Consider the following 57,671-nt stretch of genomic DNA (forward strand, 5'->3'; position numbering starts at 1 on the left):
ATGCCTTCACTTGTTCCTTATTGAATCTCGCCATCGGTGCCATCCTCTCAAACCAGCCTTTCTTCTATTGTAATCGGGTTTGAGAGTTTACACAGAATATTTTACAGACTCGCCAGATGCGTAAAAATGGTGTTGGTTTATGCGCAGTTACTGACCTCTTTGAATTACATACTCGACAAATACCTTATTTATATTCCTTTTTTATTCTGAGAAATTCTTCTGTTATTTGTTGTTTTACAAACTTGCTACTTGCAAATGCATTTTTAATATTTATCAGATATAAACATCTTAAATAGAAAGCAAAGCATCTATATTCATTAAATTTTACTTCTATTGTTTCATCTTTATTACGATTACCTTCCCATTCTGCCCTCATTATTGGTTCTTTGCCTCTTACAAGTCTAATAGTAAAATAAACTTCAACTTCACCATCTTGATTTTTAGTGTATAAATTTTGTTCATCCCAAGTTAATACAATAGTCGCAGATTCAAGATTAGAGATAAATGCTGATACTAAATCGAAATATAGATCAATTTCAGTTATTTCTGGTATTGAATATTCGTGCTCCATTTTATTCCTGATTCTATTCAACTTTGTCAATGAATTAGAGTTGAAAACTCCTATTGCATTTAAGTAATCTAGCTTTTTATCGAATCTTAAATTTCTTTTCTTTAATTCATCATTAAGAGATAGGGCATGAAAGAACGTGTCAAGTTGACAATCAACTGCTCTTTTTAAATTAGAAACACAATTAATTAGCGATTCTGTTGTACCTAAAATGAGTTGATTCTCGGCAAATTTCAAGTAATCTCTTGCGTATAAATCGAAATCAGGCACTTTAAAACCTGAACCGCCCGATGCATCTTCTTCAAGCCTTTCAATATTTTGCTCTAGGAAATTTGATAATTTTTGTATTTTTATGAGTTCGCCCACATGGTCCACCTCTATTATAATTTGCAGTAATTACGCATAACGTCTCATTTACGAAGTGCGCAAATAGTCCATTTCCTTTCCGAATTCATGTGTATCACAATCATACCATGAATTTGGAAAACATTGTCGCATTTGGTCATACAAAAATCCCCTAGACCCTATCTCTAGAGGGACAAACATATTCTTTCCTCCATCACTCCTACAGTCCTCTAAATCCTTCTTGACAACCCTATTTTTCGCCGTCACTTATGGTACGGTTCCCCCCGCATAATTTTAAACACCCGATAAACCTGCTCCGTCAGCACAAGACGCAGCAACTGATGCGGATAAGTTATCCGCCCAAAAGACAGCTTCATATTAGCGCGGCGCATGACTTCATCAGCGAGCCCCAAGCTACCGCCAATGACAAAAGCGATCTGGCTTTTCCCATACGTACCGAGCTCCTCCACATGTTTCGCTAATTGCTCTGACGTCCACATCTCACCTTCAATTGCCATTGCGACAACGTAGGTATCCTGCTTAATATGGCCCAGTATCCGCTCGCCTTCCTTCGCCTTCACCTGCTGCTCTTCACTCGCGCTAAGCTGCTCCGGCGCTTTCTCATCCGCTACCTCGACCAGCGTTAGCTTCGCATACGGAGCCAAACGCTTAGCGTATTCCGCGATCCCTTGCGTTAAATATTTCTCTTTCAGCTTGCCCACTGAAATAATCTGTATTTGCACTGACAACTTCTCCTTTATTCGCAGCCTGATTATCGGCCTGTCCTATTAGTAACAATCATACCATCCGCCCGCAGCAAAAACACTTTTGTAAGTCCAGAAAAAAAGGCCAACCAGACAACTATCTGGCTGACCTTATGATTCAAAAACCTAGACTCCATCCTCGCAAGTCCATTAGGCTTTATAGCTCATCAATTCCCATCAGGCTTCATCACTTACTTAAGAGCTTCTCAAGCTCGCCATTTCCTCGCGACCGCTTCAATCTGCTGCGGCGAAGTCCGGCAGCAGCCTCCAATAATACGGGCGCCGGCCTCATACCAGCCCTCCGCTTCCTCCAAGAAGCTCGGGCAGCTCCCCTCGCCATGCCACGTCTTCGTCTCCGGATTATAGCTTTCCCCGGAATTCGGATAAACAATAACGGGCTTCTGCGAGTGAGCGCGAAGCACCTTAATCGCCTCCGCCACGACAGCGCCGGGGGCGCAGTTCATGCCGATCGCGGCAATCTGCTCGCTTTGCGCGAAGGCAGCCGCGCATTCCGCCAGCGGAGTGCCTTCGCTGATCGCCGTTTCATTTTTCAATGAAAACGACAGCCACGCATACACGCCCGGAAATTCCTTCAATAAAGCATCCAGCACTCTGGCTTCCTGTAGGGAAGGTACGGTCTCAAACGCCAATAGATCCGCACCAGCTTCAATAACCGCTGCCATTCTTGGACGGTGAAACTCCGTCAGTACCTCATCCGTCACGCCATAGTTGCCAACATACTCCGAGCCATCCGCCAAATACGCGCCATATGGCCCAATGGAAGCAGCAACGAGCGGCTTCGGTCTTTTCGTGGCAAGAGCGCCAGCTTGCGCAGAAACATCACCATTACCCTCCTGAGCAGCACCTGCATCCGCACCCTCTTGCTCCCAATAATCATCACGCGCTTTCCGCGCCAGCTCTACTGTGCTCTTGATCAGCTTCAAAGCTTCCTCTTCGCTAAGCCCGCGTTTGCGAAATCCATCCACCGTCGCCTGATAGCTCGACGTCGTCGCGCAATCTGCTCCTGCGCGGTAATAATCCAGATGCACCTGATAAATCAGCTCAGGCTGTGACAGCAGCACCTGCGCCGACCACAGCGCGTCATTCAGATCGCAGCCATGCCGCTCCAGCTCCGTCGCCATTGCACCATCCAGCACCATAATGGAATGCTCTTGCAAAATATCTTCTATAACATTGTGCGCAGCACCGTTAGGCTTTCCCATAACGTTTTCCTCCCCTTTTCCTACTATTTATCCATCTCTTTTTCTTTCAGCTCTATATTTCCCGTCACTTCAAGTAACCTCAAGTCACTTCAAGTCACTTCAAGTCACTTCAAGTCACTTCACGCCCTGCCTCACTCACTACTTCTTCACCCGATAAAACACATAATAGCTACCGTAGCACAGCGCAATAAACGGAACCCCGCAATACAGCGCAATCCGCTGTGTCGGATCAAACGCGATGCCGATGCAGGATGCTAAGCACAACAGAAACGAAGCAATCGGCACAAAAGGATACCAAGGCGTCCGGTACGCCAGCTTGTCCACCGAGTTCCCCTCTCGAAGATACTGTCTGCGGAACATAAACTGCGAAGCGCTAATGCTCATCCACACGACGACAACTGCCAGCCCCGATATGGACACCAGCGCAATATACACCGTGCCTGGCGCAACAATACTGGAGAGCAGCGCAAGCCCGCCACCCATCATACTCAGAATGACAGCATTCAGCGGCACGCCATGCTTCGACAATTTTGCAAACAAAGGCGAAATGGTCTTCTTATCGGCCAGCGACCACAGCATCCGCGACGACGCATATAATCCGGAGTTCGCCGCCGACAAAATCGCGGTCAAAATAACAAAGTTCATCACATCAGCCGCATACGGCACGCCAACCCGCTCCATTACCGTCACGAAGGGACTTTCCGTTACCCCCGCCTCCGACATAGGCAGCAAGGCCGACAGCACAACAATCGTTCCAATGAAAAAAATAACGAGACGAAACAGCGTCGTGCGAATCGCTTTCGGAATCGTCTTCTCAGGATTCACCGATTCTCCCGCTGCAATCCCGATCAACTCCGTGCCGGAGAAGGCGAAATTCACCGCCAGCATCGTCAATAAAATCGCAAAGGCTCCATTTGGAAACCACCCTGCGCTCGTAATATTGGATAATAAGGGCGCTGGCTCCGAATCCGCCATTGGCACAATGCCGAACATCGCTCCTGCTCCGATGACAATAAACAGCACAATCGTTAAAACTTTTACAGATGAGAACCAAAATTCCGATTCCGCAAAAAACCGCACCGATCGTGCATTTAAGACAAATATTAACGCAGCAAATAACGCGCTCCAAATCCAAACATTAACCGACGGGAACCAGCGCTGCATGAGCAGCCCCGCCGCCGTAAATTCCGAGCCTAACGCAACCGTCCAGGTGAGCCAGTACAGCCAAGCGACGGTGTAGCCCGTAGCGGGACCGAGATATTTTGCCGCATAGCTGTGAAACGCTCCCGTCTCCGGCATATGTACCGACAGCTCGCCCAAGCACAGCATAACGAGATATACCGCGATGGCTCCAACCAAATAGGACAAAATCGCGCCAAACGGGCCCGCCTGCTGAATCGTATAACCGGAGCTTAGGAACAGGCCCGTCCCAATAACACCGCCAAGCGAGAGCATAACGATATGCCGCGCCTGCATTTTCCGCTGAAACTGCTGCTTACTTCCACTGTCCACGTTCATTCTCCTAGGTATCAAATTCAGAAAAGCGCAAACGGCACCCGCCGTCCTTTGGCGGCAAAGCTACCGTTTTGCGGGTGAAATATAAAAACACACTCCCTTTCGAAAAAGAGTGCGCCACTAACGAATCCATGGATTCGCATTAACAGATTTTAATAATCTCTCGCCCTGCAACAAGTTACCTTCAATATATCGAGCTGTCAGGTTCATGTCAATGTTAATATTGACCGACATCTTGACAAGCAGAGCAGCACGCATTAAAATTTGCAAGTGTGATGATGAGAATCATTATCATCAATTTAGCATAAAGACTTTGGGGGTCTTGCCGCATTACAGTCATTCACAGTATTTTGAAGTTTTTCGAGTCCGTCAAAATCATTTACAGACGCCACGGCGTTAAAACAAAGGAGAGAATTTCATTGAAAAAGCTTTTTCTTCCATTCTTACTTATCCTTATGCTCGTAATCAGCGCTTGCGGCAATGGTGCAGCCTCGAATGGCAACGCCAGCAATGCAGCGGCATCTACAGCACCATCCGAATCACCAGCAGCCAGCGATGCAGCGGCTTCCACAGAGCCAGCGGCAACGGGAACGATAACGTACCAATCGGAGCAAGGTCCTGTCGAGGTACCAGCAAACCCGCAGCGCGTAATCGTGCTTTCCTCTTATGCGGGTAACGTGATGGCGCTCGGCGTAAACCTCGTCGGCGTAGACGACTGGTCCAAGATGAACCCTAACTTCGAAGAGACTTTGAAGGATGTTGAAGCGGTAACCGACGAAAGCCTGGAGAAAATCATCGAGCTTCAGCCAGACCTGATTATCGGCCTTTCCACCCTCAAAAACGTGGACAAGCTCAAGCAAATCGCCCCAACAATTACTTACACCTACGGTAAAGTGGACTACCTAACACAGCAGCTCGAAATCGGCAAGCTGCTCAACAAAGAGAAAGAAGCAACCGTTTGGGTTGAAGACTTTAAGGCTCGCGCTCAAAAAGCTGGTGAAGACATTAAAGCAAAAATCGGTGCAGCTTCCACCATTTCCGTTATTGAAAGCTTCGATAAGCAGCTTTATGTGTTTGGTGACAACTGGGGACGCGGCACTGAAATTCTGTATCAGGAAATGAAACTGAACATGCCGGAGAAAGTAAAAGAAATGGCATTGAAGGACGGCTATTACGCCTTGTCCGCTGAAGTGCTGCCGCAATATGCTGGCGACTATGTTATTTTCAGCAAAAATCCCGATGCCGACAACGCGTTCCAGAACACCGATACGTATAAAAATATTCCTGCCGTGAAAAATGGCCACCTCTACGAAGTCAATGCGAAAGCCTTCTACTTCAACGATCCGATTACGCTGGAATATCAGCTGGAATTCTTCATTAAGAGCCTGCTGGGCTAATGCTTCATCCATATATGTTGAAGGAACTCTTCCTGCAAGAGTTCCTTCTGTATGCTGACGGAAGGAACGGATGAGATACTGATGAAGAACAAGAAGCGCTCCATCCCTTTTATTTTCAAACTGATTGGCTGTCTATTTATCTTTGTCGTCTTATTTGTACTATCGCAAATTTATGGTGCGGCAGATGCTACCGCCAAGGACGTATGGCTGGCTATTGCTTCGAATGAGGTGAGCGACAGCATTCTCGTCATTCGCGAGCTGCGGCTGCCGCGTGAGGTAGCCGGTATTTTGGTAGGAGCCGCGCTCGCTGTGGCTGGAACCATTATGCAGGGCGTTACCCGCAACCCGCTTGCCGATCCAGGATTGCTTGGCCTGTCCTCGGGGGCGAGCATGGCGCTGGCGCTCATCCTTGCTTTTGCTCCAGGCGTAGGCACGTTCGGCATTATGCTGGCCTGTTTTTTTGGCGCGGCGCTGGGCGCTTCTCTCGTCCTGCTGCTTAGTGCCATGCGCAGAGGCCAGCTGTCCCCTACCCGAATCATTCTTGCCGGGGCGGCGGTATCTGCTTTTCTGTACGCCGTATCTGAAGCGGTCGGTCTTTATTTTAAAATATCCAAGGATGTGTCCATGTGGACGGCTGGAGGGCTAATTGGTACGACGTGGGATCAAGTTCAAGCGATTTCTCCCGTTATTATTATTGGGGTTGTAATCGCACTGTTGCTCTCGAAGCAGCTCACCATTATGAGTCTCAGTGATGATGTGGCCGTTAGCTTGGGCCAGCGGCTCGTGCTGATTAAAGCCTTATTGTTCGTTGTCGTTATTGTGCTAACTGGCGCATCGGTCGCCCTTGTCGGCAATATCGCCTTTGTCGGCCTCATGATCCCACATATTGTCCGTACTTTTGCGGGCACCGATTACCGTGCCATTATGCCCTTATCCGCCATTACAGGCGCTTCTTTCATGCTACTGGCCGATACGATGGGGCGTACTATTCATGCGCCATACGAGACGCCCGTTGCTGCCATTGTTGCGATGATGGGTTTGCCTTTCTTCCTGTTCGTCGTAAATAAAGGAGGGGGAAAACGCTCATGATTCCAACTGCTCTTATTCGAAAACAACGGCTCATCGTCCTGTCCAGCTTGCTGCTTATTGTTGCAACTGCCATTGTCAGCATGGGCCTAGGCGCTTCGTCACTGTCCTATAATCGGCTCATTCCGGTCCTGCTCGGCGATGGGGTGTTTAAAGAAAATTTCGTACTGTTCTCAGTACGGATGCCGCGCATTATTATTACGCTGCTCGCAGGCATGGCACTAGCTTTGTCCGGCTCTATCCTGCAAAGCATTACGCGCAACGATCTTGCCGATCCCGGCATTATTGGCATCAACTCGGGGGCAGGCGTCGCCATCGCGATATTCTTTCTTTATGTTCCGATAGATGTCGGCTCATTCGTCTATGTTCTGCCGCTGGTCGCTTTTATTGGCGCGGTCATAACAGCGGGGCTGATCTATTTGTTCTCCTACCGCCGTTCGGAGGGACTGAACCCTGTCAAGCTTGTTCTGACCGGTGTCGGCTTCTCGCTCGCGCTGTCCGGTATTATGATTGTCATTATTTCGGCGGCAGAACGACAGAAGGTGACGTTTATTGCCCAGTGGCTGGCGGGAAGCATTTGGGGGACCGATTGGCCGTTCATTTGGTCGCTGCTGCCGTGGCTCGCCATCTTGATTCCATTTACGCTGTACAAATCCACGCGCCTGAATCTGCTTGGGCTTGGCGAGCCCACCGCCATTGGCGTCGGCCTGCGGGTCGAGCGCGAGCGCCTCGTCCTGCTGCTGACCGCTGTCGCTCTTGCTGCCTCAGCGGTAGCTGTGACGGGCGGCATCGCCTTCGTCGGCCTTATGGCACCGCATATCGCCAAGTCGCTTGTCGGCCCGCGCAACCAGTTGTTTATTCCCGTCGCCATCTTGATGGGCGGCTGGCTCCTTCTGCTGGCCGATACAGTCGGACGCAATCTCGTCGATCCGGACGGCATTGCCGCAGGCATTATGGTTTCGCTAATCGGCGTACCTTATTTTGCTTATTTGCTGCTCAAAAAATAAAGCTAGTCACCGTTTAAAGGGGCTGCCCCATAAGTCATGAAAATGACTCCGAGGCGCCCCTTTTGCTGCATACTCTATATTCACTGCGGTCTCGCCTGCTACTTGTTAGACTGAGCGGTATATTTGCTTGCCCCTTGGCTGCGCGCCCTGATCATCCGGTTCCAGCGTAATACCGATGGAGTCAAATGACAGCGTCTCCGATGCTAGGGGGACGGCCAATACAGCAACACCCTGATCGTTGGCGACACGCATCGTTCCGGCGCTTTGGCGAACGCCATCCTTAACCATCCATACTTGATAAGACTCTTCGCCAATTGTTTTTGCAGCACCGAACAAATAGACAACAAACTGCGTATTTTGTCCGCTTCCCACAACGCACACTACGCCTGAGCTCTCCCCCTGCTGCGCCACCGTCTCCAACAGCACCATTTGCTGTATTTCGGCTGCGGGCAAGCTCAGCGCTTGATCAATGGACAGCGGAAGGCTTGATTTTTCCTGATACAACCATACATTCCCGAGCAAGCTGGCTGTCAGCATGATCAACAGCAAAACGGCCGATACGGCCATATATGATCTTTTCCTTCGCTTACGCCAGCTTATCCTGTTTGTCCCGTCCATCTTGTTTGTTTGTTCCGCTCCCTGCTGCTCCTCAGCCGCAAGCACCGCATCCATAACCTGCTGCTTCAAATCCATTGGTGGCTCCAACCATTCCATATCGACAGGAATTGCCTCCCATGCCATACGCAGCTCTTCCATTTCAACCTGACAAGCTTCACAGCCGGAGAGATGCCGTTCAAAGGCAAGCTGCTCCTCCTCGGTGCAAGTTCCTGACAGAACCTCTAGCGTCAAATCACAAAGCTTCTTTTCCTCCACTGTCATCCCTCCCCTTCAACTGCCAGATGTCTGCGTAATATTTTTAATGCTTGATGCAATCTGCTTTTGACTGTTCCAAGCGGCTCCTTATAACGGGCAGCTAACTCGCTCAGGCTATATCCGTGCCAATAAAAATGCTCAAGAAGCTCTATTTGCTGTTTCGACAGAAAGCGATAGGCGCTTTGGAGCTGAGCCTTCAGCGATTCACGCTCCACATATTCCTCAGGTGAAGCAGCCCGTTTATCAACGAACTGCTCCAGCTCCTCTGGGAGATAGGAAATGATATCAGCCTCCTGCCTGCGCTGCTTACGCAGCCAATCCGTCGCCAGATTGCGGGTTATCGTAAGCAGCCAGCTCTTAAATTGCCCTTTTTCTGAATGATACTCCGATTCGGTCGTCCACAGCCGTACAAAAACAGATTGTACAATCTCACGGGCAGCCTGCTCGTTTCCTACCGCTTTTCGGGCGAAGGAATATACCAACACCGCATAACGGTCATATAACTCGGACAAAGCATCATGCCGCTTTCGCTTTACGAGCAGCATCAGTTCATAATCGGAATGATTCCGCATACCGCAGGGCCCCCAAGTCGGCATCGTTATATTGTTCATTTTTCTACTATAGCTAAATGGTTAGCCGGCCGTCACTTTAATTAAACCCGTCATGCCTGGGTGAGGGGTGCAGAAATAGCTGAAATCTCCCTCTTTATCGAAGGTAATGATCTTTTTTTCACCTTCGCCGAGCAGACCCGTATCAAAAGATTTATCATCCGCGGTTGCTGTATGCTTCATTTTATCCCGATTAATAAACGCCACCTTGTCTCCAACCTTAATATCCAATTCGGCAATCGAAAACGCAAAGTCTACAATTTCAACGACATGCGTAACGCTAGCAGGCTCTGCCTTCGGCGTCTCTGTAGGCTTGGCAGATGCCGGTGTTGAGCTGCTGGAACTCGCCTCTGGTGTAGCAACAGGCTTAGGGGTTGGCTTAGGCGTCACCGTTGACTTAATTACGCTCACCTTGTCCTGCGGACTCGCAGATGCTGCTGCATTGCCGCTTCCACTCCCTGTTGTTTCATCCTTCTTCGCCGTTGACGGCTTGTCTGCATTTTCTGTAGCTATTTCATCCGGTTTATCGGTTTGGGCTGTATCGCTTGGTTTAGCTTCATGTTCTTTATGAGGCTGATCCTCCGTTTTAATCTCTGCGTTGCCGTTTTGGGTGTTAGTCTCAACATTTGTCTCAGCTGCTGTTCCTGTCTGATTTCCTTCTGGTGATGCTTCCATTGTAGGACTGCTGCTGCTTGCTGGCACCTGATTAGCATCAGATTCCGAAGATGTACTCGAGCTTCCACAAGCAGTTAGAATCAACATCGCAGCCACCGTCAGCCAAGAGGCTGACATTCGAATATGCTTTATAATAGTCTATCCCTCACTTTACAATAATTTGGCCGGTCATAAAACTTTTGTGGGGCTCTCAAAAATAATCATACGTTCCTGGCTTATCCAGCTTAATGGAAGCCGATTCACCTTTGCCAATCAGCGGAATGGCGAAGGTTCCGTCCTTGGCCACTGCGTTATGCTTCATATCGTCCAGGTTGGTGAAGATGATCGTCGATCCTGCCTCCACCGTTAACGGGCCAGAACCAAATGAAAAATCCTTAATATCAACACGATACGTTTTGGATGTCGATGCAGCTGAAGCAGCCGCTTCCCCGGCAGTAGTACCTGTAAACTTCGCCGGATCGATTACGAACCAGACGTTATTCACATCTTGCCCCAGCGTATCGCCATGAGCTTTGTCCGCAATAAACGTATACAACGGATATCCTTTATAGGTTGCCTGAGTTGTTCCGTCTACTCGCTTGATGGAGCCAAAATCAGCTTTGGACAAGGTGGACGGTACACTGCCTCCTGCTATGCTATATGCTGGCCAGTTAACAAGACATTGGCCTTCACATACGCTTGTCTGTGGAGCATCGTTGTCAAAATAGTACAACGTGCGTCCCATGCTATCTGTCAAATAATGACCCAGCACGCTGTTCGTTCCAAGCATTACGGAATAATCCGGCTTGGCTACAAACCAAACATCCGAAACCGCTTCACCCTGTACATCGCCCGGCATCGAATCCTTAATGAAGTAATACAGCGGCCAGCCTTTATACATCCACTGCTTCGTACCGTCCTTGCGTGTAAGCGTAGTGAAATCAGCTGCGTTAAGAGATGTCGGAATTTGCAAACTCTCAGAGGTAAATATAGGCCAATTTTCAATACACGAGCCTGTGCAGGCATTCAAATCCTGCGCATCCTTCGTGAACAAATACAAGGCGCGTCCTTTTCCGTCAGTGAAATAGGTGCCCAGCTTCTCATTTGAGCGCAAGGCAATCTGTTCGCTGCTGGCCAGCGCCGTGTCCTTAATAACACCATCCGCCTTCAACCTATCGAGCAGCGAATGACCATGAGCTGTAGTCGCCGTGAGCGCTTCGATCAGCGCAGTAGCGATATGGCTGTTGGTCAATGCGGCAGTTCCGGAAATCTGGACAAGACCTTTGCCAGCGGCAAATGATTCGGTGAGTTTGTATTGGAAGTCACTCCCTGCTTTGTAGCCCATTGATTCCAATATCGCCTTATACAACTGCTGCGAGCTGATTGGTGAGAGCGGGTCGAACTTCGCTCCACCCGACCCGGACCAGCCTGCTTGCGGATGATCCTTTAAATAAGCAAGCACCGGCTGATTGCTCTTTCCTGCCAGACTGGCATCCGCAAAGGTACGGCTGCCTTTATAGGCGAGCGCTTCCGCAAGCTTACCTTGCAGACGAAGCGAAATAAGCGCTGCCTGGATTCGGGTGCTCTTTTTGGCCAGATAAGCCGCGTTCACACCTTTTCCCTCTCCAACCAATAAGCCTAGCGACTCCGCCGTTTGAGCATAGGTCTGTACCTGCTCGCCCGCCTTCTGACCTTCCTCCGCGGCAGTGGCCGTGGCAAATGGCATTACAAGGAATGCACAAATTACAAAAGCGACAATCAAGCTTTTTCCTTTTCTCATTTCATCATTCTCCCATCTAAAAATAGCTTCTATTAAGAGATAACGCCCAATATGCAAAACCGGTTTGCCCTTTCATCAAAAAAAAGAAAACATTAAAAAAAGAGCCCTACTCAAAGTCATAAAAATGACTGAGAAAGGCCCTTTATCTTCATCCTATTTTCAATAATTAATAATTGAACTCATGCTATACGACAAGAAACAGTGCCCCATCCTCGCATAAATCGCATTTGCGCGGCGGGTCCCAGTCTGCAAATTCCGTTTCCTTCAAATCTACGATATCCGGCGCGTCCTCGTACTCATCAACGAACTTATCGATCGCTAGCTCCACGTGTTTTTTGCATACACAATACATAGTTGGTTCGCTTCCTCTTCTGCTTGATTTAATCAGGGTGTTGTCCCTTTGCCTTCCGTTAGCATAACAAACAACCTGCATAATGTGAAGCCAGAACCTATCAGTCAGAAAAAAAAGAGCCGCCGCAACAGGCTTCCTCCCTGTTCACGACCGCTCTCCCTAATAGGATGACGATTTTTATTCTTCCACCTTATCGGTTAAATCCAATTGCGCCGTCGTCAGCTTGCCGTCCCGGTAGAAGGTCACTTCCACCTTGTCGCCGATATGCTTCTTGGAATAAAGGTACTTCCGCAGCTCCATCGTACTGCCAACGGCCTGCTTATCCAGCTTGACGATCACATCGTTGAAGACGAGGCCAGCATCCTTCGCTGGACCAACCGCCTCGAGCACAATGACGCCAGCACGGACATCCTCCGGCAAAATAAGCTGCCCTGCTCCTTCAGCCTCTTCATCGCTGCCATCCTTCGAGCTGCCAGCTTTCCCGCCAGCGCTGCCGCCCTGCTGTGCAAAATATTGCGCCAAGTCCATCGTGTACACGCCCAAATACGGACGCGGCACATAGCCTTTTGCGAGCAAATCGCTTACGATTGGCATCGCATTGTTCGTCGGAATGGCGAAGCCGAGACCCTCCACGCCGATATCGGCGATTTTCATGCTGTTGATGCCGACAACCTGACCATCGAGATTAATGAGCGGGCCGCCGCTGTTGCCTTGATTGATGGATGCATCCACTTGAATAACCTCTTGCTCCCAATCATAGTTGCCATCCTGGTTCAGCGAGACAGGCACGATTTGACGTGTTTTGCTCACGATACCCATCGATAAGGAATCGCCCAATCCGAGCGGATTGCCGATGGCAATGACGAATTCAGCCGGCTGCAGGGCAGAGGAATCGCCGATTTCCGCAACGGTATCAATGCCCTTGTCGTCGATTTCCAGAACAGCCAGATCAGAAATTTGATCTTCGCCAACCATTTTCGCCGCGCGCTGCTCGCCGCTAATGAGCGTCACTTTAAGCGCATCCGCATCGACGGTGACATGATAGTTTGTCATAATATAGGCTTTACCATTTTCTTTTTTGAAAATAAACCCTGAACCAACGCCAGCCTGCTGCAGGCTGTTCTTCTCCGTGCTGTCTTTGCTTTCAGCCTTGCTGCCTTCGCCTTCTTCATTCGGAACGCCCATGCTGAAAACCTGCTGCTGTTCATTAATCACGCTGACAACTGCCGGCCTAACCTTCGCCGAAGCCTGAATCGTCTTCATTTCCAGCGATTCGCTGTCACCCGACATCTTCGCTGTGGAAACCGCCTGCACTTTGGCACTGCCGCCAACTCCACCATTAAAGAACAGCCCGAACAGCAGCACAGCCGCTATTGCGCTCGTAGATGAAGAGATAAAGGCAATGCGCACACTGGACCAATTCCGCCTCGTCTGCTTGCTCGACAAGATGCGCCGCTCCTTGCTGAAGGCGCGTGTGCGTCTGGATACTTTCGTCGAATAGAAATCGTCATCGAATAATCCCATATCTATCTCTCCTCTCGATGTCCGGCCGACATCAAGACTATTTGGTATATCTCTCGATCCAAATCCATGCTGCTAGGAATAATTTCGGAAGATTGGACTACAATAATAATAGATTACAATTTGCAGCCAAGCGTAAACGGCTGTCGCCGTCCTCTGGCGGTAAAGCTAACGTTTCGCGGTGAAATATAAGCGGAGTATAAGGGGAAACTTATACATGCTTATATTTTGGAAAAATCATTTTAGGACGATCAGCTTTCTATTTCATTGCCAAAGGAGCTTGATTTTAATGAAAAAACCTTCTTCCATCCCATCCGCTTGGGAGCACGTGCAGCTCGGCGCAATGCTCGCAGATTTGAAAGAGGAGCACTATCGTACCGTTCTAACCTTAAGCGCTTTGCTAGAGCTTCTGCTAGAGAAAGGCATTATCACACTAGAGGAATTACAAGCCAAGACTAGCCAGCTTGACGGGCAAATGGATGAACAGCTTCAGAAGCTTATTTCTTCTTCACTTCGTCCCATGGCGTAGGCTTGTCGTGATACGTATGCCGCAGGGGGAAGTCCTCTTTTTTGAAGAAAATCCCGTTGTCTTCTAATATATTATTAACGGTTAGCATCGCTAAGTCCATTAAATTATGATCGAGGCTAAGATGGGCCAAATACACCCGTTTTGTCCGGTCAGTCAGCAGCTCGCAGAGCGCTTCCCCAGCCGCTACATTGGATAAATGTCCGACGTCGCTTAAGATGCGCCGTTTCGTATTCCATGGATAACGCCCCATACGAAGCATCTCCGTATCATGATTGGATTCCAGCACCAGCACATCCGAATCGATGATCGCCTGCTTCACCTTATCGCTCATATAACCAAGGTCGGTCGCCAGACTCAGCTTAACGCCCTGATCGACGAACGTATAGCCAACCGGCTCCGCAGCATCATGCGAAATCGGAAAAGACTGTACCTGCAGCGATCCAAAATTAAGCGTGTCTCCTGTCTCGATCACGATGCGCTTATCGGCATCGATTTTGCCAACATGCCGCTCCATCGCGCCCCAAGTCGCTTCATTCGCATAAATAGGCAGCTCGTGCTTGCGCGCAAAGGCGCCGAGCCCTTTAATATGATCGGAGTGCTCATGCGTGACGAACAGCGCATCCAGCTGATGGCCGAACACTCCGCGCTCCTTCATGAGCTCCTCCATTTTTTTGGCGCTAAGCCCCGCATCGACGAGTACCATCTTGTCGCCATTATTGATAATTGTGCCATTCCCCGTTGAGCCGCTTGCCAGTACTGTAAACCATAGTCCCATTTCCGCCTCGTCCTATCCTTTCTCCCTCTTGAGCATGGCAAGTACCTACTGCTCCTTATCCTGGGCAACCTCACCGCTTACCGCATGGATATAATAAGGGCGGTCCGCATCCTCTACTAGTACTCGCCAATAAGGCGCGGATACTTGCATGTCCGTATCAAACGTCTGTCCATGATAGCCAAGCTGAATATCGGTAATAACCGAGCCATCCGGCAAATTCCGCTCAATGAACGGCGCTACCGCCTTCGCTGCCGGCAGCACCGTCTGCTGCTTCGCATCATTGCTATCCAGCACCTCAATGCGCGACTGCTTAAAACCCGTAATTTTCTGATTGCTGTAATACAGCTCCAGCTTGACCTCGAACAACGGCCGGTTATCGACCATCCGGTACAAGACGAACACACCTGCCTTGCTGCCGAGCGGATCGAAAGCGTATTGTTCGATATCAGGAATTTGATTGCCTAGTGCAGCGAGCAAATCCTTTTGCGAAAAGACGATTCGTCTATCCACTGGCGTCTCCAGCTTCACAAGCTCCTGTTTCTCCAGACTTAGCGACTTGAGCTGGTAGGTTAAATCGCGCATGCTTGGCGTTTCAAGCGGCAAGTTGGCGTTCAGCTCGATGCGCTTCTGCTTCATCACCGCGACGGTGTCTGGCGGAAGCTCTGCTGAGTGATTGTTAATGTCCAGCTGCTCCCGCACCTCCAGCCATACCTGATAGCCCAGCAAAATATTAAGCAGCAGGAAGCTGCCGATTAGCACACTTTTCGCTCTGCTCCAATCCAAACGCCTCTCACCTCCTACTTCGCCGCTCCAGCCGATCCTTCAGCATCGGTCGTTACTTCCATCGGAACGTAGCCTGTTGGATAAGCCTCCATCAGCACTTCCTGCGTGCCATCCGCAAGCTTCACACCCCATACGGGGACAAAATCCAGCTTGCTGCCTTCCTTCGGCACCGCCTGAAGTGCCGGGAACAGACTTGTGACCTCAGATAGCTTTGCATAATGCTTGAGCGCACCCCGCAAATCATCGCCACCCGGCAAATAACGTGATTCCCGCGTTTCTGCCTGATTGCCAAGCGTAATCAGCGAACGATTGTACTCTGTCACCACGCCCTGCTGCAAAATCAGCCGAATCCAGCCATACTGAAAGCCAGCCGCCTCCAAAACCGGATATTGCTCCAAATACTGCTGGAACAGCACCGTTCTGCCCAGCTTGCTGTCCGCATCCAGTACAGGATTAACGAAGCGATGCGTGCCATCCCAGCCGCCATGCTGATTTACAAACTCCACTGCGGCATACACATTATCGCTCAAAATATTATCTGCGCTCTTTGACGCCGCCGGATCGGTATAAATCATCCAGTTGCCGCTCTGCTCCACTTGAAGCCCGCGTTTGCCATCGGTATAGATTTGTGCGCCGCTGCGATCCTTAAGCGCCTTCGTCGTTCCTGGATCGAAGAACAGATTGCGCTGCACCACATCTGCCGAATAAATCGTATATGGATACACGATTTCCACCGCCTGAAGCGGCTTATCCGGAATATACAGATCACCGTCCGCATACTGATAATTCGTCTGATATTCCCCGAAGCCGACGTAATCCTGCACATCGCGAACCGTCAAATCGGCCTGAACCGATTCATAGACGATATCGCCACCCTCGCTAAAGAAGAAGGTTCGCACCTCTTCCGTATTGCTCGTTTTGAAAATCCAGATGCGGTCAATCGTCTCATTCAAAAACATAATGTCGCCCTGCACCTTCAGCAGCTTGCGCAGCAAATCAACCGGTACGCCATTCTGGAAGCGCAGCTCCACACCCGCATCCTTTTTCCGCACCTGCTCCCAATCCATGACATCGATTGGACTCCGCTGAAACCCTTTAAACTCGCGGCCCTGTATGCGGTCCTTGAGAATCATATTATAGAAGGTCATGCCCGGATACAGCACCGTATGCTTGTCCCCGCCAAAGTGGATGATCAGCTCATCGGGAAAAACAACATTTTCCACCGTCGTCTCTTCACCAAGCGGCTCCGCATTAATATAGTCCTGCTCCGTCCGTACCGTAGCCCCAAGCCCTGGCATGCTGTAAGCGAGGAAATAGCTTTGTATGAGGCTGAAGGCGACCAAAAAAATCAATAGCATCGTTTTCGCCCGTTCCATTAGCTTCGCTCACCGTCCTCTTCCAGCATCGGCAGCGTGAACGTAACCGTCGTCCCGACATTCAGCTCCGAATCAAGCGAAATCGTGCCGCCATGCGCTTTGACGATTTCCCGGGCAATGGACAAGCCGAGCCCTGTTCCGCCCATATTGCGCGAGCGGGCCTTGTCTACGCGGTAGAACCGATCGAAGATCTTTTGCAAATCCCGCTTCGGAATACCGATTCCCGTATCCTTGACGCTAATCGCGATTAGCGATTGCTCCTGTTTGCGGGCGCTTAGCTGAATTTTGCCGCCGTCCAGCGTATATTTAATCGCATTGGAAAAAAGATTATCCAGCACCTGATCAATCTGATCCCGGTCCAGCCAAGCCTCTTTCAGCTCGCTATCGACCTGAATAGAAGCCCGAATCGACTTCTGGCGCAGCTGGAACGAGAACCGATCCGCCACCTCGTCGAGCATATCGTGGATGTTCGTCTGCCTGCGCCGCATGGGCGCCTGATTGGAATCCAGCCGTGACAAATGCAGCAGGTCGGACACGAGCCGAATCATTCGCTCCGTCTCATTGCTGATAACGCCGACGAAACGCTCCGACAGCTCCCGCTCCGCTAGCGCCCCGTCATTCAGCGCCTCTGCATAGCTCTTGATCGTCGTCAGCGGCGTCCGAAGCTCATGGGAGACATTCGCAACGAACTGCCTGCGCGACTGCTCCAGCTTCTCCTGCTCGGTGACATCCTGCAAGACGACAATGGTCCCCGTCGTCCCTTTATCCCGGCGGTGAATGGGCGTAAAGGTGACGCGCATGATCCCTTCCGCCTCATCCATTTCCGCTTCCTCGCCCCGATCAAGAATGAGCGTCTGCTCCTTGCCCTGCCGCAGCTCGTCCAAGCGCTGCTGAGGCAGCGACAGCAGCTCGGTCAGGCTGCAATTTTCGCAGCTTTTGCGATCAAGCATTTCCAGCGACCGCCGATTCCAGACGATGACCTTCCCGTGCTCATCCGCTGCAATAACGCCATCGCTCATATTCGAGAGAATGGAATTCAGCTTCTCATTCTCCTCTTCATTGACCGACAGCGCCTCCTTCAGCCGGATCGTCATATCGTTAAACGCCATGCTGAGCCGCCCAATTTCATCATCGCCCAGCACCGGCACCTTGAAATCGAACTTCCCTTCAGCGACCGCTGCCGCCTGCCGGGTCAGTCCTTGAATGGGGCTCGTGATCGTATGGGCAAGCAAAATGCCGAGCACCCCCGTCAGCCCCAAAGCGAGGAGCGTTCCCGAGAAAAAAATCTGATTGACCCGGTTCACCGTGTCATACAGGCTGTCCATCGACGCGACCATATAGACCGCGCCGAGCACATTGTCATTGTCGTTGCCTGTTACCGGCAGCGCAATGATCTTTTTCCGAACATTATTTTCGTCAATGATCTCTTCCTCGTTCTCTGGAATGCCGACCAATGCCCGGCTCACGGCGAGCGACGGATTTTTCTTGCCTACATACGATTCCGGCACCTGAACAGACGTCGCAACGATCTTGCCATTCGCATCGAGCACCTGCACCTCTGTGCCGCTTATGCTAAACAAGTTGCGAACGACGAGACTGAGCCCTTCCGCGCTTTCCACATTCGTATCCAGATCGCCGCCTGGCTTGATGGACAAGTGGCGCGCCGCCAGCTTGGACAAAATATCGGCCTGCTCCTTGAGGTTGTTCGTGAAGCTGTCCGTCAGCGACGTCTTGACCGTGCTGATGAAATAGACGCCAATCAACTGCATCGCCACCAGAATCAGCAGCAAATAAATAATGACCAGCTTCACCTGGATCGTGCGAAAAAATCGCCGCACCATCATACGTAACCGTAACCTCCCGGCTTCGTGCTTCGCATCATATAACCCAGCCCGCGCCGCGTCATAATGAACTCCGGCCTGCTCGGATCATCCTCGATCTTCTCACGCAGCCTGCGGATTGTTACATCCACCGTCCGCACGTCGCCAAAATATTCAAAGCCCCATACCGCCTGCAGCAAATGCTCTCGCGTCATGACCTTGCCGCTGTTGCGCGCCATGTAATGCACAAGCTCGTATTCCCGGTGTGTCAAATCAAGCGGCTGATTGTCCTTGTAGACGACATACATGTCGGTATCAATGAACAAATTAAACAAACGCAGACCCTGCTTCTCCTGCTCAGCGTCCTGGCCGCCATCCGAGCCTTGCGCGCCTCCCGCACTTACCGTAACCTCTGCCGACTTCTGCTGCCGTCTTAGATGAGCCTTCACTCGTGCCAGCAGCTCGCGAGTGCTGAACGGCTTCGTCACATAATCATCCGCACCAAGCTCAAGGCCCAGCACCTTATCGATTTCCGTATCCTTCGCCGTCAGCATAATGATCGGCATATGCAGCTTCGCGCGAACCTCGCGGCACACATCCATGCCATCCTTCACCGGAAGCATCAGGTCGAGCAGCATTAAATCCGGTTTCTCTGCAAAAGCAAGCTCCACAGCCTGTCCGCCATCGAAAGCACAAATAACCTCGTAGCCTTCTTTCTCCAAGTTGAACTTCAATATATCTGCAATCGGCTGTTCGTCGTCGACCACTAAAATTTTACCGTGCATCGTCACACCGCCTGTCGCTTCCTAATTCTGATCTGTTTAATCTTCCCATACTTTAGGGTAAAACCTTATATGCATAGCAATACTATCTTACCATACTGCCATACCCAGTTCCCAATTAAAGTTCCTTCATGCGCCTGAGTTGAAAATAAGAAGAGGAGCGCCCCCGCAAGCTTTCGCTTCGGCTGCACTCCCCTGATGGTATAAGTCCGATTATAAATATTTCAACGGGTTTTGAAGCTCTCCGTCTTTATGAATTTCAAAATGAAGGTGGACGCCGTAAGACCGTCCCGTGTTCCCCATAATACCTAGTGTATCGCCTTTTTCTAATATATCGCCTACGCTGACGCTAATCGAATCCAGATGCCCGTACAGCGTTTCATATCCGTTCTTATGGTCAATAATGACTACGTTGCCGTAGCCGTTCTTCGTGCCAGCAAAACTAACAACGCCATTGTCAGCTGCTGTAATCGTTTTGCTGCCCGTCATGTCGATGCCTTTATGCATCCGTCCCCAACGCTGTCCGAACGTGCTGGACACCGAATAGCTCGATACTGGAGAAGAGAATAAACCCGTTCCTTCACCCAAAATGACCTTCGTGCCCTTCATCATAACGGTTGGAATAGCTTCCGTAATCACCTGCTGGTCTACCAGCTCTTCGCTGATTAGGTAACCATTCTCTTTCACGATTTTGTAGGTTAGGCTCTTGGAGCCGCTGACGCCTGCGCTGATCAGCTTGGATTCTCCAACGCGCATGTCATCATTTTTCTGAACCTCGGTTGGCGGGTCGATCGTTACGATCTCCGTCAAATTCTCGGTTGTCCGGACAGAAAGCTCCGGCTGGCGAACCGTAAGATCAAGCACATCTCCAACCTTGATCATATCATCTTCAATGCCTTTGTTATTCTCATAAATCACTTGCGGTGAAATATCAAATTTCTGAGCGATACAACCGACGCAATCGCCTTGCGCTACCGTATATTTCGTTGGTTTAATTGTGCCCTCTACGAGCAGCTTGTACATATCATTGTCTGAGACAATGTCGCTAAGCGAAGTCGATACCGCATCCGTCTCCACCTTCTCTACGAAAGCGACATCCGTCAGTTCCTTGCCTGCCTTAGGTGTATTCTTGTCCACCTCTGCTTCCTCTGGTGAAAAAGCGAGTGCGCGAACCTTCGTTGATTCCTTCTCCGCCTTCTCTTCCGGTGCATATTTGCTCTGCACACGTGCCAGTACGGCATCTGCTGCTTCTTGGTTTTTCACAATACCGATTACTTTGCCATTTACCTTCACCTCTACGCCAACAGCGTGGGTTGTAAGCAGGCCTTCCAGCTTCGCAAGCGTCTGCTGCGTATCCGGGACACCTTTGTATGCACTTGTACTCGTATATGTAAGTTGACCTGATTCCACCAAGATTGGAATATCCGGCGTTGCCTGCTGTGCTTCAGATGCCTTCTGCTCAAGCAGCGCCCCAACCTCCAGCGGACTGCCGACCGTCCCTACTTCGGTGCCGTTCATATATAAGTGATAATAGTCATTCGTGTTAGCCTTAATATATTGTATACCGCCAATTCCGACTGCTGCCAAAATCGCGATAATTCCGCCTGCAAGGATGATAGGTTTCTTATAGTTAGTAGCTGCTGTTGTCGATGTCGCTTGCACTGCTGCGGTCGGTTGCTGATTGATGCCTTTCGAGTCTTGTGTTCGGAATTGCCGAAAGAACTGAATGGATGTATTCCACGCCTTTCGGATCCGACCCGTTGCCCTAAAATCGGTCATGATCGTCTCCTTCTCGCCTTAATGCCGCTATCTTAATTAGGTCTTCCGATTCATATCAGGGCCCTTTGTCCCGTCAGAACACCCGACTATTACTTTAACATAGCCTTAACACGAGGAGCAACCTCTCCGAATACCGCCTAATATTAATATTTCTTCAGAATACTCATAATTTGCTCGTATTCTTCCTTGCTCAAATGCTGGGCAATGACCTGTTGAAGCTCTGTAAGCTCTTGATCTGTAAGGCCATTTTCCATGTATCCGGATATCGTCTGCCAAGCTTCTTGGGGCAGCTTGGTCATTAATAATCCGAACAGCTCTGTCTTGTCCGTGTCGCTCATTTGGCTTTTGACCTGGTTCAGCTGATCCGTCGTAACCGCTGTTTCCGTACCGTCAATGGAAGAGCCATCTGTACCCGGCTCCGACTCTACTAAAGGCTGCTCTCCATCCACTTCTTCCGTACCACCGTTCGTCGTGCCGCTACCCTCCGTACCGCTTTCCGTGCCACCTGCGCCTATACCTAAGGCTGCACCGCCGCCCGCTTTCTTCCCGCCGCCAATGCCCATATCGGTAAGCGGCGGCTCCGATTGCTGACCGAAAGCATCGATGGCAAGCGGGGAATCTTCCCCTGCCGCTGCGCCCTCGCCCGAGGAAACCTCTCCGCTGGGCTTCTGAGCTCCTGTCTCTCCTTGCTCAGCCGAGCTGCTGCTGCTCGACCCTGATGAGCCATCCTTTCCAGCCTGCGAGGCGCCAGACTGCCCCTTAGAGCCGCCTGTATCCGCCATCAGCGGATCAGCGCCCCACATTTTTCCCCATAATCCAGTCAGCGCCATTGGCTTTACTTCCAGAGGTAAATTATATTGCTTCAAAATCGTATCCACGTAACTGCTCACAATATAGCCCGTCGTCCAAATCGACAAAAAGCTTATAATGATTCCTGCTGCCACCGTTTTCGCCAGCCAGCCCGTCATCTTCCACATGCTCTTCACCTTGCCCTTCCCGTTTGACCCGTCTACACAATGGTTTCTTTTACCATTATGGACAAGAGAAAGGGCACATAACCGCTGCTCAGTGCTGAGAGGCCCTTTTATATAACAGAATTGGGCTGTCCCAGACTAGCCAGCATAGCCAGCAGCTGCTGCTTCGTGTCTTCATCCGTAATAACGCCTTCTTTGTTCATCTTGAGAGTGATATGCGGAATCATGACTATGCCTTGATCCACGATAATCGCATTAATCATATTCAGCGTAAGCAGCAGCGAAGCATTGGCTTTATCCCCGCCCATTGGAGATGGCGATGCCGTGACAACCGCCACCCTTTTGTTGATGAATTCGCCAGAGGACACGATCCAGTCGAGCGCATTTTTCAAGGAGCCCGGGACACCATTCCCGTATTCAGGTGTACAGATGAGAACGCCGTCTGCCTCCTTTAGCTGTTTGCGCAGCTCTCTAACTGCTGCTGGCCCTTCCTCTACATCCAGATCAGGATTAAAATGCGGAAGCTCGCCCAGCCCGCTGTAAACGCTGAAACGTACAGGCTCCGCAGCCAGCCCGATAATCGCGCTCATAAGTGCCGTATTGGAAGACTTCTCACGCAAGCTTCCCGAAATCGCCAAAAGCTGAATATTCTTGCTCATTCCACATCATCCCTTTTCATTTATTGTGAAAAAAAAAGAAAGAAGACAGCATTCGCAGCTGTCTTCCTATTTGTTATCCGTCTAGCGGTTTCGTCTATTTGTAAATAGCTACAACCGGATTTGTCTGCTCGCGGTTGCGGCCGACTGAGAAAATCGCAATCGGAATACCTGTCAGCTCCGATACGCGGTTCAAGTAATTGCGCGTGTTCACTGGCAGATCATCCAGCGTTTTTGCGCCAGAAATATCCTCGGACCAGCCTGGAAGCTCCTCATATACCGCTTCGCAATCCGCAAGCATTTTCAGGCTTGCTGGATAGTGCGTAATGATTTCCCCATTATATTTGTAGCCTGTGCAAATTTTAACCGTTTCAATGCCTGTCATAACGTCGAGCGAGTTAAGCGACAAGCCTGTAATTCCGCTAACACGACGAGCATGGCGTACAACTACGCTGTCGAACCAGCCTACACGGCGCGGACGGCCAGTAACCGTACCGTACTCGTGGCCTTTATCGCGAATCAAATCGCCGATTGCATTGTTTTGCTCAGTTGGGAATGGACCATCGCCAACACGTGTTGTATAGGCTTTAGCTACGCCGATAACTTGCTGGATTTTCGATGGGCCTACGCCAGAACCGATACATACGCCGCCAGCGGATGGGTTGGACGAAGTTACGAATGGATATGTACCTTGGTCAATATCCAGCATAACGCCTTGCGCGCCTTCAAACAGCACCTTGTTGCCAGCATCAATCGCATCATTCAGGACAACGGACGTGTCCGTTACATACGAGCGAAGCACTTCAGCATAAGCGAGGTATTCCTCAACGATGCTGTCGGCATTCAGCGGCTCGCCGCCGAATACTTGCTCAATCACTTGGTTTTTCTCGACAACAAGGCGGCGCAGCTTCTGCTCAAACTCTTCTGCATCCATCAGGTCGGCGATCCGAATGCCGTTGCGAGCGGCTTTATCCATGTAGCAAGGACCGATACCTTTGCCCGTTGTACCAATTTTATTATCGCCTTTGCGCGTTTCTTCCAATGCATCAAGTACGATATGATAAGGCATAATGACATGGGCACGATCGCTGATTTTCAAGTTTTCAGTTGAAAACCCGTTTTCTTGAATATAGTTAATTTCTTCAATTAGCGCTTTAGGGTTAATAACCATACCATTACCGATGACACACACTTTATTGTGGTTAAAAATACCCGAAGGTACCATCGTTAATTTATATTTCTTATTGTCAATGAGAATAGTGTGTCCGGCATTGTTACCGCCTTGATAGCGAGCGACGACGTCGGCGCCTTCCGCCAGATAATCGGTAATTTTGCCTTTTCCTTCGTCTCCCCACTGCGTACCAACCACAACAACCGTAGACATAAACATACCCCCGTCCGGTGTATAGACACACCGAAATTTACTGTTCTTCTATTGCACCGGTTTTCCCTTACTTACGAGAACAACGGGTGACACACGAAGACAGCAATATTAGTGTAGCAGTACCCGAAATAGAAGTCAAACTAAAAACGAACAATTGTAGAAAGAGCTCTACAATTGTTCGGATATCATTAGGATGCCTGCGATGGATCCTCATGAGAACGGTCCAAGCTGACGAATTTATTGAAATTTTTCAGAAACACCAGCTCAACCGTACCAACGGGTCCATTCCGCTGCTTGGCGATAATAATCTCGATAATATTCTTTTTCTCCGATTCCTTATCGTAATAATCATCCCGATAAAGGAAGGATACAATGTCGGCATCCTGCTCAATTGAACCGGATTCCCGAAGGTCGGACATCATCGGACGCTTGTCCTGACGCTGCTCAACGCCCCGGCTGAGCTGCGACAGCGCGATAACCGGCACTTCAAGCTCACGGGCAATCTGCTTCAGTGTACGGGAAATTTCCGATACTTCCTGCTGCCGATTTTCCCCTGCCTTGCCGCGGCCGGAAATAAGCTGGAGGTAATCGATCAAAATCATGCCAAGCCCGCGTTCTTTCTTGAGACGGCGGCATTTCGCACGAATCTCAGCGACCGTTATGCCGGGTGTATCATCAATAAATATCTGCGCCTCGGATAAGGCGCCAATCGCCATCGTCAGCTTTTCCCAGTCATCGCCCTCCAGGAAGCCTGTCCGCATCCGACCCGCATCCACATTCGCTTCCGCACAAATCATCCGCTGCACAAGCTGTGCAGCCGACATCTCCAGACTGAATATGGCGACCGTCTCGCGTGCGCGAACGCCGACATTTTGGGCAATATTCAGTGCGAACGCCGTCTTACCAACGGAAGGACGGGCCGCAACAATAATGAGATCGCTGCGCTGGAAGCCGGACGTCATTTTGTCCAAATCGACAAAACCCGATGGAATGCCTGACGTACCGCCTTTGTTCATATACAAGTGCTCGACCTTCTCGAACACTTCCATCAGCACGTCGCGGATGGAAATAAACCCGCTGCTGGAGCGCCGATTGGAAATTTCGAGAATTTTCTGCTCCGCATCGCCCAGAAGCGCACCTACCTGCTCCGTTCCGGCATAACCTTCGGTTACGATATTCGTAGCCGTGCGGATCAGACGGCGCAGCAAGGATTTCTCCTCTACGATCTGCGCGTAATAATCGACGTTCGCTGCCGTTGGAACGGAGCTGGCCAGCCGTGCCAAATAAGACACGCCGCCAATTTCGTCGAGCAGCTGCTGATCCTGCAAATGCGCAGTGAGCGTAACCAGATCGATCGGCTGATTATTTTCAGCCAGCTCAATCATCGCTTCATAAATACGCTGATGGGGGCCGCTGTAAAAATCTTCACTGCGAAGACGCTCCATAGCTGTAATCAGCGCTTCCGCCTGCAGCAGCACGGCACCGATAACGGCTTGCTCCGCCTCCATGTTCTGCGGCGGAACGCGATCAAACTTCAGCTCTGTACTCATCATTTCCCCCTATAACTATTATTCCTCAGTTGTTTGCACGCGCAGCTTGGCTTTCACTTCAGGATGCAGCTTCACAAGCACTTCCGTCATGCCAAGTGTACGAATGGGCTCTTCCAGCTCAATTTTACGTTTGTCGACCTTAACGCCTTGTGCAGCCAGCTGCTCTCCGATTTGCTTGGATGTGATGGCACCGAACAAACGGCCACCTTCGCCAGCCTTCGTCTTCAGCACGATCGTCATTTCCTCCATCTTCTTCGCAAGCGTCTTCGCATCTTCCTTCTCCTGCGCTTTACGCTTCTGCTCGGAAGCATTTTGTACTTCGAGCGTCTTCAGATTGCCGTCTGATGCCGGTTTTGCCAGTCCTTTAGGAAGTAAAAAATTACGCACATAACCTTCGGATACATCTTTAACCTCGCCTTTTTTCCCTTGTCCCTTAACATCTGCCAAAAAAATTACTTTCATTCAAATAACCCCTCTTCCTTATCAATTTCTTTTAGTACCGCTTTAAGCTTCTCCGCTACTTCACTAACGGTGCCCTCAAGCTGGGCGGCAGCATTCGTTAAATGCCCGCCTCCGCCCATTCTCTCCATCACGACCTGCACGTTCATGTCGCCAAGCGAACGCGCGCTTATGCCGATTAAGCCGTCTGTTCGCTCGCCAACGACGAACGATGCCAAAATATCCGTCATATTGAGCAGCGTATCTGCCGCCTGTGCAATTAACAGCTGGCCTACCTTGCGGCCCGGATCGGTTACAGCAATCGCGATATGCTCATAATGGACGCTAGCATGCTTAATAATTTCCGCCTTGCGTACGTACTCTTCCAAATCTTCCTTCAGCATCCGCTGCACAAGCATGGAATCCGCGCCGTTGCGCCTTAGGAACGATGCCGCCTCAAACGTTCTGGCGCCGGTACGAAGCGAGAAGCTCTTCGTATCTACCGTAATGCCAGCAAGCAGCGCAGTAGCTTCCCGCACATCAAGCACGATGCGATCCGCAATGTATTGGAGAAGCTCCGCTACCAGCTCGCAAGTGGAAGACGCATACGGCTCCATGTAGACCAGAATCGCATTCGCAATAAACTCCTCGCCGCGGCGGTGATGGTCAATGACGACGATTTTCCCATGTGCTCCAATTAGCCGCGGTTCCTTCACCATCGACGCCTTGTGGGTATCGACGACAACCGTCAGCGTCTTATTGTTCGTCATGGACATCGCCTGCTCCGGCGTAATGAACCGTTTGGAGAAACGCTCATCCTCGCGCAGCATCTCCATCATTTTCTGAATGGAAGGGTTGATGCCTTCCAGCACAATGAAAGCTTCCTTGCCGAACATTTGCGCCGCCTTCGTAATCCCAATAGCTGCGCCGATTGCATCCATATCCGGCATCTTGTGGCCCATGATGATAATATTGCCGCTTTCCTTAATCAAATCTCTAAGCGCGTGCGCCACGACGCGAGCCCGAACACGGGTCCGCTTCTCGACCGCATTGGACTTGCCGCCATAGAAAGACTGCCTGCCGCCGATTTTGACAGCTGCTTGATCGCCGCCGCGCCCAAGAGCAATATCAAGGCTGGATTGCGCCCACTGGCCCAGCTCAACAATGCTCTCTGCCTCAGCAGCAAAGCCGATGCTGAGCGTCGTAGGGATTTTCTGATCGCAGGTAAGCTCGCGAACTTCATCGAGCAGCACAAACCGGGATTGCTCCAGCTGCCTAAGCGTCCTGAGGTTCGTGATGAGCATAAACCGGTCTGAGGTCAGCCGCTTAATATGAAGCTGATAACGCTGCGCCCACTCGGTAATCTCGGTCGTAACCTTGGACAGCAGCGCCGAGCGCTGGTTGTCATCCATGCCCTGTGTTACTTCATCCAAGCTGTCAATCATGACGATGCCCAGTGCCAGCTTCTCCTCTTCATATTTCTTGGAGAGATGCCACAGCTCGGTAATATTTTTCACGTACAAAATGCGCTCTTCCGGCTTGAAAATCAGCTGAAAAACATAGTTTCCCACTATAACCTGCTGCTCTGCCTCGCGTTCCTTGTCCTTCGTCTGGTGCAAGGAGGGGAACAGCTCTGCGATGGTCTGCCCCACGACAGAATCATGGCCCAAAATCTCAGCAATATAAGGGTTATGCCATTCGACCGTCTTGTCTTCATTATACAATATAATACCGAAAGGAAGCTCGCTAATCACATCATTGCCGGCCTTCTTTACCCGGTAAGAAATCGTACTTAAATACGTTTTTAAATCTTTGCGGAACGCCCGCTCCGCTAGAAAACCATATACGCTGAAACCGATCATAAACAGCAGAGCAATAAGCCCGATTCGCCATTCGAACCAAGCAAGGGCTGTCGTCATAACCGCCATAATAGCGAAAGCCGCCAACTGATGCATGCCATGCCAGCGAACAACTAAAAACTTTGGCATTTCCTGATCGCTCCTGTGCTAGGATTTCTTCGTAAATGACTTACGGATAGGGAAAGCAGCATCAAGCACACCGATTAAGCTCAGTGGCGAGAAAAGCAGTACAGGTATTGCAATAAGAACTGGAATAGCCGGGTTCCATTTGCGCTCATGGGCCAAATAGAAGAAGAAACCGACGGCTTGGATTGCAAAAGCGAGCCTCAGCAGCGGTAGTAAATTCAGCACGGCTACTCCCATGAAGGACTTGCTGTCTGGACTGACAAACATGCTGAGAATGTAAACAATCACATAATAAATAACTAATACCCGCGGCAGCATCCAATCTTTCGCCAGTGGCATTCTCGGCACCTCTATGCCCGAGGATACAAGCACACGCCGCGAAATATATTGGGTAACAACAGCGTAGAAGAACGATACGCTAATAACAGCGAGCGGAATCGTATTCAGCATCATTTGAATGAGCATCTCGGTATACTCATCACTCCATTCCGCAGGAAGCAGTGGCTGCAATTGCGGATCGCTAAATACGGAGCGGACAAAATTGCCCATTTCGCTAGTCAGGGACAAATCTAAAATCACTTCAAAAGCTGCAAATTCCATCAAAAACAGTACAAGCAGCGTAATAACCGTTCTTGACAGCACTTTATGTGCAGGCAGCTGCTTCTTGAACATATGCCCCATCACAATAGAAGGAACAAGGAAAAACAAACCGATAATTAACGCTGGAGCTCCTAATATGAGGAAGGACACCACCCATACCGGCAGCATATGCAGAATGAACCCACGCGCTGGAAGCGCTGTGTACAACACCACATAAGGAACCATAAGACACAAGATGGTCAAAATATTTAGAACAGGTACAGCTATGGACAATAACAGGAGCAATGCTACCGCGCTCCATAAAACAGATTTCATACCGGTCTTCAAACCGTTCACCTCTTGCACATGTATATTCGTAAATCTAGCCGCCATGCTTGCCAGACCCCATTATATCACAAATAAGCTTCACCGCATCCAACAAGCGTAAACGGCGTTGCCTTACTTTGGAGGCAATGCTCGTTTCGCGGAGAAATAGAAGCCTATTTATATAAACAAATTTATAATTCCTTATATTTCAAGCGTAAACGACATGGCCTTACATTGATAAAAGGCGGAGAGCCGCTGCTCTCCGCCTTCTTTGAAATAGACTATGCCTCAATCGCAATTGCGCTTTGCATAATCGTCTGACAATAATCAATAATTTCACTTCGCCGCACAATGCCAATAAAATGCTCGCTGTCATCAACGACCGGCACAAAGTTTTGCACCTTCGCCAGCATAATGAGGTCTTCCATGTTCGCGTCAATTCGAACCGAGCGGTGACTGAGCCGCAGCGGAACGTCCGCCAGCTTGACTTTATTCGTCATTTCGAAAGTCAGCTCCGGCCTATTTTTCATGAACCATAATAAATCGCCTTCTGTGACAACACCTGCATATTCGCCCTCAGCGTTAATAATCGGTACGGCTGTGTAACGGTGATGCTCCATTTTCTCCAGCGTCTGCCTAAGTGTTGCGTCATGTGTTACCGTTACGACTTCCTGCTTGGGCAGCAGAAAAAACGCAATGTTCATCCGTCAATCAACTCCATTTCTTCCTTCGCTTACCGCCCTGAGACTGCCCGCAGTCTACTCGGCGTCGCTTGCGCTGGACAATGAGCCAACCGGCTTTTGCACTTTGGAGGTGTACTCATCCGGCATGATTAAATCCTGCTTCGCCGTATCTGGGTTCAGCCAGCTGCCAATCATCGCCTGCGTCTTGGACAAATCGTCTTTATCTGCAAAATAATACCATGCGCCGCCGTTCGTCAGCCTGTGCCCCTCGCCTTTCAGCGTATGGCTGTATATCGTGCGGTTATCCTGTTGCAGCTGCTGCTGCGCCAGCTTAATCATTTGGTCAGGCTGGATGTCCGTACTGAAGTTTTCGCCCATAATGTCAATCAGGTCAGGGATTTTGCTCCATTGACCGACCTCTGATGCTTTATCCAGCAACTGATTCAGAAAAATTTGATGTCTTCCCGTACGGCTCATATCGCCTCCGGCATCTTCACGGTAACGAACGTAATTCAGCGCATCATTGCCATTATATACATCCTGACCGCCTTTCACGACAAATTTTTCGTGATCGGGATCCTTATTTACTATATCTTCTGCAATCGGCAGGGAAATCCCTCCCATTGCATCAATAACAGCACGAAAACCCTGAAAATTAATAGCCGCATAATAGTTAATAGGCTGATCAAATAGATTTTCGACCGTCTCAATGGCCATCTTGGCACCACCAAATGCGTACGCATGCGTAATTTTGTCCTCTTTATTTTTACCCACAATTTCCGTATACGTATCACGCGGGATAGATACCATGAGAATAGCGCCGTCCTTCGGACGTATGACCGTGTAGATCATCGTATCCGATCTTCCCGTTTCCTTGCCCCGCTGGTCGACCCCAAGCAGCATAAGTGCGAACGGATTCGTATTCATATTGCCGACTTGAATAGGTTCGCGACCTTCTATTGGTTTATAGGTTTGCTCCAGCCCAGTAGCTACCTGATCCGAGAGAAACCAGTTGAAACCCAGCATAGCAAGCGCTCCGCGATTAAAATAACCCGCCGTTCCAAGCACGAGCACCGCTGCGCACAGCGTATATATCCATTTCTTCTTTTTGGTCCAATTTGACATTTCCCTAACTCCTAACTATTAAAGTTATAGTGCTTCAGAAGCACACTCACCATCATAAACGACAACCTTGAGCCATAAGTTACAAAACTTTTACAAGACTTTGCTACCAATTGATGTATTCTAGCGAGTTTTGGCAGGAATAATAGTGGGTAAGGAAGAATATAGTATAACGCACCATTCATTTTTCGAATCAGAAAGGATGACCTTCACAAATGCAACAAATCAATCAACCTGATCAATCCTCAACTGGGCTCGATCCTAAGGTCGCAGCGCTGCTTTGTTATGTTTTCGGCTTCATTACCGGTATCATTTTCCTGGTCTTGGAGAAAAACAGCCGGTATGTGAAATTTCATGCGATGCAATCCATTATTACATTCGGCGGCTTACTTGTGGTTACGATGGTACTGAACATCATCCCAATTATAGGCACACTGGTTAGTGGCCTGCTTAGTATTGCTGGGTTCGTCCTCTGGATCTTCCTAATGCTTCAAGCTTACCAAGGCAAGCAATTCAAATTGCCTTACGTTGGCGATATTGCCGAGAAGCAAGCTGCACAATTTAAGTAAATGGCACAAGGTGTAACGGCTGTCGCCATCCTTTGACGGCGCGGCGCGTTTCATTCCGAGAAAAATAAGGCTCCCATCCGCTTAAGGATAGGAGCCTTATTGTTTACCCGCCTTGCGCGTATGCCTGAGCAGACGCTGTAAGCCTAATCGGACATGTCTCCTGCTGCAGCACGGTTACCGATGCAGAAACAGAGTGGCATTCAAATAACGGCGGGCCAGCGAGTGGAAATACGCCGTCTGGATCGAAATTGCCGCAATGAACAAAATATTGCGAAGCGCCTCCGACTGGTCGTTCGTCAAATCCGGGAGCTTTCGGGCAAAACGGTCCGCCGAAGCTTTAATCGCATTTTCCGTCAATGCATCCTGCTTGCTGCCACCCTTTACATGGCCGAATGTATCCAGAAGCTGATCATTGTTCGCATCAAGCTCTTCAAACATGGCCGAGTAAGACGCATACAGCTCAAGCGGACCAATCAGATCGGCCGATTCATCCTCCGGCTTAATGAATAAAATCTCAAGCAGCTTGCGAATCGACTCAAAATCGAGATTCGACTTCAAATCATCAATGACGAACAAAAGCGCCGCTTGATTCAGTGAATATTTTTTCCCCATTTTTGGACAATCGAAATAAACCTTAAAATCGCGCTTCACCCAATTCTGCATAGAGGTAATAGACATGTTGGAATACTCCACCATATGGCCGAGCGTAGCGATTTCCTGCAGTGAGAAGCCTCTCACTTCATTGCCTTTTATCATCTTCTCCAGAATGGGGGGAAGGGCCGTGGATAAGAAGGCGGGCAGAGAAGCTCCGGCTTCCAATGCATCGCGGTGCGTCTTCTTCCAAGCATCCTGCAGCACCTGCAAGGGACGATGTCCATCCTGTCCATCCAGCGCCATCAGCAGGCAAGCCATTTCTTTTCGAGTAAGCGTGAAAGACTCCATATCGCTTTCCTCCTACTTGTACTGAACCATTTCAAGTTCGAATGAACTTATCATACGCCTGCGATATAGGAATGTAAAGACGAGATAATAGCCAATAATATCAACATTTTTCGCATTTTTGACTGTAATTTGCCTCATATGGCCTGCTAACAACGAATGGCGAGATTGCATATTGACCCTTGAGTTCGGTATATTAGTTCATAAGAACTTAAAATTCATTTAAAAAGGATAGTGAAAAGTAGACATGGGTATAGGACTTAATCTGTTATTGATTGCATTATTAATTGTGATGACTGCCTTTTTCGTGGCAACGGAATTTGCTGTTATCAGGCTCCGGGCAAGCCGGGTCGATCAATTAGTGCTTGAAGGCAAGAAAAACGCTCTTGCCGTACAACAGGTTACAAGCAATTTGGATGGTTATCTGTCGGCCTGTCAGCTTGGTATTACCATTACAGCTCTCGGGTTAGGTTGGCTGGGTGAACCGACAGTGGAGAAAATCCTGTTCCCTCTTTTTCAACAGCTTAGTATAAGCAGTGAAGTCAGTCACATATTGTCCTTTATTATTGCTTTCGCTTCCGTTACATTCCTGCACGTTGTTATTGGTGAGCTTGCTCCGAAGACATGGGCAATTCAAAAAGCTGAGTTTATCAGCTTCACAGTAGCAAAGCCAATCATTTTGTTCTACAAAATTATGTATCCTTTCATCTGGGTACTGAACGGCTCCGCTAACGCGCTTGTGCGCATGTTCGGCCTGAAGCCCGTTAAAGAACATGAAGACGCTCATAGCGAAGAAGAAATTCAGATTATTCTGAATGACAGCTACCAGAGCGGCAAAATCAACAACACGGAATATGGCTACGTGAGCCGCATTTTCGCTTTTGACGAAATGCTCGCGAAGGAGATTATGGTGCCCCGCACCGATATGATTTGCCTGTATTCCAACAAATCGTTAGTTGAAAACATGGAAATTATTCATAAAGAACAATATACACGCTTTCCTGTCGCTCAAGACAGCAAAGACAACATTATCGGCATGATTAATACGAAGCAGATGTTTTTGCAATTCCATCATAATAAAGAGTTTGATTTCAAAAAGCTGATCCATCCTGTACTTACGGTTTCCGAAGTGCTGCCTGTCAAAACGCTGCTTAAGCGCATGCAACAGGAGCAAGTTCATATCGCCATTTTGATGGATGAATACGGCGGAACATCCGGCCTCATTACGATTGAAGATATCCTGGAAGAAATCGTTGGCGAAATTCGCGATGAATTTGATGCTGACGAGCGCAAGGATATTGAGAAGCTGGATGACAACTCCTACCTGCTTGACGGTAAAGTATCGCTCGACGAACTAAGCGAGCTGACAGGCATCAACCTGGAGCATGAGGAAGTCGATACGGTAGGCGGCTGGCTGTACAGCGAAATTCAAGATCCACGCATTGGCAAGGAGCTCCATCACCTGAATATGCGCTTTATTATTCGTGAGATCGGCAAGCATAGAATCAAGAAGGTCGAGCTGATTATCGAAGCCGATGATATAGATGCACAGGTTGTAACAACCGCATAAGACTCATAAGTTAAAATCGGGGCGCTACTCTTTAAAATAGAGAGGCGCCCCGATTTATTTGTATTCCCTACATGCTCCGTCGTCCTAATATTAGTTTGCTGTCTGCTCCCGCTTGAACAACTGTTTCATCAGCGGCGGCGTAACCAGCGTTGTCACCATTATTACGAGTACAACCGGAGTAAAATAAGCCTGTGGCAGCAGGGCCGACTGCAAGCCGGATGCAGCGATAATAAGCGCTACCTCGCCTCTGGAGATCATCCCCGCACCAATTCCTATGGAAGAACGCATATTGAAGCCTGTGAGCCTTGCTCCGGCTGCAGCACCGAACATCTTTGTCAGTATAGCCACAATGGAAAGCAAGGCGATAAACAGCAGCTGCTCGCCGATTCCGGCAAAGGTAACATTAAGTCCGATGCTGATGAAAAAAACAGGCACAAACAACGAATAGGCTATAGGCTCGATCTTCGTTTCGATCGTATGGCGAAGCGGTGTTTGCCCAATCGCAATTCCCGCAGCAAAGGCACCGATAATGCCAGCTACGCCCATTGCATCTGCGAAGTAGGCAAACCCAAAGCAGATAACAAGCGCAGCGCTTATCGCCGCCTCTGTAACCGGAAAGCGGGACAGCCGCTTCATGACGAAGGGCACCAGCCACCAGCTCGCAGCGATGACAACAGCAAAGAACAGAACTTTTTTCCCTAGCAGCAATGGAATAGATACATCTCCTCCTGAACCAAGCACGCTCATGACAACAGCCAGTAAAACAACGACCACCACATCATCTACAACCGCTGCTCCGAGTATGGTCGTGCCCTCTCTGGAGCTAAGCTTGTTCATCTCCTTCAACGTTTGAACCGAAATGCTGACCGAGGTCGCCGAGAGCAGCAGCCCGAGAAAGATCGCCTGCCCAGAGGATAAACCGAACAAGACAGCTGCTCCGTATCCACCGGCGAATGGCAAAATAATGCCCCCCAGCGCCACCGAAAATGACGCTTTCCAGTCTTTACGCAGCTGCTCCAGATCCGTCTCAAGCCCTGCGATAAACATGAGCAGCAGCACGCCTATTTCTGAGAAATGAGCGAGCCAGTCGCTATTGTCGACCCAGCCAAGCAAAGCAGGACCGACGACTATTCCTGCAAGCAGCTTTCCGAGTACAGCAGGCTGACCGAGCTTAACGGAGATCGCCCCTGCGATTTTGGACACCGCAATAATTAGCATTAACGTTAAAATAAATTCCATTTTATCTTCCTCCTTTTGCAGCAAAAAAAACATAAAGAAGGAGCCCGCATATATACGGGCTCCTTACAAGCAGACAGAGAAATCCCGTTGTTGACAGACTCCTCCAAAAAATATCTTTTTATTCAATTACAAGCTCAATGCATTTATTATACCTGAAATGAGCCTCTAAAACCATACTTTCAGCCCATTAACTTCCGCTCAAGCTCTCGCGTACCGCCTTCGGAAGCGACTTCACCACCAGCTCATAGGAGTGGGTGATCATGCTTTCGACCTCTTCCGGCTCCAAGCTGCCGTCCAGCAACACCGTATTCCAGTGCTTCTTGTTCATATGGTAGCCGGGAATAACCGCCGCATGCTGCTCGCGTAAATTTTCTGCAATGATGGGGTCGCATTTGAGCGATATCGATTTCCGGTCGTCTGAAATCAGGGCAAACATCTTTCCTTCTACCTTCATAACCAGCGCTTCCGGTCCGAAAGGATAATCTTCAAAAGCGCCCTTCTTGCCCAGGCAATATTCAACATAATGTTCCATAGCCGTTGTCCCCCTTTCTTCTTATCGTACCATCTTCCGTTGAAAAAAATAAAGTTCCCGCCCAAACAGCTGCTGCCGTTTAAACGAGAACTTATTATGGTTATTCATAATTAAATTAGTAAACGAGCGAGAACAAGCCGTTAACATGCGTCAAGTAACGAACGTTACTTGCTTCCTTCATCAGGGAAGCTGCAGTGCCTCTCAGACGAAGCTGGCTTGCGCCAATTGTTCCGATTGCATCTTTGCGGCCAAGGCTCGCAAGAACGCCGGAGTTAACGAATTCAAACGATTTTTGCGGCAAGCCTTTGGATTGCGCGAATAAGTTGTAGCCGATTGCTTCGCCCATTTGCCATGCGATTTGTGCACTTGGCGGATATGGACGACCATCCGGGCTAAATACAACTGCGTTGTCGCCAGCCAGGTAAACTTCAGGATGCGAAGTCGATTGCAGGAACTCATTCACAGTCGCACGGCCACGGTTCACTTCGATACCGCAGTTTGCTACGACAGGGTTGCCTGTAACGCCGCCAGTCCATACGAATGTGTTAGCCACAAGCGTTTGACCGTCTTTCAAAATAACTTCGTTGCCTTTTACTTCTGTAACCGCAATACCCATCAGCAATTGAACGCCGCGTTTCTCAAGGCTTGCTTTCGCACGGTCAACAAGCTCTGCAGGGAAACCAGCCAGGATCGACGGGCCTGCTTCAACATTGTATACCGATACTTCGCTGATGTTTACGCCGCTTTGCTCACACCATTTTGGCAGCATGTCGGCAATTTCACCGATCAGCTCAATACCAGTCAGGCCGCCGCCGCCAACAACGATCGTTGCGTCAGCTTTGTTTTTCGATTTTGCATACGCAGCAAGGCGCTCTTGAATGTGCGCGCTCACGCGGTTAGCTTCCTCAACCGATTTCAGCGTCAGGCTGTTCTCTTCAAGGCCTGGAATGCCGAAAAATGCCGTTTCGCCACCAAGAGCGATAACAAGCGTATCGTAGGAAGTTTTTGCACCGCTGGAAAGGTGAACTTGCTTCTGGTCCGGATCAATTTTGTCGACAGTGTCGATAACCAAATTGATGGATTTATCTTTGAACAGCTTCGTCAGCGGCAAAGCAACGTTGTTCTCATGAACGCCGCCAACAGCCAGACGATGCAATTCAGTTACGATTTGGTGCGATGGAATACGGTTAACAACGGTAATGCTTGCTTCCTCAGGGGATAAATGTTTGCGAGTTGTCAATGCGCTCAGCAAACCACCATATCCGCCACCCAAAATCAAAATATGCTTAGACATACTGTTCCTCCGTTCTCATTCTGATCCGATCTTAACGTTGTTTGTTGCGCTCAGCCAATACATCCAGGAACGATTGCGCGAAACGCAATGTTTGTTGAACCTGAGGATCTTTCAGCATTTTGAGAATGCCGAACAGACCGATTGTCGTAGGCTCTGCTTGTGCACGATCATTTGCTTCTACAGCAGCCGATGCAATGCCTTTAGCCTTGTCCGTAATCGGCTTAACGAATTCCTCAATACCATGCTTCATGTCGCCCATAAGCACTTGGTCATTCGCCACAGTTGTTGCTACATCATAAGCTTTGGTCATCAAAGTAACCATTTCAGCAAGCTTAGGCAAGCTTTCTACCAGCTGATTCAGCGAGCTTTGGATTTCCGGTTTAAGCAATTGCTCCAGAACGTCCAGTTCACTACGTACAGATCCCGTCTGTACTTCTTGCTCTGTTAATGTTTCCGACATACGAAAAATGCCTCCCTTGCGTTGTTTGTTGCATGATTAGTTAAACGCCGTTACAACGGCAAGCCGCCTCTGAAAAAAGCCTGAAATTGTGAAATGTTTCACAATAAGGGCGCATTATTAGAGGGACTTGACCACACTCATGTTCATTTTATTCCTTTGCGACAAAAACTGCAATTACAACTTTTAGATCCTTTATTATATTTTAATAAAAGGACTGCTTATGCCAGCAGTCCTCCGTTTTATAATGCTTATATTATAGCTTAAAATCATTATCCGCATTCACTTCCTCCGCTGCGTAAAGCGGGGAACGCGCCTGCAGCCAGTGGAAGAAATTCGTTGCGATAACCTTCAGCACAGCATAGCCTGGGACGGCTAAAATAATACCCCCTAATCCAAACAAATTTCCAGCGGTCAAAATGACGAAAATAATCGTAATGGGATGAATCTTCATGCTTTTCCCCATAATTTGCGGAGAAATAAACTTTCCTTCAATCAGCTGGACAATCGTCCAGATCACAATCATTTTAAGCAGCATGACGGGTGAGGTTACCATCGCTACAATGAGAGCGGGCGTAATCGCGATAGCTGGACCCAGATACGGAATAATAGCTGTACAAGCAGCGATCAGCGCCAGCACTAGCGAGTACTCGAGCCCAATAATCAAATAACCGATATACAGCAGCAGGCCAATACAGAAGCTCACAATAATCTGCCCTCTTATGTAGCTGCTGATTTGGCCGTTCATTTCGCCCATAATACGCTTCGTGTGTGCTCTCATGTTCGTTGGCAGTATAGCAGCAATATAATTCGGCAGCTTCTTGCCATCCTTCAGTAAGTAGAACAGAATAAATGGCAGTGTAATGACCGCAAGCACAACATCTTTAAGCGCTCCCACGAAAGACCCTACACTTTGCCACACGCCATTTAGCAGCTCCGTTCCCCGCTTCGTAATATTGCCGCTCAAATCTGACGGATTTATATTGAGCCACCGCCCAATTTCCCGCAGGTCGCCGCTGTGCATCAGCTCATCAAACTTCGTTCGCAGCTGATCCGCATAACCCGGTAAATTTTCGACCAGACTTACGACCTGTGTGCTTACAATTGGAATAACCACCGTCAGCAAAATCGTCAGCAAGCCCAAAATGACCGCAAAGATTACAAAAATAGAGTAAATGCGCGGAGCCTTCTTCGTCTCCAAATAGTCAACAATCGGATTTAGCAAATAATAAGCTACACCAGCTAAAATAATCGGCAGCAGCACCGTCTTGAACAATACGGTGAGCGGCGTGAACACGTAGGAGATTTTGCTCATGACGAAAATATTCAAACTTACCAGGAGCAGCACGAGCAGAAATATAACAAATTTATTATTTAAAATAAATTGTACAAACCGATCTGTTCCTGTTTTAAAATGGTTCATCCGCTGTTCCTTCTTCCTGCTTTTGATGTTCTCAGCTTTCCGCGGTAATTTCCCCGGTACGGGTTAAATCATACCCTTCGATAGCTCCCAGCTCCTGCTTGAAGCTTTGCGACTGTAAAATGCGAATGACCGCATGAATAAAAACTTCATTGTCCGGCTTCTTCAACATAACCAAGTCATATTGCTCCTGAACAAGCGGAATATAGGTAACGCGGGAAACGTTCGCTGCAGCCCTCTCCGTTCCAATACCCACATCGGCTTCGCCTGACGCAACCTGCGCAGCTACTCCAAGATGATTCGTCTGCTCCTGGTCATAGCCCGTTATGGAAGCTGCCGGAATATGGTGCAGCCTCAGCTGCTCATCGAGCAGCACGCGTGCGCCGGCACCGCGCTCCCGGTTGATGAGGCGCAGTCCCGGCTTCGCCAAATCGGCCCAGCTTGCCAGCTTAAGCGGATTTCCCTTTTGTACGAACAAGCCCGCGCTTCTCGTCAGCAAATGCACAACGATATAAGGTGCTCCAATCAATAGTTTACGAATATAGGGAACGTTATATTCCCCTGTATCGCCATCCAGCAAATGCGTGCTGACAATGTCAGATTCTCCTCTATACATCGATACTAGGCTGTCCATACTGCCGACGTAGGAGCGCAGCGGGCGCAGCCCCAAGCCCTCCCGCTCGATATGCTTGGCCAGAATATCTAGGCTCATATCTTGTCCGGTAATGACGATAGGACGTCCCCCGCCAGCAGCTGCTGAGGCAGCGCTTCTGTCCGATAAATCCTGTGCGTACACGTGTGGAGTACCTTGATGCTGGGAAGCTGTTGACTTGCTGGCAGGCATATTAGCCTGGAGGCCTTTAGCCCGCAGCTTGTATGCTTCCAGATCGGAAGCATCAATTCGCATCTGCTTCCCTACCCGGTAGGACGGCAGCTCTCCTTTTTTAATTAAATCGTATACCGTGAGCTTGGAAATTTTTAATAGCTTGGCGATTTCTTCAGTTGTATATGAGATGTCAGCGGACATATTGGATCTCCTTAGCCTCGCTCAGCCTAGGTTGCGGGCTGAATTTGGTCATTATTTTCATACCTTTAATTGTAGCATAATATATTTCAAACATCCCATCTCCCTTTACAGTAGAATTGACACCAGTCTATAATGATATTTAGATATAAATAGATATAACAAACCATATTTGGAGGAGAGTTTATGTTTACACATTTCAAGAAACCTGCTGTACTATTTTTCATGTTGGCTGTGCTGCTAGTATGCGCGGCGTGTGGCGCGAACAATACCGGAACGGCTGCAACGGATACAAGCACAAGCAGTCCTAGCCCTGCTGTTGTAGAATCGGCATCGCCGCAAGCGAGCGAAGCTGCCGCACCTATCGAAAACGAAGCTTTAACGATTTCCGCTGCTGCCAGCTTGACGGATGCCCTGCAAGAAATCAAGCAAGCTTATGAAGCTACAAATCCATCCATTTCCTTAAACTTTAACTTCGGCGCTTCTGGCGCATTGCAACAGCAAATCGAGCAAGGAGCTCCCGCTGATTTGTTCCTTTCGGCTTCTTCCAAAAACCTGAAGGCGCTCGTTGAAGGCGGCTTTATTGCCGAAGATCAGCAAAAGAAGCTGCTGGCCAATGAACTCGTTATTGTAACGGGAGCTGACAGCAAAGTTCAAGTAGCAGCTATTGCTGATCTCAGCCAGGATACCCTTGGCAAAATCGCAATCGGTATTCCAGAAAGCGTTCCTGCCGGCAACTATGCAATGGAAGCATTGACGAACGCGAAGCTGTGGGATAGCCTGCAATCCAAGCTTGTCCAAGCGAAAGACGTGCGCCAAGTACTGCAATATGTAGAAACAGGCAATGTAGACGCTGGTTTCGTCTATCGTACAGATGCTTTGACTTCCGATAAAGTCACAATCGCTGCGGCTGTTGACCCGGCAACTTACACACCCATTGTATATCCAATCGGTATTGTAAAAGAAACAAAGCATCAAAGCGAAGCAGAAGCTTTTTATGCTTACCTGCAAACAGCCGATGCGATGAACGTATTCACTAAATACGGGTTTTCCGCAGCGCAATGATTGGGGCTGGCATAGATTGGCCCGTATTTTGGACGCCGATCCGGCTTTCACTACAGGTTGCCTTACTATCGAGTGTTGTAACCCTTTTGCTTGGAGTCCTCATTGCAAAATGGATGTCAAAAGCCAAGTTTAAAGGCAAGCTGCTGCTTGAAACGCTATTCATGCTGCCGCTCGTGCTGCCGCCTACAGTCGTTGGTTTCCTGCTGCTTGTGTTGCTGGGCCGAAGGGGCTGGATGGGCAAGCTGATTGAATGGGTATTTCATGCACCAGTCATTTTTACCTGGTGGGCGGCGGTTATCGCTTCCATTGTCGTTGCCTTCCCCCTCGTCTATCAGACGATGAAGGTTGGCTTCTCAGGAGTAGATCATCATCTTGAGGATGCGGGCCGCTCCATGGGCGGCAACGAATGGCAGATTTTTCGCTATATTACGCTGCCGCTTGTATGGCCATCACTTATCAGCGCTTATATACTCGGCTTCGCCAGAGCGCTCGGTGAGTTTGGCGCTACGCTCATGATTGCTGGCAACATTCCAGGTGTTACGCAGACGGTACCAACCGCGATCTACGTCGCCGTAGACGGGGGAAATATGACGATGGCTTGGGCTTGGACGATTGCCATTGTTCTAATTTCCTTCCTTATGCTGGCGTTCACCCGAAGAAAGACCGAATAGCCGTATAGAAAAAATAAGCATAAAACAAGCCGTGCTTCTCTTCAGCAGAGAAACACGGCTTGTCTTACTGTTAACTGGTTACCGTTCACTGTTTATCAGGTATCCGTAACCCTCCGTAACCCGTAAACAGTTATTGGCTAACGTATAAAATGCTCCAGCGCCTTATTCAAATCCTCCAGCGTTTTCTTCTCCCCATGGTGAATCGCATCCACCACACAGCTTTCCAAATGATCCTTAAGCAGCAGCTTGGCCGCATTATCGAGCGCCTTGCGCACTGCCGCGATCTGCAGCAAAATATCCGAGCAGTCACGTCCGTCAGCCGTCATTTCCTTCACCGATCGAACATGCCCTTCAATACGGGCCAAGCGATTAATAATTTGTTTGCGATGCTTATGTTCATGCGTATGTGTATGCGTGTGTGTATGATCCTGCTCCAATTTACATCCTCCTCTACTCACCTCGAGGGATCGCCTGCTTCGCATGCAGTCGAGACTTGAAACGCTGCATCAAATAAACAGATCGCATCAGTTGATCAATCGCGCTGACCAGCCAGACGCCTGCAATACCCATCTGAAAATGCAAGCACAGCACATAAATGCCCAGCACTCGTATTCCCCATATACCAATGATTGTACTATACATGGGGCTCTTCGTGTCGCCTGCCCCTTGTAGAGCGCCTGCAATGACTAAGCTTATCGCCAGAAACGGCTGAGCAAACGCATCAATTCCGAGGGCAGTACGAACCATCTCAACGATGACGATATCGCCTGTAAACCAACTTGCAGCTATTCCTGAACCAAGCCAGAATACAATGCCTATTAAGGTCATGAACACAACGGCTATCCATGCAGTCAGCAGCCCATATTCATAGCTATCCCGCGTTCGCCCCGCTCCCAATTGCTGACCGACAAGCGTTGTAGCCGCTACCGCCAAGCCATAACCGGGCAAATAAGATAGCGCAATGACATTGCCTGCTATCAGATGCGCAGCGTATACTTCGGTACTAATCCGAATAACGAGTCCTAGATAAAACATTTGTCCGACGCGCATAATCAGCCGTTCTGCGGCGGCGGGCAAGGCTAAGGCTAATAGCGGATACGTGTAGCTCTGCGCAGATTGCTTTTTAAATAGGGAAAAAGAAAGCTTTGATTGCTGTATATATTTGTACAACACCACTGTTCCAATAACGCGGACTATGGAGGTCGCCCAGCCTGCACCGGCAATTCCCCAGCCTTGCCAGCTCCCAATGCCAAATATGAGCACATAATCCAGCACAATATGAATGAGATTGACCCATATGCCAACGATCATCGGTGTTCTCGTATCGCCCGCAGAACGCAAAATGCTGCCGAAGATCGCCATAAGTGATATAAACAAGGAAGGCACCGCTACAATTTGAAAATAGATGACTCCCTGTGCCAGAACATCCGGAGACGCTCCCATTAAACGCAAAATAGACTCCGCGAAAAATAAACTAACGAGCCCTAACGCTAGGCCTGTACACGCCGATATCCATGTCGACTGCCTTGCAATGGCCTTCGCTTTGGCGAAATCCCCTGCTCCTACTGCTCGGGCTATTAGAGAGGAGGTTCCAATTCCCAAAGCCATAAATAACGCTATATAGACGGCTATAACGGTGTTTCCAACCCCAACGGCAGCCACCTCATTCAGACCGATTCTAGATACAAATAACGTATCGATAAATCCAACTATAGTGAGCAAAAAATTCTCAATCATCGTCGGCACAGCAAGCGCCAATATGATCTTTATTTTTTCCCGCCGTGTCGTTATTCCGATCTGATGGGCTTCCAGCATCACATCTCAAGCCTCCCGATTGTTTCGCATACTCCCCTCATCTTATCCCCCTAGGGGGGTTATTGTAAAGAAAATCCCACCTCATTCCTTCTTAAAATTAAAGCTTTACTTATTACATGCCAATATGATAGCCTTATTTCTACAGATATAGAAATACTATTGGAGGAGGGGCTAGACCATGGAGGAACAGGAAGCAGCGCAAGCCGCCGTAAAAGTTTATAAAGCGCTCGGAGAACCGACTCGGTTTAAAATCGCTCAACTGCTCGCCAAGCAGCCTGACCAATGCTGCAGCATGCTTGGACAGCAATTAGAGATGGTTGCAAGCTCTACGCTTTCCCATCATTTGAAGCAGCTGTCCGAATGCGGCCTGTTAAAGATGCGCAAGGAAGGTACGTTTATTTACTACAGCCCGGATATGGACGTTATACAGAAATACGCTCCTTATTTGCTGGTGTAATTTTTTTGATTTTAATTTCTATATTTTTAGAAATATAAAAATATAAGTGGAGAGGACTATCATCATGCTGTCAAACACGTGGAAAATTTATTTGCTTGCTTTAATTAGTTTTTTGGTTGGAACTTCGGAATACGTCATTGCGGGGATACTGGATAAAATCGCGGAGGATATTGGCGTATCAGTCAGTGCCGCAGGCCAGCTCATCACCTTCTTCTCGCTTACTTACGCGCTTGGCACCCCTATTCTGATGGCCATGACGGGACGGATTGAACGCCGCAAGCTGCTCATGTATGCGATGGTCGTCTTCGTGCTTGGCAACTTGCTTGCCATCGCTCTTCCAGGCTTCGGCTATTTCATTGCCGCACGCATCATTATGGCGCTTGGGGCAGGCGTCGTCGTTGTAACATCACTAACACTTGCTACAAAAATGGCACCGCCAGGCAAACAGGCCAGCGCACTCGCTACCGTCGTAACGGGGTTTACTGCCGCGCTTATCATCGGCATTCCAATTGGCCGTATGGTAGCAGCCTCTTATGACTGGAAAAGCGTCTTCGGTGGCATCGGCGTACTCGGTTTGCTTGCCATCCTTATTATTGCATTTGCTATTCCAAGATATGATGGCGAGCCTTCTGTACCGCTGCGTGAGCAGCTGGCTCTGCTCAAAACTCCAAAAATAGCCGCTGCTCTAGGGGTCACCTTTCTATGGATAGCCGGCTATTCGATTCCCTATACGTACATTTCGCCCTACCTTCTACAAGTCACTTCTATGAGCGAAAATACACTAAGCATCGCCTTGTTCGGTTTTGGGGTAGCCAGCCTGATTGGCTCCAAGCTAGGCGGCTTCAGCACAGATAAATGGGGCGTGAAGCGTACGTTAATGGGCGGCATGCTCGTTCATGCTGCTGCTCTGCTGCTCATTTCCTTCAGTTCCAGCTCTTCCGCTATTGTCTTCCCGCTGCTTATGCTGTGGTCATTTGCTGCTTGGTCATCAGGACCTACACAGCAATACAATTTGCTGACGCTTGCTCCGGGCGCATCGAGCATTATGCTCAGCCTGAATACTTCCGTACTGCAGCTGGCGATGGCTGTCGGTGCAAGCGCAGGCGGACTAATCGTCGCCAAAGTCTCCTTGCCTAGCATTACGTGGATTGGCGCATTGGGCGTGTTGCTTGCTGTGATTTTGATTGTGCTTTCACGCAAGCTGGCCAGCAGCCACGAGCAAGCATCCGTTCCCAGTGTCGCCCCACAGGCTTGAAATAACGTGAAATGACTTGCAATGATTAGTAATGTATTTGCAAAGTTCTCTTCATCTTGTTTTAATAAACAACCTCTATACTAGTACTCAACCCCCCTTTTAATTAATATAAATGCCTAGACCCACAGCCCGTTGCTGTGGGTCTCTTTTTTTTCTTTTATTCATCCTACACGAATCACCCATCGTAAATAGGCACAAGGTGAAATGGTTGTCGCCGTCCTCTGGCGGCGCGGCGCGTTTCATTCCGAGAAATATAGAGAAAGGATGGGAAGATCATATGCTTTCCTATATTTTAAAAAAAGAAGCCTGCCGAGACGAATCTCAGGCAGACTTCTTTTGAATAGAAAAATCTATTCTGTAGTGTACGGCAGCAATGCTACTTGACGCGAACGTTTGATCGCAACAGTCAGCAGACGTTGGTACTTCGCGCTTGTTCCAGTTACACGACGTGGCAAAATTTTGCCGCGCTCGCTGATAAACTTTTTAAGCAGGTCCGTGTCTTTATAATCAACTTTAGTGATCTTGTTCACGGTGAAGAAGCAAACTTTACGGCGTTTGTTACGTCCGCCTTTGCGACCGCCGAATTTGCGTTCTGGACGCTCTCCGTCTCCGCCATCTCTTGGCTTAAAGCTCATTCGAATCCATCCTTTCAATTAAAATGGCAAATCATCCTCAGATATATCGATCGGTCGACCATCATCCGAGAACGGATCACGGTTGTCGTTACGTGAGTTGTTACTGGAGCGGCCGCTATTGTTATTACTGTTGTTGTTGTTGCTGTTATAGCCGCCTCCGCCTCCTCCACCGTTACCGTAGGAAGAACCGCCTCCGAAAGAACCGCCTCCGCCGCTCATGGCACCGCTCTCTTCACGCGCTCCGCCCGCATCCTTGTTGGATTCCAAGAAACGGACGTTGTCAGCGATTACTTCCGTCACATAGACGCGCTTGCCTTCGTTGTTCTCGTAGTTCCGAACCTGAATGCGACCTTCAACCGCCGTTAAGCGGCCTTTGCGCAAGTAGTTGGCGCATGTCTCGGCTAGCTGACGCCACGTGACTACCGGAATGAAATCCGCTTCACGCTCGCCCTGACCGCTCGTAAACGGACGGTCAACTGCTATTGTAAATTGCGCTACTGCAACGCCAGCAGGCGTGTAACGCAATTCTGGGTCTCTCGTCAATCTACCAATAAGTATTACACGATTCAACATCGTCTCTGACCTCCCAATCGATCAATCCTTGGCTTCAACTAAGCTACGTCTCTGACGACCAAGAAGCGGATAATTTCATCCGTAATCTTCAGGATACGGTCAAGTTCGTTAACGACTTCCGTAGTTCCGTTGAAATGAACCAGAACGTAGTATCCCTCACGAATCTTGTTGATCTCATACGCAAGACGGCGTTTACCGCTAACATCTTGTTTCGTAACTTCTCCACCATTGGAGATGATGCCATTAAATTTCTCAACGACAGCTTGAAGAGCTTCTTGCTCAACATCAGGACGAACAATGTACATCACTTCGTATTTGCGCATTATGTTTCACCTCCTTTTGGACTAACGGCCCCATAAATGGAGCAAGGAGCGAGGTTCTTACTCGCATCCTCTAACTATACCAAATATATAGCCCAAAAACAAGCTTCTATTTCCTCCCGTTATCTGGTGTTCATGAACGTCCAGCCCTCGGCTCATATTAATGTAGCGGGCAGACGATTTCATTATGCTTGCAGGCTTATGTCATGACGTCATAACGACTTCAATGGCAATCCACATCATGTACTGGAGGTTATTTACGATGGGCGAAGGAACATTGTTTTCCGCTGGCGATAAGGCGCCGAATGATGGCACTTACATCGAGGATGGCGTCAATTCCTTTCATCAAGGCATTCAAAACCCGCAGAAGGTAAAGCTAAGCAAAGGTCAACGCTTCCCGGACAACTCGAACCACGAGCGCAAGTGGAAGCGAATGGGCCACTAAATTTCAAAAAGAATGTATAGCTTTCGCCCAGCGTGGGCATTCTAATTTATGACGGTGTGAAGAGAGGTGTGGTTCCGTTGGACTTCATAGTGCAAGGGCTGCTACAAGAGGAATTTGTCCACTGAGCTTTAGAAGCGGAGGGTTGTGCCAAAGACAATGTCCGTAACACACGCACACTTGTCCATTTCCAAAAGTAAAGCGGTATATGCCGCCAGCCAAAAGAATGGACAGGTCAGTTAACGAATACGCAGCAGCGGAAACGTTGGTACTGATTGAATAGTGATTGCTCCCATGTTTCTGTTGTAAAGTAGTGAGAAAATGTACTCAATCGATCAAACACCGTCAGGAGAAGGAGCTCGCAAGAGCTCCTTTTTCGTATGTTTATTTTATATTATAAAATGCCCGTTCCATGGTAAAGTAATCAGAGTATGGCTTAATTGATTTGCACAAAGGTGGGTATTATCTTGCATTTTGTATCAGCGAAGCAGCATCCTTCCTCTGCTTCATTTATTCGCTTGTATGTTTTGGCCTTTTTCTTTTTCGCAGCCAATTCGGCTTTAACGATTATTTTGCCGCTCCGAAGCGAGGCAGCCCTCATGAATCAGGCGGAGATCGGCTTCATTATGGGAGCCTATATGTTTACATGTATGCTCTTCAGACCTTTTGCCGCACAGCTAATTGGCCGTTTTGGCCCACTTTCCGTTATGAAATGGCTGCTTTGTGCCCATGCTGTCCTCCTTCTCATTTATACCGTTAGCGGAACGGAGCAATACATTTGGCTCAGAGCGCTGCAGGGGGCTATCACGGCTTTTTTCTCCATGACGATGCAGGTAGGAATTGTTGAATCTTTGGAAAATAAAGATCGGGCTCAGGGGTTGTCCATGTACACCTTGTTTACAATGGTTCCGTCACTTGTTATTCCGATCGCCGCTTTACAAATATGGCAAAGCGACAGCCAGCTGCTATTCGCCTTGCTGATGATCGTGCTGGCTGTCGGTCCCCTGCTCGTCTTCTACCGCGCGGCGCTTCCGGAACGGACTGTACAGGATAAAACCTATACGCTTCGCGATATGGCTGCTTCCCTGGGCACGATTTGGACGAGTCCACCCTTGCTCATTAGCAGCATCATTATGCTGCTGGCTTCCTGCGTGTTTGGGGCTACCGCGACCTTTCTACCGCTGTTTATGTTAGCAGCCGGCTCAGGGGATGCCGGTGTATATTTAACGATACAGGGCCTGGTCGTCATCACCTGCCGCTTTGTTTTGCGCAAAAGAATCCCGTCCAATGGCAGCTGGAATACATGGCTCATGGCTGGGATGCTGCTGTCTGCTGCGCTGGGGAGCCAACTGCTGGCCATGCTGGACATCGTAGGTGCTTTTGTATACGTGTCTGCCGTATTTAATGGCTTCGCCGTTGCGCTGCTCTATCCAACGCTGACAACCTATCTCTCTTTTATTTTGCCGGAGAAAACCCGCTATGTGCTGATGGCGATTTTTTTATCGTCCTACGACCTCGGTTTTTCCCTTGGTGGATTCGCAATGGGCATTCTACTGCAAAGCAGCTCTTACCCTGCCATGTTTACGTGCTGTACCCTGTTATCCGTAGCAGCTGCAACTATTATTATTCTGTCCAAAAAAACGATGGAAGCGAAGCCAGCTCCTTAATGGACTGGCTTCATTTCATAATAAGCACAACAAAAAAAGCTGATTTCCGCTTAAAGCAGGAATCAGCTTTTTCATAGATAACTCTATAGTATTACAATCGCCGTAACAGCGCATATGTGCGAGAATGGCGGAGAAGGTGGGATTCGAACCCACGCACGCTTTGACACGCCTAGCTGATTTCGAGTCAGCCCCCTTGGGCCTCTTGGGTACCTCTCCGCATATAAGAAGATCTTAACATATTTGCAGCTTCGATGCAACTACAACCTCTTATATTTTTATGCCGTTTGCATGCAGCCGATTCGTACCTATTTGCATTTGCTGTGTGCGTGCGTGCCCAAAGGAATATTGCCCAATAAAGGTGGAATGCCATACTGCGAATAAATAAAGCGCCCACAGCTTCCGCGAGTAATCACCCTTGCCCTCCCGGTGCTGCATCAGCATTAGACGGGCGGCATGGACATTAAACCACTGCGGCACAAAGCTAATTTGCTCCAGCATTTGATCTCCAATCTTTCCATGCAGCCACTTGCGGAGCGGGATCGGAAATCCAAGCTTGGGCCGCTGCAATAGCGGCTCAGGAAGAATGCCTCGCATCGCTTCCCTCAGCACGTATTTGGTCGTGCCGTTCGCCAGCTTGTATTCGGCTGGAATTTTGCGAGCCACCTCAAACACCTCTTTATCGAGAAAAGGAACGCGCAGCTCCAGCGAATGCGCCATGCTCATTTTATCAGCCTTCATCAAAATATCGCCCGGCAGCCAGAAGTTCATATCAATCAACTGCATACGAGTCACATCATCTAGATGGCGGCTATTATAATAAACGTCGCTTGTTAATGAAGCCGAAGGCTGCATCGCCTCAAAACGTTCCGGATTAAGCAGCGTGATTTGTTGTTTATCTTTTTCGTTAAACAGCTTGGCATTTCCGTAAAAACGCTGCTCAATCGGCGAGAAACCGCGTAGCAAATAGTTTTTTCCGCGAAAAGCGAGCGGAACCCGCTCCACCATTCGATGCAGCCGCGACTTCATGCCGTCCGGCAGCCATGAGACAGGCCGTAACGAGCGTGGCTCGCCATAGATCCCATAACCGCCGAACAGCTCATCTGCCCCCTCTCCCGACATGACGACCGTTACCTGCTTTCCTGCCAGCTGAGATAGGCTGTATAACGCAATAGCTGACGGATCGGCAACGGGCTCGTCCATATGCCATACTGCTTTTTGCGTATTTGCAAAAAATTGCTCCGGCGTTATTTCCTCTTCATAATGCTCGGAGCCAATTACATCGGCCGCTGCCCGGGCATATTCATTTTCATTTCGCTCTCCTGCAAAGCCTACCGAGAAGGTCTTCGTTAGCTGCTCCTGCATCGATAACGCTGCAATCGCCGACGAGTCGATTCCGCCTGATAAAAAACTGCCAAGCGGCACATCACCCTGACCATGCAGCTTCACCGAATCGCGAAGCACAGCTCTAATTTCCTCTATAAAGGTGCCTATCGGCCGCTGCTCCGGTTCAAAAGCAGGCTCCCAGTAACGCCGCTTGGTTATCCTGCCTTCCCGATCAACAAGCATAAAATGCCCCGGCTCCAGCTTCTGGACCCCTTTAAACATCGTCTGCGGCTGCGGTACGTACTGAAAGGTCAAATAGTGCATCATGCTGGCATAATCCACATGCGTAGCTTGCCCGCTAACAGCCAGAAGCCCCTTTATTTCTGATGAAAAAAGAAACTGATGCTCCTCCTGCGAATAATAGAACGGCTTTATCCCAAAATGGTCCCGCGCCGCAAACAGGCGCTGTTCCTTTCTATCCCAAATCGCGAAGCTGAACATGCCTCTTAAATGGTGCACGCAATCTATTCCATATTCCTCATAGAGATGCACGATGATCTCTGAATCGGTACGATTGCGAAACTGATGACCTTTGCTTTGCAGCCGTTGTCTCAGCTCTTTATAATTGTATATCTCTCCATTAAAAATAAGCCAAACCTGTCCATTTTCATTGGTCATTGGCTGGGCTCCAGCTTCAATATCAACAATTGAAAGCCTGTTAAAGCCTAATGCTGCTCTATCCATAAGCTGGATGCCGGATTGATTAGGGCCTCGATGTCCCATCTGCTCCATCATGCTGCTAATCTCTCTATCCGTTGGATCACTTCCATTGCCGTATCGGATGATTCCGGAAATTCCACACATCGGCTTCTTTCCTCCACTCTCTCCTGATCGCTAAGACATAGTATTTCTAATGTCAAAACATACTATACGGAGCAAAAGTATCTGAAAGACGTCCACGTTGTTTCCAGGCTGTAAACAATGGAAAAGCCGAGAAACAAAAAAAACCTCCATCGCCTTTACATAAAAGGCTGGAGGTCACTCATTGCTGTAATCATTTATTCCGTCAATGATTTTTACTCAGAGCCCGGCTCAGACTGGGCCGGCGCTTGCCCACCATCAGCAGAAGCGGTGGAACGAAGCACTTTTTTCATATTTTTCTCAAACTTCGCCCGAGGTATTAATACACTGTGCTTGCAGCCTACGCATTTAATACGGATATCCATGCCCATTCGAATAATTTCCATTTCATTCGAACCGCAAGGATGCTGCTTTTTCATCTGGACGACATCACCAAGCTCAAATTGCTTACGCTCCATTTCTTTCTCCGCTCCTCTCATCGCGATGATAGGTAACCATGCGTGGATACGGTGTATCCATACCGTTCTCAACCAGCGCTTTCTTCACCTGCAAATTAATCTTCCTGGCCAGCGCATGCTGGGTATTAGGCAAGCATTCCGCTATGATACGGATTTTGACATCTGTTGCGCCCATCAGTTGAATACCGAGCACCTCAGGCGGTTTCGCAAGATTTTCATCCTCCAGCTTATCTACGGTTGCTTGGATAATGCTTGTCGCCCGATCTACATCTTCATCATAGCCGATCGAAACGTCCACGACAGCTACAGAGTTGCGCAAGGAGAAGTTCGTCACCTCATTAATCATGCCGTTTGGAATAATGAATATTTCCCCTGTCCAGCTCAGCAGTCTAGTTGTACGCAATCCGATAACCTCGACCGTTCCTTTAAACTGTCCAGCCTGAATGACATCGCCCACGGCAAACTGATCCTCCAAAATAATAAAGAATCCGGTAATAATGTCCTTTACCAAGCTCTGTGCGCCAAAGCCAATAGCCAAACCTACGATTCCGGCACCTGCGAGCAGCGGCCCCAGCTGAATGCCCAGCTCCGACATTAACAGCATGCCACCAATTAAATAGCAAGCGTACATAACGATATTTTTGAGCAGCCGTCCTACCGTAACCATTCTTCTAGTCTGCATCGGCAACCGGCTTGTTTGTTTATTTGATAATATACGATCAATCGATTTATTGACAATCCATATAAGCAAATGCGTAATAACAATAATGAGCGCTATCCGAAGCGCTGATTCGCCGAAGCGCTGCCAAGTTTCCACATTGGTCAACCACTCCATGAAGTTTTTGTACATGTTTAGTGTATTCAAGAGCTATTTCCTCCTACAGATTCACTTGTTCATATCCCGAATGAATAGGTTTAAAAATCCCTCTTATTTCAACGTTCTCAGACACAATGACCTGCTGCACCGTCTCCAAATCGTCCTCTGGAAAATGAATAGACAAGGCGCACCCAGCCGTAATCTCTTTAGGGGTTGGACAAATATCTATTTCAATCTCCGCATATTCGAGCAGCATTTCCGCGCGCAACGCCTGCTGTGTGGAATCAAAGGCAATCAACATAAGCCAGTTTTCTCCTCTCCCTCTTTTTACGCAACGTAATCAGTGGGTTTATGACGTATAAAATGGTTGTCCCATCCATATACTAGATAACATATTAGCTATAACGGAGGGATTCTATGAAACTTTCTTTTTTGAAGGATGTACCGTTGAAAGTTCCGCATACCGATACCAACGCCATGACGTTAATCGTAAACCGCCTCTCCCTGATGCTTAATGAGCTTTCAGGTGCCAGGCCGCTCATCATCGTATGCGTGGGTACCGACCGTTCAACGGGCGATTCGCTTGGCCCCATCATCGGAACCTCTCTCGCAAAATACAACAGCCCTTACTTTGCTTTATACGGCACGCTGGAAGAGCCGGTTCACGCGATGAACCTGACCGATACGTTGGCACTTATTCATCAAAACCACCACAATCCATTTATCATTGGCATTGATGCTTGTTTAGGACAAGTATCAAGCATTGGCTCCGTTCATATTGGGACGGGTCCGGTACGCCCTGGAGCCGGTGTTAATAAGGAGCTCCCGCCTGTCGGTGATATGCATATTACCGGCATCGTGAATGTGGGTGGTTTTATGGAATACTTCGTGCTGCAAAATACCCGTCTGCATCTTGTTATCAAGATGGCCGACCTTATTGCCTTTGGCCTTTTCTCCGCTATAATGGGCAGTAATCGCGTCATGCTTCAGGCTAGAGAGCAAGCCGCTTCAGCCGAATGATACAACCTACAGCTCTAGAATCGCCCTTTTTATTTCGCTTTCGCAATCGCCTGCAGCTCTTCCGGTGTTAACGGATAAGTTGATTGTCCGCCCTCTAACGGCTTGGCATACACATAAGCACTATCCCTGCTATGAATACTCGACACGACGACTCCGTCTTGCGCGGCATTTACAATTGCGATGGAGAAGCTAAGGTCGCTTCCTTGCTCCGAGAACGCATTATAGCGAATAATACCCAAGCGTCCCTTCTCCTCAAGCTGGCGCCGTTCCAGTTGCTCCAGTTGCGCCTCCACTGCTCTCGAATGCCTTGCATGCTCGGCTATTTCCTGCTTCAGACCAATAACGACTTCTTCAATATTCGTCACACCTGTATTGCCCATGACTTCAACATACTGCTTGCGCAGTTTTTTGAGCCTTCTCCCCAGAGAAATGACCCAAATTAAAATAATAAAAAGCAGCAGTACCAGTAATGCCAACAAACCGTATAAAGGGTTGTTCATCCAATCATTCATGTAAACCTTTCCGCCCCCAGAAATAAATCAAATTTTATATTGCGTACGTATTTCACGCACCGCATCAACGAGAGCACTCACTTCCGCCTCTGTTGTAAAATAACCCACACTCGCTCTAACCGCTCCTGTAGCCATCGTACCTGCGCTGGCATGGGCAAGCGGCGTACAATGAAAGCCCGCACGCACAGCGATCTGGTAATGCTGGTCTAAAATAAAAGACATCTCCGAAGGATCGATGCCTTCCGCTACAAAAGAAACCATACCCGTCCGCTGCTGACCAAGCTTCGGCCCAAGCAGCCTGATTCCTTCTACCGCAGACAACCCCTCCATCATCTGCTGGGTAAGCGTCCATTCCTTAGTATGGATTTTATGAACCGTCTCATTCAGAACATACTCCACGCCAGCCTTCAAACCAGCCAGACCTGGCGTGTTTTGCGTCCCCGCTTCATAACGATCCGGACGCACATGAGGCTGCTCAGCCGCCTCAGATTGGCTCCCAGTACCGCCATGGAGCATTGGAACAAGGTCTAGCTCCGGATGGATGTACAAGCCCCCTGTGCCCTGTGGACCGAGCAGCCCTTTATGCCCTGGGAAAGCAAGCATATCAATCCCCATAGCTTCAACGTCAATTTCTAGAATCCCTGCACTTTGAGCAGCATCCACTAGTAGCTTCACACCTCTTTGGCGGGTCAGCTCGCCAATTTCAGCTAAAGGAACAATGGTTCCCAGCAGGTTTGAACTATGGCTCACGATAACTAGCGTCGTCTGCGGCACAAGAGCATCCCGCACTTGATCAACCGTTATATTACCCTGTTCGTCCGCCTCTACGTAGGTGACCTTTATTCCGAGTGACTGCTTTAAAAACTCCAACGGCCGTCTTACGGAATTATGTTCAATTCCAGTAGCAACTACATGGTCGCCTTCTTTGAGATAGCCTTTTATCGCCATATTCAAAGCGCCTGTCGTATTCCCTGCAAATGCAATATCATTAGGGTTTCTCACCCGAAACAGTTTAGCTAATTGCTTTCGTGTATCAAACAACACACGGCTTGCCCGAACAGCCATTCGATGACTGCCTCTCCCCGGATTAGCTGCATCATGCAGCATAGCATGATTTACAGCATCAATAACCGAGTTAGGTTTCGGCCATGAAGTTGCAGCATGATCTAAGTAAATGATTTTTTCACCATCAGTATTCATCATCCATCCACTCCCACCATCACTAACGTTTCTTCTCATAACAATAGCATACCTTAGTTTAATCTTCAGGATCAAAGATTACACCTCGGGTATGCTATCTTATCAAGACTACGCCATGTATTGAAGCATCTCCAGAAGCCGTTCCAAGTCCTGTTTATTATAATATTGAAGCTCGATTTTCCCTTTATCCTTTTGCTGCTTAATTTTCACTGTTGTTTTGAAGCGTTCTCTGAGCGACTCCTCTAAGCTTTCAATATAAGGGTCACGCTTCTTCGTTTTGCCTTTGGCCTGTTTGCCGTCATTGCTGTCCTCATCCTTAATCGACTCCAGCTTCTGAATTGCTTCCTCCAGCTCACGTACGCTCCAGCCCTGATTAATAATGAGTTCGGCCAATTCCAGCTGCACCTTCAAATCTTTAATGCCTGCCAGTGCACGGGCATGTCCCATGGAAATTGTTCCACGTGAAACATTGTCTTTAATAGATTCTGGCAATGCCAGCAATCTCACGAAGTTAGCAATATGCGATCTGGACTTGCCTACTTTCATAGAAAGCTCTTCTTGGGTCAGCTTGAACTTGTCCATGAGGTTCTGATAAGCTATCGCCACTTCTATCGCATTTAGATCTTCACGCTGCAAATTTTCAATCAGCGCAATTTCCATAACCTGTTGATCCGAGAACGATCTGACAACTGCCGGAACAGTCGCATTGCCGCAAAGCTGCGATGCTCTGAATCGACGTTCGCCCGCAATAATCTCGTAGCCCTTCATTACAGTGCGAACAATAATAGGCTGAATGACACCATGCTGCTTAATCGATTCCGCCAATTCTTTTATCGACTGTTCATCAAATGTTTTCCGTGGTTGGTAAGGGTTTGGTCGCAATTGCGCAATTGCAACCTCAATGACTTTATCATCATCGTTTACCGAAAGCGATGGAATAAGTGCATCCAGACCTCTACCTAGCCGCTTGCTCATACGTAATCACTTCCTTCGCCAGTTCAAGATATACTTCTGCACCCTTCGATTTGGGATCATACGTAATGATCGCTTGTCCATGAGAAGGCGCTTCACTTAAGCGCACATTACGCGGAATAATCGTCTGGTATACCTTCTGTTGAAAGTATTTCTTCACTTCTTCAATAACCTGAATGCCCAGATTCGTTCTGGCATCAAGCATCGTAAGCAATACGCCTTCAATTTGCAGCGTTGTGTTTAAATGTTTTTGCACCAATCTTACCGTATTCAGAAGTTGGCTCAAGCCCTCCAGGGCGTAATATTCACATTGAATTGGAATAATGACCGAATCAGCAGCGGTTAAGGAATTAATGGTTAATAATCCCAAAGATGGTGGGCAGTCGATTAAAATATAATCGAACTGATCTTTTAATAAATGCAGCGCTTTCTTTAAACGAACTTCTCTGGAAATAGTTGGAACCAACTCAATCTCCGCCCCAGCAAGTTGAATGGTGGCAGGGATAATTTTTAAGCCAGGAATTTTCGTATCTGCCATCGCTTCATGTGGATCGATATCATTTACAAGCACATCATAAATACAGCTTTCAACATCTGCCTTATTAATACCTACTCCGCTAGTCGTATTGCCTTGCGGATCAATATCAACAAGCAGCACCCGTCTGCCAAGCGTCGCCAGACAAGCACCCAAATTAACTGATGTCGTCGTTTTGCCGACGCCACCCTTCTGATTCGCTATTGCTATAATTTTAGACAAGTCTTTCACCTCTATACTCTGTGTAAAAGCTATTAACAAAGAAGCAATATAAGCGGTAACCGTCCAGTAGCGGGACATCGCCTAGTAGTAATATTAGCATAAATGGATTCGCCGCCCTCAGCAAGCAGCGAGGACGGCAGCAGTTAAATCTATTATCGCATTTAATAGTATCTACATGCAAATGAGGATTTAAGAGTCCCTTTAACGAATCATACGCCTAACGTTTAGGAATGTGAATCACAATTTCATAATGATCCTCATGATCCTTCTCATTTGTCTTAATTTGCAAGCCAGAGCCTGACACCATCTCAATAGACTGTCTAATTGTATTAAGAGCAAGCCGAACATCTTTCGTAAAAGATACCCGTTTTACTTTTTTAGCTTTAACTGTTTCATTCAGAAAAGCAATTCGAATTTCCGTTTGCTTTACATTGAGTTCTTTGGTAATAATCTCTTCCAGCACTTGAAGCTGGAGCTCTTCAGTAGGCAGAGCCAACAATGCCCGTGCGTGACGTTCGGTAATTTTACGTTCCATTAACGCGCTTTTAACTACATCATTAAGTGCCAGCAAT

At 48.7% G+C, this 57,671-nt stretch carries 59 protein-coding genes and 1 tRNA gene (1 of these 60 running past the window's edge); 13 read left to right on the plus strand and 47 right to left on the minus strand.

Features of this window, described 5'->3' with window-relative positions:
• Positions 1-184: 184 nt before the first annotated feature.
• The 4 genes from AC50YG_RS29735 to mmuP all read right to left on the minus strand — a co-directional run bounded on the left by AC50YG_RS29735 (position 185) and on the right by mmuP (position 4,412).
• Complete coding sequence (locus AC50YG_RS29735; RefSeq protein ID WP_494832304.1) at positions 185-934, minus strand: hypothetical protein; 750 nt, start codon at positions 932-934, stop codon at positions 185-187.
• Positions 935-1,176: 242 nt separating this feature from the next.
• Positions 1,177-1,656, minus strand: coding sequence for a 23S rRNA (pseudouridine(1915)-N(3))-methyltransferase RlmH (rlmH, locus tag AC50YG_RS29740; protein WP_494832306.1), 480 nt, complete (start codon positions 1,654-1,656; stop codon positions 1,177-1,179).
• Between the two features lie 227 nt (positions 1,657-1,883).
• Entirely contained in the window at positions 1,884-2,900 is a 1,017-nt protein-coding gene (mmuM, locus tag AC50YG_RS29745; protein ID WP_494832308.1) for a homocysteine S-methyltransferase, read from the minus strand.
• 138 nt (positions 2,901-3,038) lie between these two features.
• Positions 3,039-4,412: an S-methylmethionine permease gene (gene mmuP / locus AC50YG_RS29750; protein ID WP_494832310.1), complete on the minus strand. Its 1,374-nt coding sequence runs from the start codon at positions 4,410-4,412 to the stop codon at positions 3,039-3,041.
• A gap of 422 nt (positions 4,413-4,834) precedes the next feature.
• Here mmuP and AC50YG_RS29755 point away from each other — a divergent pair, with 422 nt between their 5' ends.
• The 3 genes from AC50YG_RS29755 (at position 4,835) to AC50YG_RS29765 (ending at position 7,905) form a co-directional block, all read left to right on the plus strand.
• A complete protein-coding gene (locus AC50YG_RS29755; RefSeq protein WP_494832312.1) occupies positions 4,835-5,812 on the plus strand; it encodes an iron-hydroxamate ABC transporter substrate-binding protein in 978 nt (325 codons plus the stop codon).
• 81 nt (positions 5,813-5,893) lie between these two features.
• On the plus strand, positions 5,894-6,901 hold the full coding sequence (locus AC50YG_RS29760; protein ID WP_494832399.1) for a FecCD family ABC transporter permease: 1,008 nt from the start codon (positions 5,894-5,896) through the stop codon (positions 6,899-6,901).
• Positions 6,898-7,905 (plus strand): FecCD family ABC transporter permease, encoded by a 1,008-nt coding sequence (locus AC50YG_RS29765; protein WP_473756046.1) that lies wholly within the window; start codon positions 6,898-6,900, stop codon positions 7,903-7,905. Before AC50YG_RS29760 ends, AC50YG_RS29765 begins: the two co-directional genes overlap by 4 nt.
• Positions 7,906-8,010: 105 nt before the next feature.
• Here AC50YG_RS29765 and AC50YG_RS29770 read toward each other — a convergent pair whose 3' ends face one another.
• From AC50YG_RS29770 to AC50YG_RS29795, 6 genes are all read right to left on the minus strand, one after another.
• On the minus strand, positions 8,011-8,778 hold the full coding sequence (locus AC50YG_RS29770; protein ID WP_473756047.1) for an anti-sigma factor: 768 nt from the start codon (positions 8,776-8,778) through the stop codon (positions 8,011-8,013).
• 2 nt (positions 8,779-8,780) lie between these two features.
• A complete protein-coding gene (locus AC50YG_RS29775; protein ID WP_494832314.1) occupies positions 8,781-9,350 on the minus strand; it encodes an RNA polymerase sigma factor in 570 nt (189 codons plus the stop codon).
• Between the two features lie 60 nt (positions 9,351-9,410).
• The gene (locus AC50YG_RS29780; protein WP_494832316.1) at positions 9,411-10,148 is read right to left on the minus strand and encodes a cupredoxin domain-containing protein; all 738 of its coding nucleotides are present in this window, start codon (positions 10,146-10,148) and stop codon (positions 9,411-9,413) included.
• A 103-nt stretch (positions 10,149-10,251) separates the two neighbouring features.
• Positions 10,252-11,820 carry a plastocyanin/azurin family copper-binding protein gene (locus AC50YG_RS29785; RefSeq protein WP_494832318.1) on the minus strand — a complete coding sequence of 523 codons (1,569 nt, stop codon included), beginning with the start codon at positions 11,818-11,820 and terminating at the stop codon, positions 10,252-10,254.
• Positions 11,821-12,004: 184 nt separating this feature from the next.
• Positions 12,005-12,172 (minus strand): CxxH/CxxC protein, encoded by a 168-nt coding sequence (locus AC50YG_RS29790; protein WP_338553732.1) that lies wholly within the window; start codon positions 12,170-12,172, stop codon positions 12,005-12,007.
• 177 nt (positions 12,173-12,349) lie between these two features.
• Positions 12,350-13,696 carry a S1C family serine protease gene (locus AC50YG_RS29795; RefSeq protein ID WP_494832319.1) on the minus strand — a complete coding sequence of 449 codons (1,347 nt, stop codon included), beginning with the start codon at positions 13,694-13,696 and terminating at the stop codon, positions 12,350-12,352.
• Positions 13,697-13,982: 286 nt separating this feature from the next.
• Here AC50YG_RS29795 and AC50YG_RS29800 point away from each other — a divergent pair, with 286 nt between their 5' ends.
• Complete coding sequence (locus AC50YG_RS29800; protein WP_473756053.1) at positions 13,983-14,222, plus strand: hypothetical protein; 240 nt, start codon at positions 13,983-13,985, stop codon at positions 14,220-14,222.
• Here the strand turns inward: AC50YG_RS29800 and AC50YG_RS29805 are convergent.
• The 15 genes from AC50YG_RS29805 to AC50YG_RS29875 form a co-directional block, all read right to left on the minus strand.
• Positions 14,191-14,997, minus strand: a complete 807-nt coding sequence (locus tag AC50YG_RS29805) for an MBL fold metallo-hydrolase (protein WP_494832321.1) — start codon at positions 14,995-14,997, stop codon at positions 14,191-14,193. The two genes, AC50YG_RS29800 and AC50YG_RS29805, sit on opposite strands and share 32 nt — an antisense overlap.
• A gap of 45 nt (positions 14,998-15,042) precedes the next feature.
• Entirely contained in the window at positions 15,043-15,780 is a 738-nt protein-coding gene (gene yycI, locus AC50YG_RS29810) for a two-component system regulatory protein YycI (protein WP_473756055.1), read from the minus strand.
• Positions 15,781-15,794: 14 nt separating this feature from the next.
• Positions 15,795-17,156, minus strand: a complete 1,362-nt coding sequence (locus AC50YG_RS29815) for a YycH family regulatory protein (RefSeq protein ID WP_473756057.1) — start codon at positions 17,154-17,156, stop codon at positions 15,795-15,797.
• On the minus strand, positions 17,156-19,000 hold the full coding sequence (gene walK / locus AC50YG_RS29820) for a cell wall metabolism sensor histidine kinase WalK (RefSeq protein ID WP_494832324.1): 1,845 nt from the start codon (positions 18,998-19,000) through the stop codon (positions 17,156-17,158). Before walK ends, AC50YG_RS29815 begins: the two co-directional genes overlap by 1 nt.
• The gene (gene yycF / locus AC50YG_RS29825; protein WP_494832326.1) at positions 18,997-19,761 is read right to left on the minus strand and encodes a response regulator YycF; all 765 of its coding nucleotides are present in this window, start codon (positions 19,759-19,761) and stop codon (positions 18,997-18,999) included. The genes walK and yycF overlap by 4 nt, the downstream gene beginning before the upstream one ends.
• Positions 19,762-19,971: 210 nt before the next feature.
• Positions 19,972-21,537, minus strand: coding sequence for a peptidoglycan DD-metalloendopeptidase family protein (locus AC50YG_RS29830; RefSeq protein WP_494832328.1), 1,566 nt, complete (start codon positions 21,535-21,537; stop codon positions 19,972-19,974).
• Positions 21,538-21,680: 143 nt separating this feature from the next.
• Entirely contained in the window at positions 21,681-22,523 is an 843-nt protein-coding gene (locus AC50YG_RS29835; protein WP_494832330.1) for a hypothetical protein, read from the minus strand.
• 98 nt (positions 22,524-22,621) lie between these two features.
• On the minus strand, positions 22,622-23,170 hold the full coding sequence (locus AC50YG_RS29840) for an NADPH-dependent FMN reductase (protein WP_494832332.1): 549 nt from the start codon (positions 23,168-23,170) through the stop codon (positions 22,622-22,624).
• 94 nt (positions 23,171-23,264) lie between these two features.
• Positions 23,265-24,551, minus strand: a complete 1,287-nt coding sequence (locus AC50YG_RS29845; RefSeq protein WP_473756062.1) for an adenylosuccinate synthase — start codon at positions 24,549-24,551, stop codon at positions 23,265-23,267.
• A gap of 188 nt (positions 24,552-24,739) precedes the next feature.
• Entirely contained in the window at positions 24,740-26,101 is a 1,362-nt protein-coding gene (gene dnaB / locus AC50YG_RS29850; protein WP_341283116.1) for a replicative DNA helicase, read from the minus strand.
• Positions 26,102-26,119: 18 nt separating this feature from the next.
• Complete coding sequence (gene rplI / locus AC50YG_RS29855) at positions 26,120-26,563, minus strand: 50S ribosomal protein L9 (RefSeq protein ID WP_056036137.1); 444 nt, start codon at positions 26,561-26,563, stop codon at positions 26,120-26,122.
• Entirely contained in the window at positions 26,560-28,527 is a 1,968-nt protein-coding gene (locus AC50YG_RS29860; RefSeq protein WP_494832335.1) for a DHH family phosphoesterase, read from the minus strand. Before AC50YG_RS29860 ends, rplI begins: the two co-directional genes overlap by 4 nt.
• Before the next feature lie 18 nt (positions 28,528-28,545).
• A complete protein-coding gene (locus AC50YG_RS29865) occupies positions 28,546-29,496 on the minus strand; it encodes a DUF2232 domain-containing protein (protein ID WP_494832337.1) in 951 nt (316 codons plus the stop codon).
• A 215-nt stretch (positions 29,497-29,711) separates the two neighbouring features.
• Positions 29,712-30,134, minus strand: coding sequence for a CBS domain-containing protein (locus AC50YG_RS29870; protein WP_341280258.1), 423 nt, complete (start codon positions 30,132-30,134; stop codon positions 29,712-29,714).
• A 54-nt stretch (positions 30,135-30,188) separates the two neighbouring features.
• Positions 30,189-31,238 (minus strand): LCP family protein, encoded by a 1,050-nt coding sequence (locus AC50YG_RS29875; RefSeq protein ID WP_494832342.1) that lies wholly within the window; start codon positions 31,236-31,238, stop codon positions 30,189-30,191.
• Between the two features lie 212 nt (positions 31,239-31,450).
• On the opposite strand from AC50YG_RS29875, the gene AC50YG_RS29880 reads away from it, so the two are divergent.
• Positions 31,451-31,804, plus strand: a complete 354-nt coding sequence (locus AC50YG_RS29880) for a DUF4870 domain-containing protein (RefSeq protein ID WP_473756066.1) — start codon at positions 31,451-31,453, stop codon at positions 31,802-31,804.
• A 174-nt stretch (positions 31,805-31,978) separates the two neighbouring features.
• Here AC50YG_RS29880 and AC50YG_RS29885 read toward each other — a convergent pair whose 3' ends face one another.
• Entirely contained in the window at positions 31,979-32,746 is a 768-nt protein-coding gene (locus tag AC50YG_RS29885; RefSeq protein WP_341280261.1) for a DUF1836 domain-containing protein, read from the minus strand.
• Positions 32,747-32,990: 244 nt separating this feature from the next.
• Here AC50YG_RS29885 and AC50YG_RS29890 point away from each other — a divergent pair, with 244 nt between their 5' ends.
• Positions 32,991-34,313 (plus strand): hemolysin family protein, encoded by a 1,323-nt coding sequence (locus AC50YG_RS29890; RefSeq protein ID WP_473756067.1) that lies wholly within the window; start codon positions 32,991-32,993, stop codon positions 34,311-34,313.
• Between the two features lie 90 nt (positions 34,314-34,403).
• Here AC50YG_RS29890 and AC50YG_RS29895 read toward each other — a convergent pair whose 3' ends face one another.
• The 6 genes from AC50YG_RS29895 to AC50YG_RS29920 form a co-directional block, all read right to left on the minus strand.
• The gene (locus AC50YG_RS29895; RefSeq protein WP_494832347.1) at positions 34,404-35,552 is read right to left on the minus strand and encodes a cation:proton antiporter; all 1,149 of its coding nucleotides are present in this window, start codon (positions 35,550-35,552) and stop codon (positions 34,404-34,406) included.
• Positions 35,553-35,739: 187 nt separating this feature from the next.
• Positions 35,740-36,084 (minus strand): MmcQ/YjbR family DNA-binding protein, encoded by a 345-nt coding sequence (locus tag AC50YG_RS29900; protein WP_473756069.1) that lies wholly within the window; start codon positions 36,082-36,084, stop codon positions 35,740-35,742.
• 115 nt (positions 36,085-36,199) lie between these two features.
• Positions 36,200-37,378, minus strand: coding sequence for an NAD(P)/FAD-dependent oxidoreductase (locus AC50YG_RS29905; RefSeq protein ID WP_473756070.1), 1,179 nt, complete (start codon positions 37,376-37,378; stop codon positions 36,200-36,202).
• 31 nt (positions 37,379-37,409) lie between these two features.
• Positions 37,410-37,838, minus strand: a complete 429-nt coding sequence (locus tag AC50YG_RS29910) for a DUF1641 domain-containing protein (protein ID WP_046234592.1) — start codon at positions 37,836-37,838, stop codon at positions 37,410-37,412.
• Between the two features lie 253 nt (positions 37,839-38,091).
• Entirely contained in the window at positions 38,092-39,258 is a 1,167-nt protein-coding gene (locus tag AC50YG_RS29915; RefSeq protein ID WP_494832350.1) for an AI-2E family transporter, read from the minus strand.
• A 31-nt stretch (positions 39,259-39,289) separates the two neighbouring features.
• Entirely contained in the window at positions 39,290-40,282 is a 993-nt protein-coding gene (locus AC50YG_RS29920) for a substrate-binding domain-containing protein (RefSeq protein ID WP_494832352.1), read from the minus strand.
• 183 nt (positions 40,283-40,465) lie between these two features.
• Here AC50YG_RS29920 and modA point away from each other — a divergent pair, with 183 nt between their 5' ends.
• Both modA and modB read left to right on the plus strand, forming a co-directional pair.
• Positions 40,466-41,344 carry a molybdate ABC transporter substrate-binding protein gene (modA, locus tag AC50YG_RS29925; protein WP_494832355.1) on the plus strand — a complete coding sequence of 293 codons (879 nt, stop codon included), beginning with the start codon at positions 40,466-40,468 and terminating at the stop codon, positions 41,342-41,344.
• Positions 41,341-42,015 carry a molybdate ABC transporter permease subunit gene (gene modB / locus AC50YG_RS29930; RefSeq protein ID WP_494832359.1) on the plus strand — a complete coding sequence of 225 codons (675 nt, stop codon included), beginning with the start codon at positions 41,341-41,343 and terminating at the stop codon, positions 42,013-42,015. The genes modA and modB overlap by 4 nt, the downstream gene beginning before the upstream one ends.
• A 137-nt stretch (positions 42,016-42,152) precedes the next feature.
• Here modB and AC50YG_RS29935 read toward each other — a convergent pair whose 3' ends face one another.
• Together AC50YG_RS29935 and AC50YG_RS29940 are read right to left on the minus strand one after the other, a co-directional pair.
• Positions 42,153-42,452 carry a metal-sensing transcriptional repressor gene (locus tag AC50YG_RS29935; protein WP_327204919.1) on the minus strand — a complete coding sequence of 100 codons (300 nt, stop codon included), beginning with the start codon at positions 42,450-42,452 and terminating at the stop codon, positions 42,153-42,155.
• Positions 42,453-42,465: 13 nt separating this feature from the next.
• Entirely contained in the window at positions 42,466-43,830 is a 1,365-nt protein-coding gene (locus AC50YG_RS29940) for an MATE family efflux transporter (RefSeq protein WP_494832401.1), read from the minus strand.
• A gap of 178 nt (positions 43,831-44,008) precedes the next feature.
• Here AC50YG_RS29940 and AC50YG_RS29945 point away from each other — a divergent pair, with 178 nt between their 5' ends.
• Positions 44,009-44,287, plus strand: a complete 279-nt coding sequence (locus AC50YG_RS29945; protein ID WP_494832365.1) for an ArsR/SmtB family transcription factor — start codon at positions 44,009-44,011, stop codon at positions 44,285-44,287.
• A 67-nt stretch (positions 44,288-44,354) separates the two neighbouring features.
• Positions 44,355-45,542, plus strand: coding sequence for an MFS transporter (locus tag AC50YG_RS29950; protein WP_494832403.1), 1,188 nt, complete (start codon positions 44,355-44,357; stop codon positions 45,540-45,542).
• A 350-nt stretch (positions 45,543-45,892) separates the two neighbouring features.
• Here AC50YG_RS29950 and rpsR read toward each other — a convergent pair whose 3' ends face one another.
• The 3 genes from rpsR to rpsF are packed head-to-tail and all read right to left on the minus strand — an operon-like array spanning position 45,893 to position 47,073.
• Complete coding sequence (gene rpsR, locus AC50YG_RS29955; protein ID WP_099517875.1) at positions 45,893-46,177, minus strand: 30S ribosomal protein S18; 285 nt, start codon at positions 46,175-46,177, stop codon at positions 45,893-45,895.
• Positions 46,178-46,195: 18 nt separating this feature from the next.
• Positions 46,196-46,750 (minus strand): single-stranded DNA-binding protein, encoded by a 555-nt coding sequence (gene ssb / locus AC50YG_RS29960; protein ID WP_341280271.1) that lies wholly within the window; start codon positions 46,748-46,750, stop codon positions 46,196-46,198.
• A 38-nt stretch (positions 46,751-46,788) separates the two neighbouring features.
• Entirely contained in the window at positions 46,789-47,073 is a 285-nt protein-coding gene (gene rpsF, locus AC50YG_RS29965) for a 30S ribosomal protein S6 (RefSeq protein WP_099517873.1), read from the minus strand.
• 259 nt (positions 47,074-47,332) lie between these two features.
• Between rpsF and AC50YG_RS29970 the strand changes: the two genes are divergently transcribed.
• Both AC50YG_RS29970 and cntE read left to right on the plus strand, forming a co-directional pair.
• The gene (locus AC50YG_RS29970) at positions 47,333-47,515 is read left to right on the plus strand and encodes a YjzC family protein (RefSeq protein WP_341280272.1); all 183 of its coding nucleotides are present in this window, start codon (positions 47,333-47,335) and stop codon (positions 47,513-47,515) included.
• Between the two features lie 464 nt (positions 47,516-47,979).
• Positions 47,980-49,179, plus strand: coding sequence for a staphylopine family metallophore export MFS transporter CntE (cntE, locus tag AC50YG_RS29975; RefSeq protein ID WP_494832368.1), 1,200 nt, complete (start codon positions 47,980-47,982; stop codon positions 49,177-49,179).
• Between the two features lie 125 nt (positions 49,180-49,304).
• Here the strand turns inward: cntE and AC50YG_RS29980 are convergent.
• The 5 genes from AC50YG_RS29980 to AC50YG_RS30000 form a co-directional block, all read right to left on the minus strand.
• Positions 49,305-49,395 (minus strand) — tRNA-Ser (locus tag AC50YG_RS29980).
• A gap of 51 nt (positions 49,396-49,446) precedes the next feature.
• Complete coding sequence (gene asnB, locus AC50YG_RS29985; RefSeq protein ID WP_494832370.1) at positions 49,447-51,366, minus strand: asparagine synthase (glutamine-hydrolyzing); 1,920 nt, start codon at positions 51,364-51,366, stop codon at positions 49,447-49,449.
• Positions 51,367-51,578: 212 nt separating this feature from the next.
• Entirely contained in the window at positions 51,579-51,821 is a 243-nt protein-coding gene (locus AC50YG_RS29990; RefSeq protein WP_473756090.1) for a DUF951 domain-containing protein, read from the minus strand.
• Positions 51,811-52,686: a mechanosensitive ion channel family protein gene (locus AC50YG_RS29995; RefSeq protein WP_494832372.1), complete on the minus strand. Its 876-nt coding sequence runs from the start codon at positions 52,684-52,686 to the stop codon at positions 51,811-51,813. Before AC50YG_RS29995 ends, AC50YG_RS29990 begins: the two co-directional genes overlap by 11 nt.
• A 13-nt stretch (positions 52,687-52,699) precedes the next feature.
• Positions 52,700-52,939 carry a putative Se/S carrier protein gene (locus AC50YG_RS30000; RefSeq protein ID WP_341280278.1) on the minus strand — a complete coding sequence of 80 codons (240 nt, stop codon included), beginning with the start codon at positions 52,937-52,939 and terminating at the stop codon, positions 52,700-52,702.
• A 116-nt stretch (positions 52,940-53,055) separates the two neighbouring features.
• On the opposite strand from AC50YG_RS30000, the gene yyaC reads away from it, so the two are divergent.
• The gene (yyaC, locus tag AC50YG_RS30005; RefSeq protein WP_473756092.1) at positions 53,056-53,658 is read left to right on the plus strand and encodes a spore protease YyaC; all 603 of its coding nucleotides are present in this window, start codon (positions 53,056-53,058) and stop codon (positions 53,656-53,658) included.
• A gap of 29 nt (positions 53,659-53,687) precedes the next feature.
• On the opposite strand, the gene AC50YG_RS30010 is transcribed toward yyaC, so the two are convergent.
• The 5 genes from AC50YG_RS30010 to noc all read right to left on the minus strand — a co-directional run.
• A complete protein-coding gene (locus tag AC50YG_RS30010; protein ID WP_494832375.1) occupies positions 53,688-54,170 on the minus strand; it encodes a DUF4446 family protein in 483 nt (160 codons plus the stop codon).
• 27 nt (positions 54,171-54,197) lie between these two features.
• Positions 54,198-55,373, minus strand: coding sequence for an aminotransferase class V-fold PLP-dependent enzyme (locus AC50YG_RS30015; protein WP_494832377.1), 1,176 nt, complete (start codon positions 55,371-55,373; stop codon positions 54,198-54,200).
• 105 nt (positions 55,374-55,478) lie between these two features.
• Complete coding sequence (locus AC50YG_RS30020; protein WP_473756095.1) at positions 55,479-56,345, minus strand: ParB/RepB/Spo0J family partition protein; 867 nt, start codon at positions 56,343-56,345, stop codon at positions 55,479-55,481.
• Positions 56,326-57,099, minus strand: coding sequence for a ParA family protein (locus AC50YG_RS30025; RefSeq protein WP_341280282.1), 774 nt, complete (start codon positions 57,097-57,099; stop codon positions 56,326-56,328). Before AC50YG_RS30025 ends, AC50YG_RS30020 begins: the two co-directional genes overlap by 20 nt.
• A gap of 217 nt (positions 57,100-57,316) precedes the next feature.
• A protein-coding gene (gene noc / locus AC50YG_RS30030) for a nucleoid occlusion protein (protein ID WP_473756097.1) crosses the window boundary here: on the minus strand, positions 57,317-57,671 show its end. 467 nt of this gene lie beyond the right edge of the window; 355 of the gene's 822 nt are visible here — the last part of the coding sequence; the start codon falls outside the window, past its right edge — the gene reads right to left on this strand; its stop codon occupies positions 57,317-57,319.

Source organism: Paenibacillus sp. J31R34 (genome assembly GCF_059383715.1).

Excerpts from the sequence above, each read along its gene's own strand:
- asnB (WP_494832370.1), bottom strand. The coding sequence starts at position 51,366 with ATGTGTGGAATTTCCGGAATCATCCGATACGGCAATGGAAGTGATCCA.
- modB (WP_494832359.1), top strand. The coding sequence starts at position 41,341 with ATGATTGGGGCTGGCATAGATTGGCCCGTATTTTGGACGCCGATCCGG.
- mmuM (WP_494832308.1), bottom strand. The coding sequence starts at position 2,900 with ATGGGAAAGCCTAACGGTGCTGCGCACAATGTTATAGAAGATATTTTG.
- AC50YG_RS29900 (WP_473756069.1), bottom strand. The coding sequence starts at position 36,084 with ATGGAACATTATGTTGAATATTGCCTGGGCAAGAAGGGCGCTTTTGAA.
- AC50YG_RS29800 (WP_473756053.1), top strand. The coding sequence starts at position 13,983 with ATGAAAAAACCTTCTTCCATCCCATCCGCTTGGGAGCACGTGCAGCTC.
- AC50YG_RS30000 (WP_341280278.1), bottom strand. The coding sequence starts at position 52,939 with ATGTTGATTGCCTTTGATTCCACACAGCAGGCGTTGCGCGCGGAAATG.
- AC50YG_RS29875 (WP_494832342.1), bottom strand. The coding sequence starts at position 31,238 with ATGTCAAATTGGACCAAAAAGAAGAAATGGATATATACGCTGTGCGCA.
- AC50YG_RS29765 (WP_473756046.1), top strand. The coding sequence starts at position 6,898 with ATGATTCCAACTGCTCTTATTCGAAAACAACGGCTCATCGTCCTGTCC.
- modA (WP_494832355.1), top strand. The coding sequence starts at position 40,466 with ATGTTTACACATTTCAAGAAACCTGCTGTACTATTTTTCATGTTGGCT.
- AC50YG_RS29905 (WP_473756070.1), bottom strand. The coding sequence starts at position 37,378 with ATGTCTAAGCATATTTTGATTTTGGGTGGCGGATATGGTGGTTTGCTG.
- AC50YG_RS29840 (WP_494832332.1), bottom strand. The coding sequence starts at position 23,170 with ATGAGCAAGAATATTCAGCTTTTGGCGATTTCGGGAAGCTTGCGTGAG.
- AC50YG_RS29790 (WP_338553732.1), bottom strand. The coding sequence starts at position 12,172 with ATGTATTGTGTATGCAAAAAACACGTGGAGCTAGCGATCGATAAGTTC.
- AC50YG_RS29920 (WP_494832352.1), bottom strand. The coding sequence starts at position 40,282 with ATGTCCGCTGACATCTCATATACAACTGAAGAAATCGCCAAGCTATTA.
- AC50YG_RS29760 (WP_494832399.1), top strand. The coding sequence starts at position 5,894 with ATGAAGAACAAGAAGCGCTCCATCCCTTTTATTTTCAAACTGATTGGC.
- AC50YG_RS29815 (WP_473756057.1), bottom strand. The coding sequence starts at position 17,156 with ATGGAACGGGCGAAAACGATGCTATTGATTTTTTTGGTCGCCTTCAGC.
- AC50YG_RS29775 (WP_494832314.1), bottom strand. The coding sequence starts at position 9,350 with ATGCGGAATCATTCCGATTATGAACTGATGCTGCTCGTAAAGCGAAAG.
- AC50YG_RS29830 (WP_494832328.1), bottom strand. The coding sequence starts at position 21,537 with ATGACCGATTTTAGGGCAACGGGTCGGATCCGAAAGGCGTGGAATACA.
- AC50YG_RS29795 (WP_494832319.1), bottom strand. The coding sequence starts at position 13,696 with ATGGGATTATTCGATGACGATTTCTATTCGACGAAAGTATCCAGACGC.
- rpsR (WP_099517875.1), bottom strand. The coding sequence starts at position 46,177 with ATGAGCTTTAAGCCAAGAGATGGCGGAGACGGAGAGCGTCCAGAACGC.
- AC50YG_RS29910 (WP_046234592.1), bottom strand. The coding sequence starts at position 37,838 with ATGTCGGAAACATTAACAGAGCAAGAAGTACAGACGGGATCTGTACGT.
- AC50YG_RS30010 (WP_494832375.1), bottom strand. The coding sequence starts at position 54,170 with ATGAATGATTGGATGAACAACCCTTTATACGGTTTGTTGGCATTACTG.
- AC50YG_RS29885 (WP_341280261.1), bottom strand. The coding sequence starts at position 32,746 with ATGGAGTCTTTCACGCTTACTCGAAAAGAAATGGCTTGCCTGCTGATG.
- AC50YG_RS29895 (WP_494832347.1), bottom strand. The coding sequence starts at position 35,552 with ATGGAATTTATTTTAACGTTAATGCTAATTATTGCGGTGTCCAAAATC.
- dnaB (WP_341283116.1), bottom strand. The coding sequence starts at position 26,101 with ATGAGTACAGAGCTGAAGTTTGATCGCGTTCCGCCGCAGAACATGGAG.
- AC50YG_RS29860 (WP_494832335.1), bottom strand. The coding sequence starts at position 28,527 with ATGCCAAAGTTTTTAGTTGTTCGCTGGCATGGCATGCATCAGTTGGCG.
- yyaC (WP_473756092.1), top strand. The coding sequence starts at position 53,056 with ATGAAACTTTCTTTTTTGAAGGATGTACCGTTGAAAGTTCCGCATACC.
- rplI (WP_056036137.1), bottom strand. The coding sequence starts at position 26,563 with ATGAAAGTAATTTTTTTGGCAGATGTTAAGGGACAAGGGAAAAAAGGC.
- AC50YG_RS29780 (WP_494832316.1), bottom strand. The coding sequence starts at position 10,148 with ATGTTGATTCTAACTGCTTGTGGAAGCTCGAGTACATCTTCGGAATCT.
- AC50YG_RS29785 (WP_494832318.1), bottom strand. The coding sequence starts at position 11,820 with ATGAGAAAAGGAAAAAGCTTGATTGTCGCTTTTGTAATTTGTGCATTC.
- AC50YG_RS29915 (WP_494832350.1), bottom strand. The coding sequence starts at position 39,258 with ATGAACCATTTTAAAACAGGAACAGATCGGTTTGTACAATTTATTTTA.
- AC50YG_RS29940 (WP_494832401.1), bottom strand. The coding sequence starts at position 43,830 with ATGCTGGAAGCCCATCAGATCGGAATAACGACACGGCGGGAAAAAATA.
- AC50YG_RS29880 (WP_473756066.1), top strand. The coding sequence starts at position 31,451 with ATGCAACAAATCAATCAACCTGATCAATCCTCAACTGGGCTCGATCCT.
- AC50YG_RS29990 (WP_473756090.1), bottom strand. The coding sequence starts at position 51,821 with ATGGAGCGTAAGCAATTTGAGCTTGGTGATGTCGTCCAGATGAAAAAG.
- AC50YG_RS29970 (WP_341280272.1), top strand. The coding sequence starts at position 47,333 with ATGGGCGAAGGAACATTGTTTTCCGCTGGCGATAAGGCGCCGAATGAT.
- yycF (WP_494832326.1), bottom strand. The coding sequence starts at position 19,761 with ATGCACGGTAAAATTTTAGTGGTCGACGACGAACAGCCGATTGCAGAT.
- AC50YG_RS29870 (WP_341280258.1), bottom strand. The coding sequence starts at position 30,134 with ATGAACATTGCGTTTTTTCTGCTGCCCAAGCAGGAAGTCGTAACGGTA.
- AC50YG_RS29865 (WP_494832337.1), bottom strand. The coding sequence starts at position 29,496 with ATGGCGGCTAGATTTACGAATATACATGTGCAAGAGGTGAACGGTTTG.
- AC50YG_RS29890 (WP_473756067.1), top strand. The coding sequence starts at position 32,991 with ATGGGTATAGGACTTAATCTGTTATTGATTGCATTATTAATTGTGATG.
- AC50YG_RS30015 (WP_494832377.1), bottom strand. The coding sequence starts at position 55,373 with ATGATGAATACTGATGGTGAAAAAATCATTTACTTAGATCATGCTGCA.
- AC50YG_RS30020 (WP_473756095.1), bottom strand. The coding sequence starts at position 56,345 with ATGAGCAAGCGGCTAGGTAGAGGTCTGGATGCACTTATTCCATCGCTT.
- AC50YG_RS29845 (WP_473756062.1), bottom strand. The coding sequence starts at position 24,551 with ATGTCTACGGTTGTTGTGGTTGGTACGCAGTGGGGAGACGAAGGAAAA.
- AC50YG_RS29805 (WP_494832321.1), bottom strand. The coding sequence starts at position 14,997 with ATGGGACTATGGTTTACAGTACTGGCAAGCGGCTCAACGGGGAATGGC.
- rpsF (WP_099517873.1), bottom strand. The coding sequence starts at position 47,073 with ATGCGCAAATACGAAGTGATGTACATTGTTCGTCCTGATGTTGAGCAA.
- ssb (WP_341280271.1), bottom strand. The coding sequence starts at position 46,750 with ATGTTGAATCGTGTAATACTTATTGGTAGATTGACGAGAGACCCAGAA.
- AC50YG_RS29945 (WP_494832365.1), top strand. The coding sequence starts at position 44,009 with ATGGAGGAACAGGAAGCAGCGCAAGCCGCCGTAAAAGTTTATAAAGCG.
- walK (WP_494832324.1), bottom strand. The coding sequence starts at position 19,000 with ATGATGGTGCGGCGATTTTTTCGCACGATCCAGGTGAAGCTGGTCATT.